Origin of the sequence: Massilimicrobiota sp. An105 (genome assembly GCF_002161155.1) — a bacterium.
GTDB lineage: Bacteria > Bacillota_I > Bacilli_A > Erysipelotrichales > Coprobacillaceae > Allocoprobacillus > Allocoprobacillus merdigallinarum.
In genome coordinates, this window is the sequence record NZ_NFLY01000008.1 from 1 (window position 1) to 55,950 (window position 55,950).

Below are 55,950 nucleotides of genomic sequence, written 5' to 3' on the forward strand. Positions count from 1 at the left end.
TGGAAACACCTGTACCCATGCCGAACACAGAAGTTAAGCATCACAGCGGCGAAGATAGTAGGCAACTGCGAAAATAGCACGCTGCCAGTCCATGTGAGGGAATAGTCATTCTATTCCCTCCCTTTTTTTATTCACTTATCTTTCCTTTTGTAGTAAAATGATTATAGGAAAGATATCCTTTATTCTTTGATATAATATTGTTTTAGATTGATTAAGAAGGGAGGATTTAATAATTGTTTACAATTATTATGAGTGCCTATGATGAAAGGAAAGAAAAAATATCTTTTAAATATTGCTGTTATTCTTCTGATTGGTGGAACAGTTATTTATCTATCTATAGGAAATCAATGGAAACAAGTTGTTGATGCTTTTGCACATGCTAAGATTTCTTGGATTATAGCAATGGCTATTGTCATGTTTTTATATTATATTTTCGATGCTTTTTCATTGTTATATTTTGGTAGATTTTATAAAAAGGATTATACTTATAAACAATCTTTTATAAATGCTATTAGTGGAACTTTTTTTAATGGAATAACACCATTTGCAAGTGGTGGACAATTTGCTCAAGTGTATATTTTTAATAAACAAGGGATTGCCCCTACGTATTCTGCAAGTATTTTATTGATGTGTTTTATTTGTTATCAGAGTGTACTTGTTATTTATACGGGTATTGTGTTAATATTTAAATATCAGTATTTTATAGAACGTCCTGCTATATTTAGTTTGGTTGTGCTAGGATTCTTAATTAATTTTGTTGTGATTGCGGCTTTGTTTGGTGGTGCTAAATCTAAAACTTTACAGAATTTTCTAACACATACTATTCTTAAATTTTTAACTAAAATTCGTATTATTAAAGATTATGAATCGACATGTTTTAAAGTTAAAACATATTTATCTGATTTTCGTAATCAATTAGGACTTTTACAACGTAATAAACCAGTTTTAATACGTTCTTGTATTTGTAATGTTATTAAGTTAACTATTATTTACAGTATGCCTTTTTTTAGTGCAAAGGCATTAAATTTAGATGTATCATTTTATGATTTTTTTGATTTTATTGGACTTTGTTCATGCATATATTTAATTAATGCATTTTTACCTATTCCTGGATCAAGTGGTGGTAGTGAAGGTGTTTATCTTTTACTGTTTAGTTTTTTAGGACCAGTAGGTGTGTCTTCTTCTATGTTCTTATGGCGCTTTATGTCATATTATATGGGACTTATTATAGGAGCATTAGTTTTTTCTCTTGATAAAGAAATAAATCGAACGAGATTGGAGTAATTTTATGAATATAGCTTTATTTAGTGATACTTATTTACCCGATATTAATGGTGTAGCGACATCTACACATATTCTAAAAAAAGAATTAAAAAAACATGGGCATCATGTTTTAGTTGTGACAACTATATTACCTCATAATAGTGATTATATTGATGAGGATGATGGAGTATTACGTTTGCCTGGTATTGATTTAAAAAAATTATATGGTTATCGTGCATCCAATATCTATTCTTTTAAAGGTATGAAAGAATTGAAAGAATTCCAGCCTGATATTATTCATATTCAGACAGAATTTGGGATAGGTATTTTTGGAAAGATAGCTGGTGAAATTTTAAACATTCCAGTTTGTTATACTTATCATACAATGTGGGCTGATTATTCTCATTATATTACGCCTGGGAATTTAAAAGCTGTGGATCAGGCGGCTAAAAAAATTATTGAAAAAATTTCTAAGATATATGGAAATAGCTGTTCTGAGCTTATTGTACCTTCACAAAAGACAGCTGATGCATTGAGAAAATATGGTATTTCTAATTCTATTCATGTGATTCCAACTGGTTTGGAACTAGAGGCATTTGCATTAGAAAATAAAAATCAAGGTTTAGTGGATCAGATTTTGCAGGAATATCATTTACAGGATAAGTTTGTTGTTATTTTTTTAGGTAGAATTGCTCCTGAGAAAAGTATTGAAATTCTAATAGATGCAATGTCTGATATTGTGAAAAAAGAAGATAAGATATGTCTTATGATTGTTGGCGGTGGGCCACAACTTGAAGAATTAAAAACTTTGGTTCATCAAAAAGGATTAGAAAGTCATATATTCTTTACAGGACCAAAAGAGAGTGAGTATGTCCCTTCGTTTTATCATGCAGCACAATTATTTGTTTCGGCATCAGTAACGGAAACACAGGGGCTGACTTTTATTGAGGCTATGGCTAGTGGGTTACCTGTTTTAGCAAGATATGACAAAAATCTGGATGGTGTTATTGTCGATGGTCATAATGGTTATTTCTTTAAAGACCAACAAGATTTAGTTGAGAAAATTATTCATATGTATCATTCTGATTTAACACAACTTTCTACTTGTGCGAGAAACGATGCACAAAAATATAGTAGTGAGAATTTTTATCAGCATATTCTACGTACATATGAACAGGCATTAGCAAAACATCATTATTGCTATAAAGTTGTTTCTATTACTCCTGAAAATAATCATCTATACACTGTTGCTTTTCAATTTGATCATCATCAAATTCTATTGAGTCTATCTGGACAGGTTATTGAACGTTATGGTTTATCTGTTGGACAAGTTGTAGATAGAGAAGAACTAGATGCTTTAAAAGATCAGGAACAAGTTTCTAAAGCTTATAAATTGGCATTAAAGTATTTAACATATAAAGATTATACTTATGCGAAAATGCAAAAGAAACTTATGGATAAAGGAGATTTTGATGATATTCAAGTAGAGATGACAATGGATTTATTGATGCAAAAAAATCTTATTGATGATGCTGAATACACTAGAAACTATTTTCAAAAGGCAAAACGATTGGGAATGGGAATGAACAAAATTATTTATCATCTCAAAAAAGAAGGTGTTTCACCATTTATCATTGATGAGTATTTGGAAGAATATTCCCAAGATTTGGAATATGATAAAGCTGTGGAGTTAGTACAAAAACTTTATAATGAAAATACCACAAGACCACAATACGCATTAATACAAAATATTAGAAATAAATTGTTTAATAAAGGTTTTTCACAAGATGTCGTAGAAAGAGCCATTGAAAATTTTGATTTTTCAATACCTAAAGAACATACTATGAATTTACTGACAAAAGAATATTATCGTGTATATAATCGTTATAAAAATAGATATCAATCTCATATTCTTAAAAGTAAAATTATTACTTTTTTAGTTCAAAAAGGCTATGAATATGATGATGTTATGGAAATTATTCAACAATTATGGGAGGACACAAATGATTAAAATTAAAGATATGAAATGTGGTGACGATAATGTGGAATTTACAGCAATGATTTCACATGTCACTTTAGGAAAAACAAATGGTGCTCATAAAAGTAATTACTTGAGTATTGTTTTTCAAGATGATACTGGGACAATTGATGCCAAGTTATGGAATGCCAGTCAGGAACATATTGAATCTTTAAAAACAGGAGCTGTTGTAAGAGCAAAAGGTGATATTATTAAATATAGCGATGATCGTCAAATGAAGCTTATATCTATTGATGATGTTTCATATCAACGTTCACAACAAATTCAGTTTTTGGTTAAGGCACCAATGGATAGTGAAATGATGATGAAAGAATTAAAACAATATATTCAGCGTATTTCTAATACAAAATTATATGTTTTAACGAAACATCTTTTTGAAAATAATTTTGAAAAACTTAAAGTTTATCCTGCTGCCAGTAAAAATCATCACGAATTTGTATCTGGTTTAGCTTTTCACACATTGTCTATGTTAAGAGTAGCTGATGCTTTAATGAATGTTTATCCTGAATTAAATGCTGATTTGTTATATTCTGGTATTTTGCTTCATGACATTGGAAAAACAGTTGAATTAAGTGGACCAGTTGTTCCAAGCTATACCTTTGAAGGACAGATGTTAGGACATATCTCTATTGCGCAATCCATGGTTTATGCTGCGGCGCAGGAGCTTCATATTGAAGGTGAAGAAGTCACATTATTACAACATATGATCTTATCTCATCATGGAAAAAATGAGTATGGTTCACCAGTACTTCCACAAATTAGAGAAGCAGAAATGTTGCATATGATTGATAATATGGATGCCAGAATGAATATGTTTAATAAAGCTTTAGATACATTGGAATCTGGAGAAACTTCAAAACGTATTTTTTCATTAGAGAATAGAACGATTTATAAACCAAAAATGTATGAATAAAAAAGAATTTATAAGTTTAATCACTTATAAATTCTTTTTTTTAGCAATATCGAGATAAAATTCTTTCCACATTTCTTTAACATGTTCTTTAGAATAATATTGACTGATTTCATATGAATAGTTTTGATATTGAGAATAGAACTGAGGATCATTTTTCAGTTTTAAAATATTTTTGATAAATCCTTCGTTGTCATCAGCAACAAGATATTTTTGAAATAAAATATCTTGATAAAGCTCCAAATCTCTTAATAGAAGCGGTTTTTGACTATTAATGGCTTCTAGGATAGACATTGGAAAAAGTTCGTTATATGAGGGCATAAATAGTATATCAGCCATATTATAGATGTCATTCATTGATTCACGAGGAACGATACCGATAAAATGAACATTATGAGGTGGGTTTTCATATATTTCCTTGAGTTCTTCATAACCATCAGTAATTTTTCCAAAAGAAAATCCACCGGCCCAAACGAAAGTTATATCAGGTAATTTTTTAGCAACTTCAATAAAATCTTTGACACCTTTTCGTGTTTGAACTTGTCCAACTCCTAATACAACAAAAGCATTTTCATCAATATGATATTGAGATCTCGTTTGTTGAATATGTTCTTTTTCCTGTTTATAGAAAGTTTCTTTAGATACAAAATTAGGAATATATTTAATTTTATGTTCATCAATTCCAAAACGTACCAAATCCTTTATAAAGATAGGATTAACAACAATCAGATAATCAGCAGTATTATAAAAATGAGTAATGTATTTTTTGAATACTGTTAAAGCTGAATGAGGTAATTGGATACTTCCATCTAATGTATCTGGTAAGAAATGAACATAAGCAACATTAATACCTTTGTTTCTTTTCATTTTCATGAGATACTGAGGTAAAATTGTATGACAATGGATAATATCGGCAGGTTTGGAATCATTAATCACAACATCAAAATAATCACTTAACTCGTTTTTAACTAAAGCAACTTGTTCAAGATAAGCACTCCCCACACCTTGACCACGAACCTTATCAGCATTCGATAACATATTAATTCTTATTTTATGCATAATCTTCTCCTTTTTGATAATTTTCTACTCAATATAAAAACACAAAACAAGAGTTATCAAACTCTTGTTTCTCTTATTTTGTTATTTTTTGATAAATATCATCTAAATTCACATCTTGGCTGCGATCTTGATAGTGAGCTTGAAAACCATCATCGCGATTGTAACGAGGAATAATATGAATATGAAAATGATGTACAGTTTGACCTGCAACTTCATTCATATTTGTTATTATATTAAAACCTTTTGCATGAAGCTGATTTTGAAGCTGTAATGCGACCTTTTGAACAACTTCCATCATATGTGCTAAAGTTTGGCTGTCAACTTCTAAAATGTGAGCATAATGATTTTTAGGAATAACAAGTGTATGTCCATCAGTTGTTTGGCTTAAATCAAGGAAAGCCATACAAATATCATCCTCATAGATAATTTTACCAGGAATTTCATGATTGGCAATCTTACAAAAAATACAGTTATCCATTTTTCATACCTCCTGTATTTCATTTTACAATAAAAAAGGAATAAGGAAAAGCCTTATTCCAAATAATTATCAGAAATCTCTTTAATTTCTGTTTTTAATAAATCATCGTGAACTTCAAAATGATATTTCTTTAAATAAGCTCCTTCAGCTTTTTCTTGGACCTCTCCATCACTAGCAAGTGCTGAAACGATGCCATCCGTATTTTTATGAGCAGTATCATATAGATAAACAACAGCATAATTATCATCACTTAATTTAATAGCTTGACTGTAAACACCATCTTTTTCTACTTTATTAAGATCAGATAATTTATCTTTTAAATTATCGTCTAAAGAAGAATTTTTTGTGACAACGCCTGCATCTTCACCATCACTGCCATAATCTTCTAATAATTGATCAAAAGCTTTTTCATCAGTTGATTTTTCAATGATTTCTAGCGCTTCAGATTCTTTTTCTACAACAATTTTTTTCATGCTGCAAACCTGATATTCTGCAATTAAATCATCTAAATGTTCTTCAATATATTTTTGACGTAATAATTCTTGTTTAACTTCAGGAATCAAAGATTCATTTAAATAATCTTCTTTTGATTCATAACCAAGATTCTGAGCATATTTTTCTAAATCTCCATCAGCATATTCTGCATATTCATCTTCTCTTTGTTGTACGAGTTTATCAATTTCTTCTTGATCAGTAATTTCTTTATCAGCAATATTATCAAGAATAGTTGTGACAATTTCTTGAGCACCATAATTATCTAATAAATATTCAAAATAATCTTGTTTTGTAATATCTAATTGACTTCCACTCATAAGTGAATCTTGAGCATCAGAAACTTGAACATTATAACTTGAAGAAGAACAACCATACAATAAACTACCGCATAATAACAACATGATTAGTTTTTTCATTATGAGTTCTCCTTTCTTAAATCATTGCGAATATCTAAATTCTCATCAACAATATCTTGAATAGTCTGTTTAATTGTATCATCATGGTAATTGATTTCATATGTGTTAAAAGCAAGATAAACCATATAATCATCATAAGTTAATAATGGTGAATCAACATCAACAGTTTTTAATTCTTTTTTAATTGATTCTTGATCAGTACTTGTACATTTTACAAAATAAACTCCATCTGATCCCTGAATAGCTTCACTGACTCCTCCTTCTTTTAGTGTTCTGGCAGCAGTCTGCACTTCTTCACCATAGGTACTTGATAAATCCGTATTTGCATCAATAATACCAAGACTTCCTTTTGCACTTTTTGTATTTTCATCATCAGAATAATCATAGGCGATATCTTCAAAACTTTTATTTGTTTTTAATAAAGACTGAACTTCCTTTAATTTATCATTTTCTTCATTAGTTGGATTTTCAGGATCGCTCATAGATACTTTAATGATATGAACCATACGAGGAGAAGCTTGTTGATAATAATCTTCAAAGACTTCATCAAAATGATCATTAATATAATCTTTCAAGAATTCTGCATATTGTAAAGATTGAATCAAAGAATCTCTATATTCATCTAAATCTTCTACACCTGATGCTTCTAAAGCGCTTTGTAATTCTTCTTCAGCGCTATCTCCATATTGATTTTGATAGTTTGTTTCAATGTTTTCAACAATTTCATCAGCATTTTCTTCCATGTCATCGTTGGCTGGAAAATTATTACGAATAAGCTGGTCTAATACATACGAAAATAAAGCTTGCTTACCTTGAGTAGATGAAGCTAAATCCTGATATAAATCATCAGCTAGAAGACTGACATCATCAATTGAAGCAACAACATCTTTACCATCTTTCTGGACTGTTTTTGAACTACAACCACTGAGTAATAGAATGCTTGCAAGTGCCAAACTTATAAGCTTTTTTTGTTTCATAAGAACCTCCTTAGTATAAACAATATTATTATACACAATCTTTAGATTTTTTCAACTTTTGTAGGCAAGAACACAAAATTTACGATGATTTTACCATAATATATAGTGTGTATAGGAGGAATCATGATGGTAGAAAATTCGAATTGTTTTCATAGTGAGATTATGATAGCTTTATTTATTTTATTAATCATCTTATTTTTAATCAATATAAAGGGGGAATGGATATGTTAGCACATCAAGGGTCTTTTACACTCATTTTAGTTTTATTTATTTTATTGGTTATTATTTGTGGAATCTGCTAACGCAGTGATAAGACAGCAAAATCAATCTGCTGTCTTTTTTTAGAAAGTTTTTTTCAAAAATGGGATATAATAAATTTAATTATCGTATTGCTTGACTGAACAGGCATTTTACGTAAAATATATCTTCGAAAGGGGCGATTTTATGTCGACTTTAAAAATAGAAAATTTACATGTTGAAGTAGGAGAAAAAGAAATCCTGAAAGGATTAAATCTAGAAATAAACACTGGTGAAGTTCATGCGATTATGGGGCCAAATGGAAATGGAAAGTCAACTTTACTTTCTACTATTATGGGGCATCCTAAATATACGGTAACACAAGGAAAAATCACACTTGATGGACAGGATGTTTTAGCTATGAGTGTTGATGAACGTGCTAGAGCTGGATTGTTTTTAGGAATGCAGTATCCTCAGGAAATCCCTGGTATAACAAATTCTGATTTTTTAAGAGCAGCTATAAATGCTAAAAGAGATGAACCAATATCTTTATTTAAATTTATTAGAACGTTAGATAAAAACATTGAAGAATTAGGAATGGATGAAAACTTAGCTCATCGTTATTTAAATGAAGGATTTTCAGGTGGAGAAAAGAAACGTAATGAAATTTTGCAAATGAAGCTTTTACAGCCACGTTTTGCATTGTTAGATGAAATAGATTCTGGTTTAGATGTTGATGCTTTAAGAGTCGTTGCTGGAGCTATCAATTCAATGCGTAGTGATGAGTTTGGATGTATTATGGTTTCTCATTATGAAAGAATGTTTGAATTGGTAAAACCAACACATGTTCACGTTCTTGTTCAAGGACAAATCGTTATGAGTGGTGGATATGAATTGGTTGAAAAGATTGATCAAGAAGGATATGAATGGGTAAAAGAATTAGGTTATGATATCGAACAAAACGAAAGACAACCTATTATATTAGAAGCTTGTGGTAAAAAAGGACAATAAAAGAATGCAAGCACAATTATTATCAAAGATTAAGCCCATTATTGATCTTCAGCAAGATCAGCTATCTTACTATATGATTCTTTCATCACAATCATCTATTGAAACCCGCTTGCCTCAAGATGTATTGTTTCAAAATGGTGTTTTAATGTTTCAAAATAAAAAGCCACTCACTTTTTATATGATTTATGCAGGAGATGAAGATTTACATATTGATATCCATTTTCAAGCTTATTGTCAGGTGAATCTGATTGAAATCAGAGTTCTTTCACCAAATTGTACGTTACATAAAACGATGAAACTGGATGAAGGAGCTACTGTTCATGCTTTCAGTGAAAATTTATCAGAGTCTGCCAAGAGTCTGGAAGATGTTTATTTACAGGCATATGCTAACTGTCAGTATGGTTATTCAGAACTGTCAGATGATGCATTTGAAGGTCGCTATCATTTTTATTTAGATGGACCAGAAGCCAATGCAAAAGTCAGAACGGCAATTCTTTCTAAGAATCAGGAAAATAAGCATTATGAAATTTTAATTCAACATAATCAACCTATGACTTATGGTCAGATGGATAATTATGGTGTTGTGAAAGATAAAGGACGATTGGTTATTGATGGTATTGGAACGATTACCAAAGGACAACATGGGTCTTCTGCACATCAGACAAATAAAATTATGATGTTTGATGAATCTTGCTATGCATGTGCAAATCCTTATTTGTATATTGATGATTATGATGTTCAGGCTTCTCATGCAGCAGCAGTAGGAAAAATGGATGAAGAACATCTTTATTACTTACAAAGCAGAGGTTTAACAAAAAAACAGGCCATGCAATTGATTACTTATGGTTATTTAATGCCTGTTGTAGAGGTTATTGATAATGACATGATTAAAAAACATTTTGAACAGTCTTTATCAAAGGTAGGTGCCTGAGATGTTTGATGTATATCAGGTAAGAAAAGATTTTCCTATGTTAAATGGAAAAACGATGCAAGGACATCCATTGATTTATCTAGACAATGGTGCAACAACATTAAAACCACAGATTGTCATTGATAGTGTCTGCGATTATTTAACAAATTATTCTGGTAACGCCCATCGTGGTGATTATGATCTATCTCACGAGGTAGATGAGCACTATGAAAAAAGTCGAGAAATTGTTCAACAATTTATCAATGCAAAAAGAAAAGAAGAAATTGTTTTTACTTCAGGTTCCACAGATTCATTGAATATGGTTGCATATGGTTATGGATTGACTCATCTTCAACAAGAAGATGAAATTTTAATCACAGTTGCTGAACATGCTTCTAATACTTTACCATGGTTTGATGTAGCTCGTATAACGGGTGCTGTTGTGCATTATATTGATTTAGATGAAACAGGACGATTAACTTTAGAAAATGTGAAAAAGGCTGTGACTGATAAAACGAAAGTCATTGCAGTAGCTCAAGTCACAAATGTATTGGGACATCAGGCACCGATGCAGGAAATATGTGATTTTGCCCATGAACGCGGTATTGTTGTAGTCGTGGATGGAGCTCAAAGTGTTCCCCATCAGGTGACAGATGTACAAAAAACGGATATTGATTTTTTAGCATTTTCAGGACATAAAATGTGTGGACCCACAGGTATTGGGGTGCTATATGGTAAATATGAGCTTTTAAAAAATATGCAACCAACACGATTAGGTGGAGGATCAAATTCACGTTATAATAGTTGTGGTGTTGTGACATTAAAAAATCCTCCATATCGTTTTGAAGCAGGAACACCTCATATTGAAGGGGCTATTGGTTTAGGCGCAGCTATTCAATATTTGATGGGTATTGGCATGGATAATATTCATCGTTATGAATTGGAACTGAGAAAATATTGCATTGAAAAAATGCAACAATTAGATAATGTTGATATTTATAATCTAGATTCACAGGGCGCTATAGCTTTTAATATTAAGGGTGTCTTTTCACAAGATGCAGCCAGTTTATTTAACAGTTATGGAATTGCTATAAGGGCTGGACAGCATTGTGCTAAAATCTTAGATGAATTTTTAAAAGTTTCAACAACTTTACGCGCTTCATTTTATTTTTATAATACTAAAGAAGAGATAGATGCTTTTATTGAAGTATGTAAAAAAGGAGATGACTTTTTAGATGCATTCTTTAAATGATCCTCAATTATTGAGAGAAATTATTATGGATCATTATGAACACCCACGTAATCGTGGCCTTGTTGATGATGATTCTTATCATAAAATTAATATGAATTCAGAAACCTGTATTGATAATTTAGATATTCAGGTGAAGTTTGATGGTGATAAGATTGAAGATGTTCGTTATGATGGAGAAGCATGTGCCATCTGTACGTCTTCGACTTCTATTATGAGTGAATTGGTTAAAGGAAAAACCAAAGATGAAGCACAAAAAATTATTGATAATTATATGAATATGATTTATGAAAAGGATTATGATCCTGATATTTTGGAAGAGGCTATTGCTTTTCAAAATACACATAAACAGGCAAATCGTATTAAATGTGCTACACTTGGATGGAGTGGTCTTATTGCATTAATGAAAGAAAGTGAGGAATAAATCATGGCAACAATAGATATTGATATTCCTACAACGAATACTGATTATGATTTTAAAGATGAAGATGTTTCTGTTTTTAAAACACCTAAAGGTTTAAATGAAGATATTGTCAGAGAAATTTCTGCTATAAAAAATGAACCAGAGTGGATGTTAGAATATCGTTTAAAATCTTTAAAATGTTTCTTGGAAAAACCAATGCCAACATGGGGTGTTGACTTGAGTCAGATGAATTTTGATGAATATACATATTATAATCGACCAAGTGATCATTTATCAGATAAGTGGGATGAGGTTCCAGAAACAATCAAAAATACATTTAATAAATTAGGAATTCCAGAAGCTGAACAAAAGTTTCTAGCTGGGGCTTCAGCACAATATGAATCAGAAGTTGTTTATCATAATATGTTAGAAGAAGTTAAAGAAAAAGGTGTTATTTTCTTAGATATTGATAGTGGATTAAGAGAATATCCTGAAATCTTTAAGAAATATTTTGATACTGTCATTCCTCATAATGATAACAAGTTTTCTGCTTTGAATGGAGCTGTATGGTCTGGAGGTTCATTTATATATGTTCCACCAGGAGTTAAACTTGATAAGCCTTTACAGTCATATTTTAGAATTAATAGTGAAAGAATGGCTCAGTTTGAAAGAACTTTGATTATAGTAGATAAAGGTTCAGATATCCATTATGTAGAAGGATGTACAGCACCATCTTATTCTAAAGATTCCTTACACGCAGGAGTTGTTGAGATTGTTGTTTTAGAAGGAGCAAAATGTCGTTATACAACGATTCAAAACTGGTCTAAAAATATTTATAATTTAGTCACACAACGAGCTAAAGTCGCTAAAAATGGCTCAATGGAATGGGTTGATGGAAATATTGGTTCAGCTGTGACTATGAAATATCCAACTTGTATACTCGCTGGTGAAGGGGCTAAAGGAACATGTATTACAATTGCTGTGGCTGATAGTCATCAGATTTTAGATTCAGGTGCTAAAATGATTCATTTGGCACCAAATACATCAAGTCAGATTATTTCTAAATCAATTTCACGCAATGGTGGAAAAGTTAATTATCGTGGATTAGTGAGACATCAAAAGAATGCGACAAATGCTAAAAGTAAGGTTGAATGTGATACTTTAATTTTAGATGACAAATCAACGAGTGATACTGTTCCAACAAATATGATGATGAATAACGAATCCATTATTGAACATGAAGCAACAGTATCAAAAGTTTCAGAAGATCAGCTTTTCTATTTAATGAGTCGTGGATTGACAAAAGAGCAGGCTACAGAAATGATTGTCATGGGATTTATTGAACCATTCTCTAGAGAATTACCAATGGAATATGCTGTAGAGTTAAATCAGCTCATTAAATTAGATATGGGAGAAAACAGCATTGGATAAACAAAAGTTGCGTTCTATCATGAAAGAAAAACGTCAGGCTTTATCGCCAAAGACGTTTTCTTTATATAATCAAAATATCTTGTCAAAAGTATTATCCCATCTTCGCATTCAAGAAGCCAAAATCATTGGTTGTTATGTATCTTTACCAGGTGAAGTTGATACCTTTAACATGATTGAAAAACTTTTGACTGAAAAACGAATTTGTGTTCCTAAAGTTATTGGAAATGAAATGGAATTTTATGAAATCCATTCTTTCAATGATTTACAGGAAGGATGTTTTCATGTCTTAGAACCATTTAATTGTGTTAAAATATGCCCACAAGAGATTGATTGCATGCTTGTTCCATTACTTGCTTACGATCAGGATAACTATCGTGTTGGATATGGAAAAGGTTATTATGATCGTTATTTTCAAAAAGATTTTCAAGGTTATAAGATAGGTTTGGCTTATTCTTTTCAATATGTTGATCATATTGATTATGATGAATTTGATCAGCCATTAAATGAAATTATTCATGAAGTGTCATAGTCATATGACATTTTTTGTTTTTAGAAACATATAATATTTTGGTGAAATATGATGAAAAAATGGATAATCATTGCCACTTGTATATGTATCTTTTTAACAGTGATTTTAGGAATCATTTATATTCAGCTTATTCCTTTATTAAAAGATTATGGAAAGATGGAAATTGAACGTTTCAATCAACTTGTTATTTCGCATTGTTATATGACTGATCAAAAACAATATGATGATTTGGTTATTATTGAAAGAAATGAAAATAATGAAATTGAATTGATAGATTTTGATATGATTAAAGTTAATCAGTTAGCATCACAAATCGTTTTAGATATTGAAAAAACATATGCTCAAATTGAAGATGGAAGTTATCAGGCAAAGGATGAAAGTTCATATCAAAAAAGGGTGGAAGAAGTGAGTCAGACTGGAATTATAGCTTCTATATCATTGAATACATTATTTCATTTACCATCTTTTTTCTTACTGCCTAGCATACCTGTCAATTATAAACATCTTTCCAGTGTAGGAAGTTCAATAGTTAAAAACATTGAAAATTATGGTGTGAATCATGTCATGATAGAATTATCCATTGAAATTAGAATGAATATTGCGATGGTTTATCCGTTCTTTGAACAATATCATACACAAGTTATTTCTATTCCCATTTTATTAGAGATTTTTCAAGGACAAGTTCCTTTGGTTTATTCATCATAGAAAGAAGAATGTTTATGCAAGATTTTTTAAAGATGTATTATCATATGGATTGTCATCATCATTCAACGGGCTACTTTTATATAGAGAAACAACTTTATTATTTATCCTATATTCCAGATCCTCATGAATTTTTAAATCGATATCATTATTATCGCTATTTAATGCATCAGTGTGGTGTACAAGGTTATGATATAGTTAAAAATATTTATCAGGAACTTTTGACTCAAAACTATGTGTTGTTGCTTTATCATAAAGAACCATTATCAATAGAACGATATATTCAACAAACGATGATGGTTTATCCATTTCCTAAAATGAAGGTTCAACACATTAAAGAACAATGGATTTGTAAAATAGACCAGGCCAGAGAAAAGGCAAAAGATTATGCTTATAGTTTTAAACATGACCAGGATATTTTATCATTAATCTATTATTATTGTGGATTAGCTGAGAATAGTATTAATATTCTTAATTATTTATTACAGATTGATAATCAGGCGACTTTGCCAGTATCTTTATCATTATCACAACCAGGTTTTCAATATATTTATGAACTGATCAATCCATGTTCATATATTTTTTCAACCCGTATGCGACATCTTGCCTGTTTAATGAAAAGTCAGATGTTGACGTTTTCACAGCTCCAGCAACTGTTAGAATCGCATTATTTTGATGTTTATGAAATTATTTATTTTTATGCCAGAATGTTATATCCATCTCACTTTTTTCACTGTCTGCTTTGTGGAAACCTTGATGAAAAAATGACATCATTTTTTTATCAACAGATGAAACAGGAGCGAGAAATGTACTATCAAATTTTTCATATTTTATCTTTTTATGTGACTCTACCTAAAATAAGTTGGATAAATCGTTAAAATATGGTATAATATTGCACAGTTAATTGAGAGGGTTGTATGTATGGATTTGATAAATAGTATAAAAAAGAATGAACATATAAGAGAGTCATTGATTCGTTTGAAATCATTAGAACAATGTGATTCTTTGCTTCAAAAAGATCAGCAATTCAAGCAGACATTAATTGAATTCTTATCTCATGAAGATCCTAAGATTCGAAAAAATAGCGCCATATTATTAGGAAAGTATGATGATACGGTTGATATATTATTAGATGCTTATGATAAAGAAAAAACAGAATATGTCAAAGAAGCTTATTTAGCAGGTATATCTTGTCATAATTGTCGTAGCTATATGAACAGACTTAAAGAGATTCAAAATAAGCTCATTCATGCTTCTGAAATGACAAAACATATTCAAGCCCAATTAAAGATATTAAATCCCCTGATTTTAAAAAATCAGGTACATAAACGTAAAATTATTAAATTAAAACATGAACCTGTTGATGTGGTATTAACATCATTGCCATACTATCAGTTTGTCTTATTTGAATCTGTGTTGCATTTAAAATACAAACCTGTTACACAAGGTGTATTGGTTCGTAGTGATTCATTATATGATTTATTGAATATTAGAACATATCGTGATATGTTGATTCCTTTGTCTGGTGCTACTGGATTAAATATTGATTTAGAAAGCATTATGGCTGGTTTTCAACGATGTCATTTGGAAGATATTTTAGATAAACTTTATGATGATCAGTCTATTTTTTATTTTAGAGTGGCTGATGAAACAAGAGAAAAACATCCAACTCTTATTAAAAAAGTTTCACAAGCTATATTTGAACTATATCCACAACGCTTGTTGAATACAACAGATGGTTATGATATTGAAATTGTTTTAAAAGAAATGAAAAAAGATAAGGTTAATGCTTATTTGCGTTTGACACATTTGAAAAGTTCTCGTTTTGAATATCGTCGAGAAATCATTTCTAATTCTATGCAGCCTTATATTGCTGCAACACTTGTTCAACTTGCAAAACCATATATGAAAGACCATGGAAAAGTTTTAGATCCATTTGTTGGATGTGGGACATTATTGATAGAAAGAAATTATGTCGTTCCTGCAAAGTTTGCGATGGGAATTGATGTTTTTGGTAAAGGTATTGAGGCTGCCAGAAAGAACAGCAAAGCTGCTGGACAGAATATCTATTTTGTGCATAAGGATGCATTACGTTTTGTGAATAATGAAATGTTTGACGAGATCATTACAGATATGCCAACATTACCACAAATGAATGATTATCAGCAACTGCAGGAACTTTATGATCGCTTCTTTGAGCGTATTCATCGTTTAGTTAAACCTAAAGGATATGTTTTTCTTTACACAAGTGAAATTTCCTTAGTTAGAAAGAATTTAAGACTTCAAGAGGGATATTTAACGCTTGTCGAACATTATGAAATTCCTCGAGGAAAAAATATGTTTTATTTCTTTATTATGCAGTTAAAATAACCTACAATGTAGGTTATTTTCCATTTTTCTAGTTTGGAGGTGTGTCGTTCATGTTTGCTTTACTTTCATTGCTTTTGATTCCTGTCGTTATTTATTTTGCTTTTTATTTTCAAAGAATCATTTCCTTTTTTTATCCACAAAAGAATATTTTTATATCTATCATTTGTTTTTTGATAGCTGTTCTTTTTGTTTATCCAGCACGTAACTTTTTTAGCTTTTGGGCAGTTATTGTTTTGCATTTATTTGCTTTTTCATTATTAACTGATATGATCATGTGGTTGATACATAAAAAGAAAAATAATCATATACTTGATTCTATTTATCGTTTAGGACTCATTCCGCTGTTATGTGTATGCATATTATTAGGATATGGATATATAAATATGAAAGATGTTCATGCTGTTCAATATACGATTGAAACACAAAAACAGCTTTCACAAAATTATAAGGTTGCATTTATAAGTGATTTGCATTTTCCTAATACTATGAATAAAAATGAATTGATACAATATTGTAATGACATTTCAAAAGAAAATCCTGATTTTGTCTTATTAGGTGGAGATATTGTTGATGAACGAACAACTTTGCAGCAAATGCAGCAAACTTTCCAGGCTTTATCAACCATTCAAAATCAATACGGTATTTATTATGTTTATGGAAATCATGATCAGGCATTATATGCAAGTCAACCTGCTTTTACGCCTGAAATATTAAAACAGACCATTGAACAAAATAATATCCATATTTTATGTGACAATAGTATCCGTATTCAGGATGAAATCACATTGATTGGACGAGATGATCGTAGTCATCAGCGTGTTTCAACTTCAGACTTATTACAGAATGTTTCCTCGGATGATTTTTTGTTGTTGATGGATCATCAGCCTGTGGAACTAGATACAAACAATCAATTACAAATTGATTTACAAGTTTCAGGTCATACACATGGTGGACAAATGTTTCCTGTTGGCATCTTGAGTGAATGGCTTGGATTTGGTGAAATGAATTATGGCTATCGTCAATTATCACACATGCAAGTTGTTGTATCTTCAGGTATTGCAGGATGGGGATATCCGTTGCGTACAGGCTCTCAATCAGAGTATCTGATTATAAATATTCAAAGTCAATCATAAAAACCAGCTATCCTTGGATAACTGGTTTTTATGGTGCTGTATTTTGTGTTGATGAATGATCTTCATTAGGTATATCTTGAGTGGTGTCATCAGTTTCTTCTTGTACAGGATCTTGAGATGGTGTGGTATCTTCTGGAACCTGATTGTCTTCTTGGGAATTCTCTTCCTGATCTTGATTTTGAATATCTTGTTGAGATTGTTGGTCTTGTGAAGGTTGTTGATTTTGTGAAGATTGTTCTTGAATCTGTTGTTGTAATTGTTCGATTTCATTTTGTTGTTTCATATAATATTGATAGCCAACATAACCAGCAAGACATAAGGCTATTATAATAACGATAATAAATAGAAATAAAAAGAATTTTGAAAGAAACGAATGTTTCTTTTTTTCTTTTATGACTTTTGTATGATGTTTAGTTTTCTTTTTTGTTTTTTTCTTAACTTTGGCTCTTGGTTTTTGTTTTTTAGAAGCTGTTTTATTTTGTGTTGAATGAGAGTTGATATATTCAGTTTCTTTTGGATCTTCATGAGAAGTGTCATGAAGATGTTCATCAAAATCATTATGAAGATCACTATTAAGATCATCATGATAATCATTGTTTTGCTCTTTTAAATCATTATCGTATGCAAAGTCATCATCTTCATCATCAAATGTAAATTTTTTTACCATTTTTATCACCTGTGTATAGTATGAACATTTTCTATGACTTTTATATTAACTTTATATTGTAGGATAGATAATTATGTATTAAAATATATTTAGTAATACTAAATAGAAAAGAGCTGATTGAATGAATGAAAGATATGAAAGACAATTAAAAAAAGGAATTTTAGAAATTTTGGTTTTACAGCTTCTTTCACAAGAAAGGATGTATGGCTATCAGATGATTATGTATATGAAAGAAAAAAGTCATGGTATGTTTGAAATGAAAGAAGGAACACTCTATCCTATTTTATATCGTTTAGAGGATGATGAATTGGTTGAGAGTCAATGGACGCCACCACAAAACAAAGAATTATCACGTAAATATTATTGCTTGACAGATAAAGGGAAAGAACAGCTCAAAGCATTGAAACAATTATGGAAGAATTTTTCAATGGTTGTTAATGAGATATTAGAGGAGAATGAATATGAATAAAGAAAAATATATAAAAAAAGTTATCAGATTATTAAATTGTTCTCAACAACAAAAGAAAAAAATTAAATTGGATTTAGAAAATGACATTGAAATGGCATTAAAAAATGGTGAATCATTTGAAGAAATCATTCAAAGAATGGGGACACCAAAAGAATTGGCTCATGAATTTAATGAAAACATGGGTGTGAAAACACGTCGTTCTTATAAAAAAATAATTGGCATTATTATGGGTGTTGTTGCTGTATTGATTTTAGGTGTCTATTTATTGGTACGTTCTCTTATTCCTGAGTATCAGACATTAGAAACATCTGGATTATTTGATCAAAAAACAGTTGAACAGCATATGGAAGAAACAATTTTAGATGTATCACATCTTGATATACAAGCTATACTTGAAAATTGTGATGAAAAATGAAAGAATCTATGTCAGAAAGTCTTCTCAAGGAATCAATTTTATCGTTAGGAGATTTGGGAGATTATCAACGTATAACAAGTCAGAGATATACAGAAATTAAACAAAACAATGATATTTGTGTTGTGGGAGAAGTTGTTGCATTATATGAACAGCGTAGTGTAACATATACAATAACTTTTAATGAAAATTATGAATTAATGGGGTTATATATGAAATGATGAAGAATATAAGTTATCTGTTAATATCAATCACATGCTTTGTTTTTGCGTATGCACATTTTAAAGGAAATGTTTCGTTGGTTCATAGTTATCATAAAAGAAAAATAGAACAAGAGAATCTGATGTCATATTCAAAGACAATGGGAGTAGGTATGTTGATGTGTGGTTTGGGTTGTTTGATGAATCTTTTAGCTCGTTTATTACGTTTTTGTGTTGGGTGAAATATTCATGGTTATTGGCATAATAGCGGGTGTTGGGATCATGCTTTATGCTCAATTGAAGTATAATCATGGTATCTTTTAGGAGGCGATAGAATGGGACTTGTGATATCTATCATATTTTTAATAATATCCATCTTATTATTAATGGGAAAAGAATCGTTTTTGATTGCTGGTTATAACACTGCTAGTGAAAAAGAAAAAGCAAAGTATAATGAAAAGAAATTATGTCGTATTGTAGGATTAGGTTTTCTTGTTATGACTTGTGGCTTGTTTTCTTTGTTTATGCTAGAAGATATAGGACTATATATAATGATAGGAACTTTTATTGTTGGAATGGCGATTATTTTTATTGGCAGTGAGTATGACAGTGTAGAGCGTAATCAAAAGAAAACGAAAATGTCTATAGGAATAGGGGTATTGATTACTGTTATTTTGGGAGCTTTTATTATGGGTGTTATGTTTATAGGTGATATTGATATAGAATATAATGATGACTGTGTTCAATTATCAGGAACTTTTGTATCATCATCAAAAATTGATTATGATGATATTTTAAAAGTAGAATATTGTGATGATTTTGATATTGGTCGTAAGAAAAATGGTATCAATAATGCAGTTGTTGAAGCGGGTAGATATTATAATGATGAATTTGGGAATTATCATCTTTATGCATACACGCATAGCTCACACTATGTTATTATTTATACAGAAAATGAAATTTTTGTTGTGAGTGGAGAAAATGAAAAACAGACTCAAAATATTTATAATCAACTAAGTTCATAAAAAAAGCAACGTTATCTCACGTTGCTTTTTTTGGCTAGTTAAATAGATGAAATTTTGAAAAAGGGAATAATTTTGAAAAACTAGCACAGTTGAAGTAATGCTCACATTTTATCCAAGAAGGACAAATTTCATAATTGTGAGCTAATAAGAAATAATTATAAGAAACATTCATGAAAAGACCCTCCTTTGATAATAGATCATTTTTTACACTTTTATTATATGATTTTTTATGTAAAAGAAAAGGGTCTGAGAATCTAAATATGATGATTGATTTTTGTGCATATTGCACAAAAGAAGAGTATAATAAAAGAAAGTAGGTGAGATGATGGGATTTACAATAGAAGATTCATTGAATGAAACCAAAGAATTATATCAGCTTACACTATTATGTGGACAAAAAGGGTGTGCCAATGCTATGAGCTGGGTTCACCTTATTGAAGATACAACGACAATTCAACAATTGTGGGGAAAAGAATTGATTGTGACAAGTGGTTTAGGATTTCAAAAAGAAGGAGCACTTTTAAACCTTGTAGAATATTTGGTTAAGTATCATAGTGTCGGGCTTATTATTAATACTGGAAAGTATATTTTTGATGTTCCTCAAGATGTTCTTGATTATTGTGAAAACAATGATTTTCCGCTGTTAATTTCACCATGGCATATTCATATGGTTGACCTGATTAAAGATTTTTGTATGCGTTGTTTGTTTTCGCAAAAAGAGGATTATTTGGTTACACAGTATTTTCAAAATATTTTTAGTGATCCACGCACTATTGAAGAAAATAGGAATGAATTAATGCGTAGTTTTGATGTAGATGGAGATTTTCAGGTTTTGTTGATAGATATTGAGGACGCCAGTCAGTATAGTGAAATTGAAAGAAGAAGATTATCTTTACAATTACAGCTCTATTTTGAAAAAATAGAGTGTCCCTATAGCTTTTTTTGGTATGATGGATATTATGTGCTGATTGTCAATAATTTATCTCAAAAGGTCTTTTATCAACTAGTGGAGTCCATGTACCATCGTGCTAAAAATAGAATGAGAGTATCTGCTTTGCATATTGGAATGGGTACACAATTAAAAGATATCAGAGAATTGAATTTAAGTTATCAACGCGCTTTATCAGCAGTAACATTTGCCAGAATGTTTCAAAAAAATATTATTTGTTTTGATGATATGGGTATTTATCAGATTTTATTTTCTATACAGGATCAAAAAATATTATCTGATATGTATCATCATTTATTAGATACATTGATTCAATATGATCAAAAACATAATAGTGAATTAGAAAAAACATTATATTATTATTTGAAATATGATGGAAGTCCACAAAAAATTGCGAGATCAACATATACGCATCGTAATACTGTTCATTATCGTATTGAAAAAATAAAAACACTTTTAAATTGTGAACTTGCAATTTTTGAAGAAAAATTTCCTTATATGATAGCCTTTTATATTGCTAAAATGATGAAATAGAAGAAAACAGAAAAATGAGACATGATTTCTGTTTCTTTTTTATTTTCATTTTTTTCTTGACGTGCTTATAGTCGTATGCTATTATAAGAGGGCACTAGAAATTGGAGGTTTAGCTCAGTTGGGAGAGCATCTGCCTTACAAGCAGAGGGTCAGCGGTTCGAGCCCGTTAACCTCCACCATTTATGCCGGCTTAGCTCAATTGGTAGAGCAACTGACTTGTAATCAGTAGGTTGAGGGTTCAAGTCCTTTAGCCGGCACCATATACGGGGAGGTAGCGAAGTGGCTAAACGCGGCTGACTGTAACTCAGTTCCTTTCGGTTCGGTGGTTCGAATCCGCCCCTCCCCACCATTTCTGTTGGGATATAGCCAAGCGGTAAGGCAACAGACTTTGACTCTGTCATTGCGCTGGTTCGAATCCAGCTATCCCAGCCATTTGACCCGCTAGCTCAGTAGGTAGAGCATCTGACTTTTAATCAGAGGGTCAGGCGTTCGAGTCGCCTGCGGGTCACCATTCTTTTGCGGGTGTAGTTCAATGGTAGAACTTCAGCCTTCCAAGCTGACTACGTGGGTTCGATTCCCATCACCCGCTCCAATTGAATGAACACAAACTTTGATGAAATATGAGATATCAAGCAAAATTATACAATTCTGTTTGGTATCTTTTTTATTTATCAAAAAGTATGGATGTAAAAAGACTTAATTGAAAAACAGGTTAATCTATTAAATTTATAGTTTTCTAATAGATTATTTCATTTGTATAAAAAGTCATATTAATAAATGTTAAGGTATCCTTAATGATTTGAATTGTTTGATTGTTGTTATGTTTTTATGTAAAATGAAGTTTTATCTTATGTAATTCTGGAGATGATTGTTATATTTTGATAAAATGATATTAGAAAAGTCATTAAGATGTAAACCAATAGAACTGGAAGTAAAATGATAATTGAAAAGAAAGGTGGGATGGTCAATGTTAAAATTAAAAAAGATCATATGTTTTATAGTTTGTCTATTGGTTTTTATGGTGGTTCTTGTTTTTATAGACCAGCAAACGACTTATATGGTTGCGGTAAATCAAAATAACGTCGAAGTTTCCAATGAAAATATTGTCATAGAGATGAGTTCAGGAACTTCGGTAGGTTATTTTAAGAAGGCTGAGCTAGAAGAAATAGATGATGGTATTTATAGAATTGAAGCATATTTTTCGTTATTATCAGGGGAATCTTCAGGATATCAATACACAATTGACAACTCAGACAAGCATATTAAAGAGATAAGGCAATATCATTTAGATGAACCTGATGAGTATACTGTCATATATCAAAATAATAACTAAGGTGTGATCTATTTATTAATTTTTGTTCTCTTTTCAAAGAGAACATTTTTTATTGTGAAATGATAGGAATAAAAAAAGAAGTGATCGCTCACTTCTATACACCTGGCTTACCAAGTAATTTAAACATATTTTTCTTATAAACTTCAACACCTGGTTGATTGAATGGATTGACACCTAATAAGTATACTGATAAAGCACAAGCTTTTTCAAAGAAGTATACCATGTATCCAAATGAGTATGGAGTTAATTCATCAAGTGTAATTTGAATGTTAGGAACATTTCCAGTGTTGACATGGGCATCAATTGTTCCTTCACATGCTTTTTTATTAACATAATCAACAGTTTTTCCTGCAAGATAGTTTAAGTTATCTAAGTTATCAGGATCACTAGGAATTTCTAAATCAGAAATTGGATTTGCAATTTTTAAAATAGTTTCATATAAAACTTTGCTTCCTTCTTGAATAAATTGTCCAAGTGAATGTAAATCAGTTGAGAAAGTTGCACTTGTAGGTAAGATTCCTTTTCCTTCTTTTCCTTCTGATTCACCGAATAATTGTTTCCACCATTCAGCAGTTTGTGCTAACTGTAATTCATAAGTCACAAACATTTCAGCAGGATAACCTTGTTTTGATAACATTTGTCTTGCAACACCATATTGATAAGCACTGTTTTTGTCTAAGTCAGGATTGCTGTATTCTTCTCTTGCATCAGCAGCACCTTTCATCATAGCATCAATATCAATACCAGCCATAGCGATAGGGAATAAACCAACAGCAGTTAAAACAGAATAACGTCCACCAACATCATCAGGGACAACAAATGTTGTATATCCTTCGTTAGTAGCTAAAGTTTTTAATGCTCCTTTTTCTTTATCAGTAGTTGCAACAATTCTCTTTCTTGCAACTTCTTTACCTTTTGTTGATTCTAGTAATTCTTTAAAGATTCTAAATGCAATAGAAGTTTCAGTTGTTGTTCCAGATTTAGAAATAACATTAATTGCGAATTCTTTATCTTTTACATATTCTTTGACTTGAGATAAGTAGTTAGAAGAGAATGTATTTCCAATATAAATAATTTGCACAGAATGAGTAGGGTATAAACCATTTAAGGCTTCAATGGCAGCTCTTGCGCCTAAATAAGAACCACCAATACCACATACTAATAAAACATCAATTTCATCTTTTAACTCATTAACTTTTGCTTTAATAGCTTCAACTTCATCTTTATCATAGTTTACAGGTAAGTCAACCCATCCTAAGAAGTCACTTCCTTGTCCAGTTTTGTTATGGATCATCTCATGAATTTGAGCAACTTGTTCTTTGTATGAGTCCATACTTTCAGTTAATTTTGCTTTTGATAAATCAACTTTAATCATCATTCTTCCTCCTTGATTACGCCTAGAGTTATCCACTCAGGCAATTTTTCTTTTAATGGATAAAATCCTAAAGGTGTTTCTTGTATCTTTTCTCTCTGGTTTTTATAAGCTCTTTTGTATTTTCTTTTTGCCATATGAACAGCTTTTAAAGAAAGCTTGGCTTGATGTGTTGTATGATCAATATCAATCACTTTTACACGAATGACTTCGCCAACATGTACAAAATTTTCTACATTTCTAACGAATTTATCAGATATTTCAGAGATATGAATTAAACCAGAAGATTGATCGGGTAAAGATGCAAATGCACCATAAGGTTGAATTCCCGTAATGGTTACATCAATAATATCACCAGTTTTGACACGATGCTCCATTGACAGCCCTCCAATCATACTCATTATAGCATAAAGTCATATTTGTGGAAAGTGAAATCAAAGCATTGGACTTTTATTCTTAAAAAATTATGGTATAATAAGAAAGATTTATAGAGGAGGCTGAAATCATGGATCAAGAAGCAGAAATTAAAAAAGTGATACATAAATTAAGACCTTATTTACAAAGAGATGGTGGAGACATTGAATTTGTAAAATTTGAAGATGGAATTGTTTATGTACAAATGCATGGTGCCTGTGCTGGATGTATGATGTTGGATGCAACTTTAAAAGATGGTGTCGAACAGATTTTAATTGAAGAAGTTCCAGGAGTTTTAGAAGTTCAGGCTATTTAATAAAAATTGAGAAAAATTTGAGAAAAAAACGAAGAAAAATATATTATAATTATATTATGTGATAATATCACTTGATTTATAACAAATATTCTTATATACTTAGAAAGTCTTGTTTTGTAGAATAATGTCTACTTATTACGGTTAAAATAAGATTGGTGATAAGAATGAACAGAAAACAAGAACAATTAAAAATTGCATCAATTCTTTATGACTTAGGATTAGACATGGAATTAATTGAAGCTATGACATCTTTAAGTCATGAGGATTTAAAAAAATTATATCAATAATAAAAGCTCTTATTAAGAACCACGAGATGAGGATCTATGAAGTGGTGGCAACCCTTGTGTAAAGAAGGTGCCTTACCTAGCAAGTTAGACTTGAACAATTAGACTTGAACAATAAGAGGAAAGAAGGCTTTCCTCTTGAAAGCTTTTTTTATTGAAAAGTGGGAGGAAAAAAATGAAGAAAATTTTATTTACGTCTGAATCAGTTTCAGAAGGACATTCTGATAAAGTCTGTGATCAAATCAGTGATGCTATTTTAGATGCCTGTTTGGCTGAAGATCCATATTCACGTGTAGCATGTGAATGTTTTACAACAACAAATCTTTTGGTCATTGGTGGTGAAATTACAACACAGGCACAGGTTAATTATGAACAAATTGCCAGAAATGTATTATGTCAAATCGGATATACAAGTGATGAGATTGGGATTGATGGTCATCATTGTGAAATTAAAAATGTTATAGGTATACAGTCAAGCGATATTGCTTTAGGAACGAATAAAGAAGTTGGAGGAGCAGGCGATCAGGGGATTATGTTTGGCTATGCTTCCAATGAAACAGAAGGATATATGCCTTTACCAATTTCTATTGCGCATCACTTGGTACGTTATGCAACTGAAAAACGCCATAGTGGTGAATTCCAATGGGCTAGACCAGATATGAAATCACAAGTGACGGTTGATTATACAGATGCTTTGCATCCCCGTATTGATACAATTTTAATGTCTATTCAACATGATCCTGATTTTGATGAAAAAGCTTTTAAGGATTATATTCAAAATGTCATTATGCAAGATGTTGTGAAAAAATATGGCATGAATACAGATTATAAAGTTTTGATTAATCCAACAGGACGTTTTGTCATTGGAGGTCCTCATGGCGATACAGGACTAACAGGTCGTAAAATTATTGTTGATACTTATGGAGGTTCTGCAAGACATGGTGGAGGTGCTTTCTCTGGAAAAGATCCTTCTAAAGTTGATCGTAGTGGTGCTTATATGGCAAGATATATGGCTAAAAATATTGTGGCAGCCGGACTTTGTGAACGTATTGAAATTCAATTGTCTTATGCTATTGGGGTCAAAGAGCCAACAAGTGTCTTTGTCGAAACTTATGGAACTGAAAAAGTATCAAAAGATGTTATTTTACAGGCTATTGAAAATGAATTTGATTTGACACCACAAGGTATTATTGATACTTTACAATTGCTTAGACCTATTTATCAAAAAACAGCAGTCTATGGTCATTTTGGTAGGGGAGATATTGATCTTCCATGGGAAAAATTAGATCGAGTAGAAAGTTTAAAAAAATATTTATAAGCTCCTAACGGGGCTTTTTTAATTTTTGAGCGAAATGAGTGTTTTTTATATGACAGAAATGGTATAATAAGATTAACGAAGGAGGAATATTTATGAAAGTCAGTATAAGAGGAAAAAATATTGCACTAACTGAAGGGATTGAAACAAAAATCAATAAAAAGCTCAGCATGTTAGATAAGTATTTCATTGTCAGTGATCATGTTGAAGCAAAAGTTTTGATTCGTACTTATCCAGTTGGTCAAAAAATTGAAGTGACTATTCCAACAGAATATGTATTATTAAGAGCAGAAGTTGTTGATAATGATCTTTATAATGCTATTGATTTAGTTATCGACAAATTAGAAGGACAAATTAGAAAGTATAAAACGAGATTAAGTCGTAAATCTAAAGATAATAAACTCGCATTTAATGTTGCTTCTATTGAACCTTTAGAACATGAGGAAGAAGATGTTATTGTCAAAACAAAATCAATCAGTCCTAAACCAATGGATATGGAAGAAGCGATTATGCAAATGGAATTGATTGGACATTCATTCTTTGTTTATCGTGATGTAGAAACAAATGAAATCAGTGTTGTTTATAAAAGACATAATGGTGGTTACGGACTTATTGAAACTCATGAAGCACAATAAAAAAGCTCTATACAGAGCTTTCTAGAAGATACCCTTGATGGGTATCTTTTTCTTTCATCAATTTATCAATATCATTAAGAATTGTTACTTTTTTGATTGACCATAAAGGTGCGACTAAATCTTGTAATGGTGCATCTCCGGTCAGTCTTTCAATCACAACATGACTAGGGATATACTGCAATTGGTCAACAACTAATGAAATATAGTCTTCACGCGTTAACATAGGAAAAGGTTGTTTTTGATATAAACGATGTAAAGCGGTATTTTTCAGCATATAGAGATTGTGAATTTTAAGTCCTTGGATATCTAATTGACCAACCTGTTTTGCTGTTTCTAACATCATATCATATGTTTCATAGGGTAGACCATTAATGATATGAACACAAACATCTAAGTGACGTTTTCTTAAACGATCAAGTCCTTCTAAAAAAGTCTGATAGTCGTGTCCACGATGAATCAGTTTGGCCGTCTGATCATGGATAGTCTGTAAACCAAGCTCTATGTATAAATCACATTTTTGAGATAATTGATATAGATAATCACAAATTTCATCATCTAAACAGTCAGGACGTGTTGCAATCGCAATGCCAACAACATCTTTCATATCAACAAATGGTTCAAATCTTTCTTTGAGTTGAGCGACAGTACCATATGTATTGCTGTTGGCTTGAAAGTATGCAATAAACTGACAATCAGGCCATTTTTGACGCATTATCGAAGAAATGTCGTGAAATTGTTTTTGTAAAGAATCTTGGACATTTCCAGCAAAGTCGCCTGAGCCAGAATCTGAGCAGAAAATACAGCCTCCATATCCGCATGTTCCATCTCGGTTAGGGCAGGTAAAGCCTGCATTTAAAGATACTTTCGCAACTTTATGATGATATTTATTTTTTAAAAAGTAGTTATATGTATGATAGCGTTTGTTATCTAATGTATAAGGAAATTGATTCATAGCATCACCCGCTAAGATTATAACATAAAGGAGAATAGAATGTTAGAGTTAAAAAATATTTATAAACAATATGAAACAACCCCAATTCTCAATCATATTTCTATTTGTTTTCCAGACACAGGAATGATTGGAATTCAAGGAAAAAGTGGTTGTGGAAAAAGTACACTTTTGTATATTATGGGATTATTGGATGAAGATTATGAAGGAGATATTCTTTTTAATCATGAAAAAATTGAAGATAAAGAAAAGTTTATATGCGAACATATGTCTTTTATGATGCAAAATAAAGATTTTATTTCTTCTTTAACCATTAAAGAAAATATTATTTTGCCTTGTCATATCAGTCATCTTCATTATAGTTCGTCATTGCTTCAAAAAGTCGTGAAACGACTTGGTATACAAGATTTGTTGTCCCGCTATCCTTCGCAATTATCTGGTGGTCAAATGAAAAGAGCATCTCTTGCGAAGGCATTATTAAAGCAGTCCGATATTATTTTATGTGATGAACCGACTGGGGCTTTATATCATCATCAGGCTCAAGACGTTATGAAATATTTAAAAATGATTTCTCAAGATGCTTTGGTTATTATTGTTTCGCATGATCCACTGTTATTGCAGACATATTGCGATAGTGTATTGACATTAGAAGATGGTCAATTAAAAGGACATATGAAGCAATCTCAAAAGCCAAAAGAAATATCTTTAAAGAAACATCAGCATCATACTTTATGGTTTTATCCTATCAGACAAATAGTCTATCAAAGAAACAAACTCATGTTTCTTTTTTTATTTCAATGGATAGTGATTGTAGCGTTCTTTTTGATTGTAACAGCTATTTTTGGAGCGTTTGAAGCAACGTCTCAAAGTGAGCAACAAGCTGTTTTAAAAAATATCATCAATGTTGAAAACAAAGATGGGATGCCATTTGAAACAATGCTTTCTCATGTAGATATTGCTTATATAGATTATGGTTATCAATTAGAACAGTGTCAGCTTTGGCAGTCCCAACAGGAAATTGAAGATACTGCCTTATATTTTTTACCAGTGCAAAACACACATGTTCGTTTATTGAAAGGACGTTTTCCACAGGAAGCTCATGAAATTGTTGTCAGTCAGTCATTTGATCAAAAATATCATCAGCAGTCCATTGTTTTAACATATCAACAAAAAAGTATATCTTTAACAGTTGTGGGCGTTCTTCAAAAAGATTTTTTCAGTCAAAATGAAATTTATCTCAATCATACATTGAAACAAGAAATGCCAGAGTTGATGAATAATCGTGAATTGATTGTAGAAAGTCAATTCAATAAAAATGAAAGTTTATATCAAGCATTATCTAAAGACTATATTGTTTATTGTGAAATTCAAGAAAGAGTATCAAGTTATCAATCTTTATTGTCTTTAGCACAAATTGTAGCAATGATTTTCATTGGAATGAGTTTGTTGATATCACTGATATTAATTGGAATCGTAGAATCCATTATTTATTTTGAAAGAAAACATGATATTGCATATTTATTATCACTAGGTATTTCATCTTTCAGACTGTTTATATTATCTCTTTTTGAGGCGATGCAATTGGGGTTGATGATTGCTGGTGGAGGTTGTTTGCTGGCGATGGTTATATATGAATATATCAATCATGTTGTGAATATTTCGCAATATGTTTCTTTTTCATTGTTGTTAAAGCCTATCTTTTATTCACGTTATGATTTATATGTGATTATTTTTATGATTTATCTTGTGATGAGTGTTTTATCTGTTTTGCATCCTGTTAGAAAAATGATGAAAATGACGAAGATTGATGTTTTAAGGGAGGAATAATATGCTTGAAGTTCAACATATTTCAAAAAGATATCACTATCAAAAAGTTTTGGATGACATATGTATGTGTTTTCCAACTTCAGGCATTGTTGCGATTGTGGGTCCTAGCGGTTGTGGAAAAACAACCTTATTACATATTCTAGGAGGCATTGATACTGATTTTCAAGGTGATATTTTATGGAAAAACAAGAGTGTTAAGCATCATTTGACACGTTATCGACGACATCATGTCAGTTTTATCTTTCAACAGTTTCATCTGATTATGTGGCTATCTGTAAAACAAAATATAAGTTTACCACGTTTTTTTCATAAACAGGAAAAAGCATCATTATCACTGGCTTTAGAAACATTAAAAAATCAGTCTTTGCATTCACTTTCACTTGGACAAAGACAACGTCTGGCATATTTAAGAAGTCACTATCACCGTAGTGATATTCTTTTATGTGATGAACCTACCGGATCACTTGATCCCCAATATGCACAAGCCGTTATGGAATTATTAAAAGAAGAATCTCAACATCGTTTAGTTATTTTGGTATCTCATGATGAAAAGCTGGTAAGCCAATATAGTGATGAAGTTTATAAAATGCAGGACGGACAGATTATTGAGCATATATGCTTTCATGAAACGGAAAAAATTGAACGTTTTCCAACTGTGCAAAAGAAGTATTTCTTATGCCATATGCGCCTTGCGTTTGCATCATTATGTTCACATAAGGCACGTTCATTTCAATTGATGATAGGTTTACTATTATCATTATTAAGCATTGTTTTAGCATTAACACTCACTCGTCATCTTGAAGGGCAGTTTCATCAATATATTTACTCACTTGTTCCTGCATCAGGAATCAGTTTTCAATCACGTTATCAGCAATCTTTGTCTTTAGATTTATTAGATCAGATAAAAAATCAACCTGGAATTATGAAAAGTGAGATGTTTTTAGATGATTATGAATGTTTAGGAATTGGTTTTCAATCTGAAAGATATGAACAATCTCAGACTTTATTTATTGGAGATGATACTTCTCCTTATACATATCTGTCATTAAAATACGGAAATTATCCACAGGCACATCATGAAATTTTATTATCTCTTTCAACGGCTAGACATCTTTGTGGACAGCAGGATGTCGCTTCTTTGATTGGGCAGAATGTTTATGCCTGGTATCAACATGATTGGGAAGTGAAAGGTATTTGTTATAAAATTGTTGGTATTACGAATCAAACCACCGCTCTAGATACACTCTATCAGATGGATCATGCTTACATTTATTTATTGAAAGATATTTATCAATATGAGCTTGAACAGGTGTCATCACATTTAGGAATTGTTTATGTACATCCTGACTATCATAGAGATCATGTTATGAAACAGTTGAAAAAACAATTTCCAGATTATGAATTTTTAGCGATAGGAGAATCGACAACTCAAAATGTATCACAAGTTTTAAATCAAGCGAATATCATCTTGCTGTTTTTTTCTCTTTTGGCTATTTTATCTTCTTTATTTTTGATTGGTGAAGTTATGTTTTTAAATGTGATACAAAAGAAAAAAGATTTAGCTATCATGAAATGTTTTGGAGCCAGTTCTTTAGATATTATTAAAATTGTGCTTTATGAATCTTTCCAAATTCTTATATTAACACAGTCTATATGCATGATTTTGTATTATCAATTGATTCATATGATGAATATCTTTTTACAGAATATGTTTGAAAGTGAATTGTTTTCTATACAGGTAGATATAAATATTATTGCTTTTGTTTTTATTGTTAGTGACTTACTTGTTTTGATAAGTCAGTTACCACCATTGTTGTATATTTTAAAAATGAACACTGTTCAGGCATTAAAAGAGTAAAGAAAAACTTGTTTTTATATAAAAAGTTAGTTATAATAGTAGCGTTAATACGATGAAGAGGACAAGTAGATAAAGAATTTGTATCAGAGAGGAAAACGGTGGCTGAAAGTTTTCTTACAATGCATTTATTGAATTCACCTTGGAGTGCGACTAATCATCGCCGCGAAGCAGCGTTATTGCAGTAAAGGTGCATAACATTTGTTATGAATTAGGATGGTACCGCGATACAATCGTTCCTATGTGGAACGATTTTTTTATTTGAAGGAGGATATTATGGACGAATTATTAAAGATTAAAGAAGAAGCTTTATTGAAGATTCATGATTGTTCATCATTAAAAGAGTTAAATGATTTAAGGGTTTTCTATCTAGGGAAAAAAGGCCCAATGCAATCTGCAATGAAGTCAATGAAAGATATGTCTAAAGAACAACGTGCGTCTTTTGGACAAGTATCAAATAAAGTTAAACAAGAGATAACACAAGCTATTGAAGAAAAGAGAAAAGTATTAGAAGAAGCTGAAATGCTTAAGAAAATTCAAAATGAAAAAATTGATATTAGTTTACCTGGTAGTCAATTGCCACTTGGAACAATTCATCCTTTAACAATGATTAGAGAAGAATTAGAAGATTTATTTATTGGAATGGGATATAGTATCGCAGAAGGTCCTGAAGTTGAAAGCGATCATTTTAATTTTGAGCTTATGAATTTACCAAAGGATCACCCTGCAAGAGATATGCAAGATACTTTCTATATTGATGAAAATACTTTATTAAGAACACATACATCACCAGTTCAGGCACATGTTATGTTAGCGGCTAATGGAAGAGGACCAATCAAAGTTATTTGTCCAGGAAAAACATATCGCCGTGATGACGATGATGCAACACATTCGCATCAGTTCAGTCAATGTGAAGGATTGGTTATTGATAAAAATATTACTATGGCTGATTTAAAAGGAACATTGGAATTATTTGCGAAAAAGATGTTTGGTGAAAAACGTGAAATTCGTTTAAGACCTTCATATTTCCCATTTACAGAACCAAGTGTTGAAGTTGATATTTCATGCTATAACTGTAATGGAAAAGGATGTTCAATGTGTAAAAATACAGGTTGGATTGAAATTTTAGGTGCTGGTATGGTGAATCCTAAAGTTTTAGAAATGTGTGGATTTGATAGCCAGGTTTATCAGGGATTTGCATTTGGTATTGGATTAGAACGTGTGGCTATGTTGAAATATGGTATTGATAATATTAGAGATTTTTATAGTGGTGATTTAAGATTCTTAAATCAATTTGTAAGAAAGGATTAGACATATGGAAGCAAGTTTAAAATTATTAAATCAATATGTAAAAGTTGATGATTTTTCAGCTCAGGAAATTGCTGATCAATTGACATCTATAGGTCATGAAGTTGAAGGAATGCATGTCTTTGCAAGAGGTGATAAACTTGTTGTTGGATATGTAAAAGAAAAGGTTCCTCATCCTGATAGTGACCATTTAAATATTTGTCAAGTAGAAGTAGGAAATGGAGTCACTCAACAGATTGTTTGTGGAGCTCCTAATGTTGCTGCTGGGCAAAAAGTGATTGTGGCTTTACCAGGATGTGATTTAGGTGATGGTTTTAAAATTAAAGAAGCCAAAATACGTGGTATAGAATCAAACGGTATGATTTGTTCCATTGCTGAACTTGGAATTGATCAAAGATTATTACGTGAACAAGATAAAGCAGGAATTCATGTTTTAGATGCTGATGCTCCAGTTGGTGAAGAGGCTTTAAAATATATGGGGTATGATGATACTGTTTTAGATATTGGTTTAACACCAAATCGTGCTGATTGTATGGCAATGATTGCTTTGGCTTATGAAGTCGGAGCATTGTTAAAAAGAGATGTTCATGTTCCAGAAATGAAAACTTTAAATGAATTAGAAAGCGATATTGAAATTGATGTACAAACAGATTTATGTCCATGTTTTGGGGCTAAATTAGTCAAAGGGGTGATAACAAAGGAGTCACCTGAATGGTTAAGAACATTTTTAATGGCAAGTGGTATTAAGCCAATTAATAATATTGTAGATATTTCTAACTTTGTGATGTTAGAAACAGGACAACCTATTCATATGTATGATTATGATAAGTTAAAAGAAAAACGTTTTGTTATTAAGACTGGATTCCATCAAAAAGCAACATTATTAGATGGTAAAGAATATGAAATCTTACCTGAAGATATTATTGTTTCTACTGATCAGGGAATTGGATGTGTTGCTGGTGTCATGGGTGGTGATGACACAAAGATTGATGAAAATACAGTGAATATTGTCATTGAAGCTGCAACATTCCATGGAGCTACTTTAAGAAATACAGCACGTCGTTTAAATTTATTAACAGATGCTTCTCAACACTATATCAAAGGAGCTATTGATACAGCAAATACACCTCGTGTTCTAAATCGTTGTGCTGCTTTACTTGAAGAATTGGCTGATGCTAAAGAAATTTATCAAACAGTCATGACTGATTATGAAATGGCAGAAAAAGTGATTACATTGACAACATCACGCGTCAATGGATTACTAGGAACAACAATTTCAACTGAAGATATTGAAGATATATTAACAAGATTACATTTTACATATACATTAGATAATGAAACATTTACTGTTCATGTTCCATCATATCGTAATGATATGTCAATGGATGCGGATGTCATTGAAGAAATTGCAAGAATGTATGGTTATGATCATATTCCATCTACATTACCATTAATGGAAATGACAAAAGGGGCTTTAACACCTGTTCAAAGTCATACAAAAGCAATAAGACATTTATTAACAGATTTAGGATTACATGAAGTTATAACATATACGTTGACTTCACCATCTATGGTGGATGATTTTAATCTTTTCCATAAAGATGATCATATTGCTTTAATGTTGCCAATCGGTGAAGAAAGAAGTGTAACAAGAAAATCATTAATTCCATCTTTATTACAGGCAATCAATTATAATACAGCTCATTCTCAAAAAGATGTTATGATTTATGAAATTTCTAATACTTATTCTCAAGGTCATGAAATTCAAAATTTAGCTATTGCATGCACAGGTATGTATCATGATGTGACATGGCAACAAATTCAACAAAAAGCTGATTTCTATTTAGTTAAGGGATTTGTGGAAACAATTTTAAAGAAATTAGGAATTAAAGAATCACGTTATACATTAAAACGTGTTGAAGAAGATAATCAAAATTTCCATCCTGGAAGAAGTGGATATTTAATGATGGGTAATGACATTGTTGGTGTTATTGGTGAAATTCATCCTCGCCTTGCGAAAAAATACGATGTCAAAGATGTTTATGTTGCAGAATTAAATCTATCTGTTTTATTAAATTTAAAGAAACCAGCAATTAAATTTACAGATATTCCACAATATCCTTCAGTAACAAGAGATATTGCTTTGGTTATGGATCAAGATATTCCTGTTAATGATGTTGTACGCTCTATTTGTAAAGCAGGTCAACGTTTCATTGTTGATACAAAGATTTTTGATATTTATGAAGGGGAACGTATTGAAAGTGGTAAAAAGTCTGTTGCTATTGCGTTAACATTCCAGGATGCTTCAAAAACATTGGATGATGCAACAATTAATGCAACTATGGAACAAATTTTAAATGTTGTTTCTAAAGAATATGGAGCACATTTAAGAGTTTAAATGCAATGCTTTGAGTTCTCTTTATGCGGTTTATACTGTTATTTGAAGAACGGATTGAAAACGAACTGATGAAGGCTTACTTTAGAAGTTAAAAGTTTTCAAACTATCATGATTGATTATAAATGGAGATGATTTTGTTCATCTCCTTTTTTATTTATTATATAATGATATGATTTTATGAATGTGTATAAAATAAAAAGTCATAATACATAGATGCTCATCATCTTAGCATTATAACTTCTTTTATTTATCCCATATCAATAAAATTCTTTGTTTTGATTCTTTTATAAACTTGAAATGCTGTAGAGGAAATTAAAATAGCTAAAGCTAGTGAAAGACTGGTTCCTAAAGTGGATAAAAAGCTTTTCATAAAAAGATCATTCATCCCTTGTACAGCATACAGCATTGTATAGTAAATACCACTACCAGGAACTAATGGAAAGCAACCGATAACAATAAAAATGGTAGCAGGGGCTTTGAAAAACCTAGCAAAACATTCAGCAAGCAATGATACGCAAAGCATTGCAATAAAACTTTGTAGGAAAATATTGTTGAGTGAAGCAGTTGCTAAATAAATAAACCATCCTAGCGCACCAATAAGAGATCCTGTTAAAGAAAATCGAATATTTTTCTGTATTCTAAATATAAAAGTAAAACCAAAGCAGCCTATAAAAGCTGATAAACACTGTATAAACCCTTCCATTTTAAACTCCTTGTAAAACCATCATCATAATCCCTACACCAATAGCAATGCTGGCAGCTATTAAAATAGCTTCAATCATACGAGATAATCCAGAAACAAAGTCACCGCCAATAATATCCCTTAGACTATTTGTAATAGCAATACCAGGAACAAGAATCATTAAAGTTCCTGTAATCACTGCCTGTTGATTAGTAATGAAATTTATTTTTTGTGCAATAATAGCAATACTGGCTAAAACCATACTTGCTAGAATTGTACGAACAATTCCATTAACATCAAGCTTTTCTAAAAGATATATAAAGTAGTATAAAATAAACCCAATAAAAGCAGAAACAATCATTTCATTGATATGTCCACCAAAAAATGCACAGAACATGGCTGCGGATACAATATAACCAATAAGTATGAGACGATAATTCAATCTTTCGGATTCAATTATCTCAATTTGATTTTTGATTTCATCTAGAGATAATTCTTGATTACTGATTTGTCTGACTAAGCAATTGAGTTCATATAAATGATCCAGATGAGTATGATTACTACGTGATCGCCTGGATGATTGATAGGGTGTTCCATCATGCAAAGTTAATGATAAAGTAAAATATGATGGGATTGCGAAAACTTCAATATCAGTAAAGCCAAATCCTTCACACATTCTTTTTAAAGATTCTTCTACACGGTATATTTCTGCACCATGTTTTAATAACAATTGTCCAATTTTATTGATTTGTTGTAAAATGTCTAAATCGTTCATTTTTTCACCCCACAGATAATTGTTATATCATAAATCTCGTGATTGAATCAATGGAATATGTGAAAATTCTTCTTGAATAAGTGCTTGTGGGTGAGAAGATAAAAGTGAAAGTAAACGTGTTGCTTTCAGTTCTATTTCTAAAGCAGGGTGATGATATTTTGGCAGGTTGGTAATTAAAGAATAAGGACATGTTTTTTTAATAGTAGATAAATATTGTCTTCCCTTTTGATTCATAGCTAAGACTCTTAAATAATCGACATGCATGGCATTATGAATATCATTTTTTGTGTTCTTCATTAAAATATGAATAAGCATACGCGAAATACGTGGACGTGTATAACGTTTAGAGGATAACTGATTGATGAATTCTTCCATTGATGAACAAGATTGGATATGTTTATATAATAAATTTTCTAAACCTTCATCGACCATATGATAGCTTTTTAGTTCCTGTAAACTGGATGTACAAATTTGATATTGTAAATATGGAAAAAAATCTTCAAGTTGAAAAAGATCACAATGATGATAAAGATCGGCATGAGGCAAGGAATGAGAAAAATCTTGCTTATTTCTTATAGCATTTCTGATAGCTGATGCACTGGCAATGGTTTGAAGATTTAATCCATGATAAGCATTTGTTCTTGGAAAACAATGAGGAGTTATAGGATATTGATGGAAAATAATTTCTTTGACATAACTGAGTCCTAATAAATCATTGGGTGTTTTAATTTCTTTATTCATAATGTATTGAAGTGCCTGATTGCAGGCATCAGCATAGCGTAATCCTTTTTTCATAGCTTTTTGAACATATTCATTATAGACATCTTGATGTTGAAAAATGGCTTGAGCGATATCAACAAAAGTTGAAATACGACCATCTTCACTACCAAAACATATATCAGTGACCCCTATAGCTGCTAATAAATCTATAGCTCCTTTTGCAAAATAGTCAGCACTTTGGCAAGTATAAACAAAAGGTAATTCAATCACTAAATCTACACCAAATTCGATTGCTAACTGACTGCGTTTCCATTTATCAATAATAGCTGGTTCACCTCTTTGTACAAATGATGACGACATAATCGCAATTGTATAATCAAATTGTGCCAGAGACTTTGCTTTTTGGATATGATAAATGTGTCCATTATGAAAAGGATTATATTCAACAATTAATCCTAATATTCTCATGGCTTTCACCTCCAAGGGATAGTTTAACATAGTTTAGGAAATAAACATAGTTTTACTTGAAAAGAGTGGAAATATTCAATGAAATATTTAAATTTAGATTGACATATTTCTTACTTTTATATATAATGGGCTATGCGATGTAAAGGGTGATTTTTTTGAAATGGAATTTACAATGGATTATTAAACAAAAAGATGGTTGTTTTCATTTCGATGAAAAATTAAGTTTTCCATCAGAAATGTTCCATAATTTATCCCAAATTAATGGTTTAAAGGATGTTCATGTTCAAGGACAGGGACGTTTAGACACAAAAAATCATCAATTATACGTTGATTTCCAAATAGATGGAGAAATGATTTTACCATGTGCCATATCATTGGAAGATGTGGATTATCCTTTCCATATTGAATCAAATGTTATTTTTGCTTTTTATAAACCACAAGATGATGAAGAGGTTATAGAAGTTAAGAAAAACATTGTTGATTTAACACCTGTCATTTTCCAGGAGATTATGCTGGAAGTTCCAATGAGAGTTGTTAAGGAAGGTGTTTCTTTAAAGACTCAAGGTCATGGCTGGAAAGTATTAAGTGAAGAGGATGAAAAACATGATGAGGATTATATTGATCCTCGTTTAGCGAAGCTTAAAGATTATTTTAAGGATAAGGAATAAGGAGGTGTACCTATGGCAGTACCACAAAGAAGAGTTTCAAAAACAAGAAGAAACAAAAGAAGAACACATGACAAGTTAACAGTACCAAGTGTCGTTGTTTGCCCAGAATGTGGAGAATATAAATTATCTCATAGAGTATGCAAACATTGCGGAACTTACAACGGACAAAAAGTGTTATAAAAACTGCCCCTTATTTCAAGGGCTTTTTTTATGAATAAATGAAAATAAGAGAATAGCGATTTAGCTGTTCTCTTATTTTTTGAAAATTATTTTCGTTGATGAATAAAATTTTGCGGTAACAGTTCATAAAAAATAGCTGAATGCATTTCTCCTTGAGGCTCTTTCCAATAATTATATTGAATATCATATTTTTGAAAACCTATTTTTTCATAAACATGTTGCGCACGAAGATTATTCAAATCTGTACTTAAAACTATTTTGGGTACACCTTTTTGAAAGAGTTCATGAATGAATAATGTGAGTATGGTATGACCTAAACCTTGATTTTGCATATTTATTTCACATATTTTAATACCAATTTCAACTGCGTCATGACAAGGAAAAAAGCACATCTCCCCAATGGGGCAATCTTTATATTCGATAATAAGACGATGCTTATGATTTTTGATTTCTTCTTGGAGCTGGTGCTTAACTTTTTGAACGGTCGTATTGATACCTTCTGGAAATCCAGCATGAGCCATTATTTTTCCGTCATTCCACCATTTTGTAAGAATTGTTGCATCATTTTCTTTTGCATCACGAATGAGTATATTTTTATAAAGAATTTTCATTATTATCTTTTTCTTCTACGATTTTTTCTTGTCGCTTGAAATCCTTCTTCTCTTTCTCTATAATTTAAAAAACTTCCTAGATCATAAACATCATAATCTTTCTTTAATAGTTTTTTACAGGCTTTTTCACTGAGTGCCTTGTTAATGGCATATAAATAATATTTCATGTTTTTATTAGGATATGATTCTTCAAATCTATCTAATAAACGAAAAGGAAAACATTCTGCATCAGCAATATGTAATTCATCATAGTCTTTTAATTCATCTAAACATATAATTGTGATTTTATCAGGATTTTTTTCATATTGACGAAATCCTTCATTAATATCTATTTTCTTAATTTCTACTTTTTTTCCAAAACCAAACATTTTATTTCCTCCAATACTTATCTATAATATCACTATTTCTTTATTTTTTCTATTGCTTTTCTATATTTTATATGTTATTATTACAAAGCAAAATCAATTGGCCTGTTGGAGAAACGGTTAACTCACATGCCTTTCACGCATGCATTCACGGGTTCGAATCCCGTACAGGTCACCATATAGGGGCGTGGTTCAATGGTAGAGCATCGGTCTCCAAAACCGTGGACGCGGGTTCGATTCCTGCCGCCCCTGCCATCAGTAAGTTAGAGCGATTGATCGCTCTTTTTTCTTATTCAAATATATTATTTACGACAAAAGTCATCTCATTGAGATAAATAGTAATTGGGTGGCTTTTTATTCAATGAAATCTATATATGATTAATGTAAAAAATATTTGATAATTTTGTTATTATTTATAGAGATTTCATCTTTTTAATTGACTTGCAATATCATTTCTCAAATAGAAGTATTTACTCTAACAGGAAATAAACGAGAAATTAAAAAGTATGGTATAATATTTTTATAAAATATAGAAATAGTTATTTTCATGAAATAATCAATGTATCATAAACATGAGTTTTATAAACAATAAATTGAAAATAGAAGAGGAAAGTGATGCTTTATGAGTCTGATTTTAGAAAAAATAGCACAAGATTATAAATTGAATGATAATGATTTATATTTAGCTCAATATATTATTGATCATAGTGATGAAGTGATTCATCTGTCTACGCATCAACTTGCTAAAAATACATACACCAGTGCAACAGCTGTTGTAAGATTCGTAAAAAAACTTGGTTTTGTAAGTTATAATGATTTTAAAATTCATATTCATTCTTTTTTAAATCAATATTATTTGAAAGATATGGAAATTTTATCTCATGAAAGCTTATTTTCAATTAAGGAGAAGTTGTCTGAAATTGAAGTGGGTATTATGAATCAGACAAAGCATATGCTTTCAGTAGATACTTTAAAAGAAGTTATGTTCCATATTTCGCAGAATCAATATATTGATATTATTGCTAATGATACAAATGCCTGCATTGGTGAATATGCTAGTCATTTATTGTTGAGTACAGGAAAAATAACAACGGTTTACCAAAACAGGGATAAACAGTTATGGCTGAGTTTGAATGTGGATTCTCATCATACAGTCATTATGATAAGTAAAAATGGCAAAAATGAACATCTTTTAAATATTGCTGATATTTTGATCGAAAGAAAAATTCCTTTTATTATCATTACAAGTCATAAAGAAAATCCTCTTTCAAAAAAGCAGGCTATTTTGTTACATGGTATGGTTCATGATGAATTTGAAAGCTTAAAGGATATGGTCTTTTATATTTCTTTAAAGTATATTTTTGATCTGATATACAGTATTATCATTTCAGACAATTTACAACAAGCTAAAGAAGTGGATCAGCTTTATGGGTCGCTATTTGATAAGAAGGTGTAATCAAACAGATTATAAGCAGCTCTGACTGCTTTTTTTTGTTACAATGTAACATTTTTAAAAGGATTTGATTATCAATTTTGTAGCAATATTCCATAATCATTTCTGTGTATTGTATAATTATAAAAACAATGTATGATAAATATGTCAACAGTTTTATGAAAAGGAGAAATTATACATGGTTTTAAGAAAGAATTTTTATGGGGTGGGACCTTAGATGCATATCAGTTTAAATATGTTATTGTGGAAACGTCAAAAGGGTTAAGTATTGCTGATGTAATGATGGTTAAAGCATAGAGTGTATCCTGAGAAACTATTATTTAGATTATGTAGAAATTGAGTTTTATTATCGCTGTAAAGAAGCTATTAAGTCAAATGGAGAAGTATTATGAGAAGAAAAGATCGAGAAATAACAGATTTTAATGAAATCATGAATATTATCAATAAGTGTGATGTGTGTCGTTTGGCATTATTTGATGAAGATTATCCTTATATCGTCCCATTGAATTTTGGTGTAGATAAAGAAGATGATCAATTGTATTTGTATTTTCATTGTGCTAATCAAGGAAAAAAATTAGACTTGATTAAACAAAACAATAAGGCTACTTTTGAAATGGATTGTGAACATAATATTATTCTTTATGATGAAAGAATGTCATGTACAATGGGATATGCAAGTGTAATTGGTCATGGAGAAATTGAATTCGTAGAAGATGAGGATAAATTTGAAGCATTAAAAATATTAATGAAACATTATCATAATGAAGAATTTCAATTTAATACAAATCTTATGAAAGCGACAACAGTTTTTAGATTGAAAGTTTTAGATATGGTAGGAAAAAGAAGAAATAATATCCATCCTGAAGAAAAGACAAAAAGACATATCTCGTTAGAATAAAAGTCTTGATATATGAAATCAAAAATAAAAATATCCTCATATTTTTTGGGTCTCTTAACAAAGTTGTAAATCATTATTTATAAATAAAATGACTTTGATAAAAAAACAATCACTCATATAAAGGTGATTGTTTTCTATTTAGTATTTCTTTTTTAATGTCTTTTTTAATATCTTTAAACCAAAGATATCTTTTTTCTCATTTTTTTCTTTATTTTGATAGACTTCACTGTAATATGCAAAGTTATCTCTAGGATTATCTAAATGATATTTTTTTGCCCAATCTTTAAAATGATTATTAATATAATTATTTAAAGCAACAGGATCATGTTTTTCATGATAAAGTTCAATAAGGTGAAGTGGATCATAGACTGTAATGTTATTTTTTAGAATATAATCAAACATATCAACGACAAGTTTATTATTTAAAATAGAATATGAATATGTATCATTTAATGTCACAATATCTAAATCAATAAAATACTGAAAGAAAACTCCGCCTATTCCATATGCGCCAACACCTGCATGACCTACTGACATAGAACTATACATGGAAATGTTTATTTGTTGTATTTGAGATAAAGGGACAATCACTTCATTATATTTTATATGATCATCATTAAGATAGAGAGTATCATAACCTTTCCATTGATCAAGAGTTTGATTATCAAATGACACTTTCACTCTTCTTCTTTTAATATAATCATTTATTTTTTTGTCTATGTCTTCTAACTTCTTTTTAGAGTTAGAAATAAATTCTTTTTTTGATTCTAGTGCTTCTCTTATAGAGAGTTTGTTGTTGAAAATAAGTTTAATATCATCTATGGATACTTCCATAGAACGTAATAATAAAATTGTTTTTAAAATATTAATATCTTTTTGCATGTAATTTCTATAATTATTTTCATTTCTTTTTGGATGAATAAGACCTTCTTTTTCATAATAGATTAATGATTGTTTTGTGATACCTAACATTTCTTCGACTTCATGTGTTGTCATAGTTTTTTCCTTCCTTTCCAATTTTACTTTACACTATATGCTAGCAATACTGTCAAGATTTTTTTCTATAAAAATTAATACTCTTTTCATTTGTGTGACAATGAACAAGATATTTAAAAATGTGTTATGATATTTTTATAAATGAAATGGAAGTGATTCTTATGAGTTCTAAAGGATTTGGCTATTGTGGATTAGCTTGTGATTATTGTCAGGATAATCCAAATTGTGTTGGCTGCAAAAAGGGAGGCTGTCCTGAAAAGGAAGCTTGTAAAAACTATCAATGCTGTACATCTAAAAATTATAAGTATTGTTTTGAATGTCCAGATTTTCCGTGTGAAGATAGTATTTTACATAAACTAAGGATAAGAACATTTTGTCAATATATTCAAAGATATGGAGAAGAAGATTTAAAAAAGCATTTGGAAGAAAATTGTAAAAAGGGAATTGTATATCATTATCAAAATAAGCATATAGGAGATTATGATCAATTTGACACAGAAAATGAAATAATAGAATTTATAAAAAATGGTAGAAAATAGCTAACATAATAAAAAAATGGGTATATAAAAACCACGTATTCATAAAATGGAACCTTAAAAATAGTATAACAATAAGAGATATTCCATACTTTTAAACGTGGTTATCATTTGAAAATGACTATTACTTTTATGGTCTGTATTGAAATTCAGTAATCCATAAGAATTATTTTATGCTGTCATTGAGATTTAATTTCTTGAATATTTGTATAAAATCATATGCCAAATATTTTTGGGTTCATTCATTTGATTTTTTAGTTATTGGATATATATGGGTTTATTATTATCTATATTTTCATGAAATAGAATTTTTAAAGCAGTGCAAGTGTTTGGAAGTAGATGATAATTGTAAATAAACTCATTGATGTTATAACAAAGTATCCAAAATAACTTTTATGTTTTATAATTCCTTCAATCATTTTAATCAAACCAAAGATAAGAGTAAATGGTGCCCAAATAACACCAAAAGATATAAATCCTTCTAAATATGGGAATAGACTAACTATAACAATGAAGAACAATGGTAGAATCACGATAAAAAAGAGAATAAATTTATATGTCATAAAAGCTTCCTGATCAGTGATTTTATCTTTCATTAAATCAATAATTAATTCATTAGATTCATTCAATAAATCTTTTTTCTCACAATATTCTCCCAACAATAATTCTTGTATTTCTATATCTAAGCATTGGCATAAAGGAATAATCAATGAGCTATCTGGTAAATTGATGCCCGTTTCCCTTAGTTAAAGATATTGTTGGGTATCTCAAGATGTGTCATTCGATTTTGCCGATAAAGCGGTAGAAGATTTCCACTTCCTGTTCCCGGCTTCCGTCCTCACTTTTGACCGCTTCATGGACAAGGATTTTTTCAATCAGCGTATTCAAAAGTTCGGCGGTCAGTTCTGTTGGATTGACATACTGTTTCATCAGACCTATCCACTTTTCAGCGTCAACCGCTGTCTGGGCGGCGGCCTCCATCGCTTCGTGAAGCCGTTCAATTTTTGCGTCCAATTCTCGCTGTTCGCCCTGATACTTTTCGGACAGCATATTGAAATTGTATTCTGTAATGCGTCCGGCAGACCAGTCCTCATACATTTTTGCAAACAGAGTGTCTACTTCTGCTTTGCGCTTTTCCGCCTTTTTCAATTCGGCTGTCTGCCGCTTCCTTGCGGTATTGCGTTCCTTGTCGCTGGCGTTAAGTAGCCGTTTCAGAAGTTTGTCCCCATCCTGCTGTGCCAGCACAGACCAGTATTGCAGACGGGAAAGGACATAGGCGTAAAGCACATCATAGCGGATATAGTGCATGGAACACTGGTGCAATCCTTGCCCGTACTTGCTACAATGGTAGTGTGCATAGGGATTTTTGTTCTGGCTGTTCACACCGTAGGCCAGCGACCAGCCGCAGTCCGCACATTTTACCAGCCCGGAAAATATCTGCGTTGTGCCATTCTTCTGCCGTCTGCGCCTGTTGCAAATCTGCTCCTGTACTTGACGGAACACATCTTCGGAAATAATCGCTTCGTGGGTGTTCTCCACACGATACCATTCCTCTTTTGGCTTGCGTACTTTCTTCTTGTTTTTGAATGAAATGTTGGTCTGCTTATTGTGGACGCTGTGTCCGATATAGGTTTCCTCTTTCAGAATACTTTTTACCTGCGCTATCGTCCACGCATAGGCTTTTTCCTCCGGCGCTCCGGCATAGATATTTGCGAAAGTGCCGTATCTCTGGAAATTTAGCCAGCCGGGAGTAGGCACTTTTTCTTCGACCAAAATCCGTGTAATGCTGGCGGCTCCCCGGCCATGAACGGCAAGGTCAAAAATCTTTTCGATAATCCACCTTGTTTCCGGGTCAATCAGAAGATGGCCTTTCTTATCTGGGTCTTTGACATAGCCAAGCGGAGCATAGGCTCCATAGTGTGCGCCATTTGCGAACCGTGTCCGCATGGCCGCCTTTACCTTTTTGCTGGTCTGGCGGGCGTGCATTTCATTCAGAATGTTGAGGAATGGGGCAAGCTCATTCTCTCCGTTGATGGTGTCCACATTGTCATTGACAGCGATATAGCGGACGCCTTTGCTGGGAAAGTAGATTTCCGTGTACTGGCCGGTCAGAATGTAGTTTCTGCCTAAGCGGGATAAATCCTTCGTAACAACGCAGTTGATTTTCCCGTCCTCAATGTCATCAATCATTCTCTGAAAATCCGGCCTGTCAAAGTTCGTTCCAGACCATCCATCGTCGATATATTCATCTATGACATTCAGGCCATGCTCGGCGGCATATTGCCGGAGCATCATGCGTTGTGTCTGAATACTCCCGCTTTCTCCTTGCAGTTCATCGTCCCGGCTCAATCTCATATAAAGCGCCGTGTTGTAAATCGTAGTATTGTAAGGTTGTTTCACCGTAAAAATCCTCCTTCTAAAGAAACAACCCACGCTTACAATACTTTTGCTCTATGGCAATTATATCATAAGCGTGGGCGCGTTATCAATGATGGGCTATCAGGTTGAAGCGGCTTTTTCTGCGGTATGCCGCACCACATCTACAATCAGATCACCGAGGGGCTTCCCGCCTGCGGCGAAGTGTTCGGAGATTTTTATACGGTTGTTCCCACATACAAAATACTGCGTGCCGTTCTCTGTTCGTATGACCTGCCCTGTCCGGGGTGTAAAAATATTGCTTTCGCTTTTTGCCATCCAGTGTCCTCCATATTCAGTTTTCAAGGTACAATGCCGCACAAAGGCGGCGAAAATTTCTGCTTATACTATCACCTTTCCTTTACCGTGTGCCGCTGCTGCCGTTTCAGTTCCGCCAGTATATCCGGCGGGATACGGTCAACCAGCCGCTGTAAATTGTCCAGTTCGCTTTTCAGCTTTGCCCGTTCCATCGTATCTTTCATCTTTCCTTTTTCGCTGGCCTTTGCCCTTGCTTCCAACTTCTCATTCTCCGCCAACAGGTCATTGATTGTGACCTTGTACTTTTTCAACTGCCCGGAGAAGTTCTCCATCTGCGGGAACCACTTTTTCAGCATGGAGAGGGCTTCCTCTTTTTTCTTTCCGGCGTTCAGCGGGTTAATGCCGTCCAGTGTGGCTTCAATGGCTCTTGCCTGCCGGGAGAGGGAAACCGCCTGTTTGAAAAGCCGGGTGGGGATATGCTTCCGGCCTGTCTTGCTGGCGCTTTCCCCACGCTCCAAGTCGGGATATTTCTCCACCATGTAGGCGTGAAAATCATCCTGCCACTTCGTCAGGTTTGCCCGGTTGCCGATAATCTCCTTAGCGCACAGGCGGTTGTCCTTTGTCAGCGGAACAAAGGTCAAATGCAGGTGGGGCGTTTTCTCGTCCATGTGTACCACCGCCGACACGATATTTTCCCGCCCTACCCGGTGGGTGAGGAAATCCGCCGCCCTCTGGAAAAACGCCTGTATCTCCTTTGGGGATTTCCCCTTGAAAAACTCCGGGCTGGCGGTTATCAGCGTATCGACAAACCGTGTGCTGTCCTTGCGGGTTCGGCACCCGGCCTGCTCAATCCGGCTCTGAATGAAGTGGTAATAGCGTCCCTCCGGCTTGACGATATGGAAGTTGTATTTGCTCCGGCTGGTGTCAATATCAGGGTTGCTGGCGTATTGGTCTTTCTGCCGTTCGTGATGGGCTTCCAGCGGCCTTGCCGGGTTGCCCTTGTGCTTCTCAAAACGCAAAATTGCGTGCTGTGCCATTCTGCTCCTTTCCCCATTCCTTTCCTATCCGGGGTTTTCCACAGGGAAAATCCCGCAGAAAATAGCTCGGATAGGATTGGAATGGATAGAATATAAATCAATCTTTTTAATCTTTGTATTTCTATATACCGTCCGGTTTTCGTACTTCTCAGGAGTGATTTCCGTACTTCATGGGTACGGTTTTCAGCCCTCCGGCGTACCAGAACGGGATTTCTTGAAGTCGGTGTTCGGAACCGCTTCATAGGATTTTGGGAAAATGCGGTTGGGTTTTCCACAGCCCTGCTTCTGGATCTCCACCAGTCCGGCGTATTGCAGTTCCCGCAGGGTATTCACCGCTTTCTGCCGCCCACAATGGAGCAGTGTGACCACTTCACAGATAGGGTAATACAGGAAAATCCGTCCGCAGTCATCCGCCCACCCATTCTTGCGGGATAACTCTGTCCGGCGCAGGATAAAGGCGTACAGAACCTTTGCCTCGTTGGACAGGGGCTTGAATGTGGGGGCTTCAAAGAGAAAATTCGGGAGCCGGGTGAAGCTGAACGCCTTTTCCGGCTGGTGGATATAGATGGTATTTGTCATAGTTCGTTTTGTGGACGGTTAGAAGCCCGTTTTCCGGGGCGGGCGATACTTTATACCACCTGCCCCGGTTTGGGGCTTGCAAAGCCTGATAAATCAAGGCTTTTTTCGCTCCTAACTGTCCACAGCAGACCTCCTTTTCCGTTCACTTTCTGTTTTCTGCCGCCTGTGAACTCTGGCGGCACAGCCGGGGCAGTATTTTGCCCGGTTGGATTTGGGGACGAACACGCCACCGCAGACCGCACAGCGTTTCAAGTCCTTATCCCGGAAAATTTCCGCTTCCAGCGTCCCGTCCAGCGGCAAGACCGCCCAGCGGAACCACTTACAGCAGACCGAGAAAGAAATCGTCTGCGGGCAGGTGCAGGTGTCCCCATCATCAAGGACAATGCAGTTGCCGTCCTCACAGCAACAACACTCCCGGCGTATCAGGCTGGCCGCCTGTTTTCTCTGCGCCGGTGTCATGCGGTAAAGGGAACCGTCCGGCCTGCGTTCCAGTGGCGGCAAGTCTTTATAGGGGTTATCTCTCATGCGTTCCCTCCATTTTGCTTTCCGTTGCCGTTCTCCCCGAAAAGGTTTCCTGCCCCATTCCTGCGGCGTGTTCCGGCGTTGGCACGCTCCCCGCAGCTTCGGGACATTTTGTCTCGAAGTCCGGTTCCTTGCGGTGCTTCCCCAGCCGGGGTATTCCTTTTCGGACGGTCATTCTGTTTTCAAGGTGCTGTCCATCGATGAACTACCCTAAGTCTACACGAAAAAAATGCAATCCCCGGAATTTTGCGAGAATTGCATTTTGATGAAGTTTACACTTTGGATATTGCATTTTTGCAATCATTCTGTATAATGGAAGTATGCGGAGGAGGTGCGTATCTATGGCTTTACCCGGAACACCCGGACAGCGGATTTCCGATTTATGCAACGGGAACCACATCACACAAAAGGAACTTGCGGAGAAGATAGGGGTTTCCGCTTCCCAGTTGAGCCGCATTGTCAGCGGCGAAACGAGAACGGTCAGCAGTGATATTCTCATAGGCGTGGCAAAGGAATTTAAGGTATCGACAGACTACATACTGGGCTTATCCACCGTGAGCGTCCGTAAAAGCTACGATATTTCTGAATTAGGCTTGTCCGAGGGAGCCGTGAGGGGGCTCGTGACGGGTGCTGTTGATGTGCAAATCCTCAACCGCCTGTTGGAACACAGGAATTTTCCTAAGCTGATAGATTTGATACGGATTTATTTTCAGGACACAGCGGCAAAAGGCATAACAGCAAGAAACCAGCTTATCGAGATAGCAACGGCTTCCCTGTCCGACCTGATGAAAGAACACCCGGAACACCGGGCGGAAGCAAAGCAGGATTTACAGCTTTTGAACGCCCAGAAGATGGGGGAACATGAGGCGGAGATTGAGAAAATCAAAAATGTGTTCCTTGCTATCCTGCGGGATATTAAGAAAGACATTGACAACGGGGAACAGCCGGGAGAAGCTGTGACCGCCGCGATGTTCCAAGCCATGCGGGACGCATTGGCGGAACAGAAGCAAAACCCGCTTTCCATTGACGATGTAGCGGCGATGGTTGCCGGACAGATCGGACAGCTTACGCCGATGGATGAAGAAACTGCCGACCTGTTCAAGCAGTTGGCAAAAAAGATGATGAAAGGAATAGAATAATAGCCTGTTATTCGAGATAATAATATGCCATTAGTAAAGCATGACTACCCTGTTTTAGAGTACGATACCGCATCAAAAGCTGTTTTTCAGCCGGGAAATGGGAAAAAATGTTTTCCTGCAAAAGCAGTGTTTGCTTTTTTAGGAGACGAGGTTGAAAATTATGCACATACCCATGATGGAATACAGATAGATGAATTTGAAAGTGCAACAAGACGATATCCTATTTATGAATGTCTTTATAATCAGGAGAAAATATGTCTATGTCCGGCTCCTGTGGGAAGTGCTGCTGCCGTCCAAGTTTTAGAATATTTAATTGCAGGGGGTGTAACAAAGATTATTTCCGTCGGCTCCTGTGGCGTATTGGAAGACATCCCGGAAAATAGATTTTTGATACCTGTTTCTGCATTGAGAGATGAGGGAACATCTTACCATTATCTTCCTCCCTCCCGAGAAGTAGAGATTTCAAAGGCTGGTATAAATGCGATTGAATCTGCTTTAAGCCAAAAGAATATACCATATTGGGAAGTTAAAACATGGACAACAGACGGTTTTTATCGAGAAACAGTAGAAATGGTTCAGTATCGGAAAGAAGAGGGATGTCAAGTAGTAGAAATGGAATGTTCCGCATTGGCGGCGTGTGCAAAATTTAGAAAAGTTACATGGGCTATGCTGCTTTTTTCAGCCGATACTCTTGCAGACCCTCATAAATACCAAGAAAGAGAATGGGGAAAAACAAGTATATCCATAGCCTTAGAATTAGCCTTAGACGCTGTTTTATCAGTTGTTGAGGAGTAAAAATAAATACATATAGGAGTTACAATGAATATAAATGAATTTCCACAACAAGTAAATCAAGTTATTTCAATAGCAGAAACCATATTACAAGATCAAATATTGGGGATATATTTATATGGTTCAGCAACAATGAATGGGCTGCGTCCAGATAGTGATATAGATATACTGATAATTACTAAACAAGAATTGAGTAATTCAATCAGAGCAGATCTAACAAAGCAATTATTGAAAATTTCTGGCTCCGTAGGCTGTATTGAAAAAAGACCTTTAGAGGTAACTATTATCAATCAATCTGATATTGTTCCGTTGCAATTTCCGCCAAAATGTCAGTATATGTATGGTGAATGGCTAAGGGGAGAGATGGAAGCAGGAGAATATCCGCAAGCCTGCAATGACCCAGATATAATGATTTTATTATGGCAAGCAAGAAAAAATAGCATAACTTTGAAGGGGGCGGAAAGCAAAGAGCTTATTCCCGCTATCCCATTTCACGAAATTAAAAAAGCAATTCGGTTTTCTTTACCTGGTTTGATTTCCAGCTTTAAGGGTGATGAAAGAAATGTGTTATTAACCTTATCACGAATGTGGTTTACTTTAGTAACAGAAGAAATCACGACAAAAGATGTTGCCGCAAAATGGGTAATTTTAAAATTGCCGGAGAGATTTTCCCCCCTGCTAACAACGGCAAAGGAAGCTTATTTGGGAAATTTGTCTGATGAATGGGAGACAGTAGAAAAGGAAGCGATGGCACTTGTAGAATATATGAAAAAACAAATTGAGGAATTACTTAGAACAGAGTAGCAAAGTTAGCGGGGCCAATCAACGGTCAAGATGAACGGCGCATAAATGCGCCGCCGTTGACAGTCCCGCCCGTCTTTGCTGATGGGCAATCAAGGCGGGAAAGCCCTAAAATGGCTTCCCGCCCATTTCAATCTTGAGAGAAGAAACGCTCCAAAATCAGAAAGAGAGCGGTAAATCTGAATTGCGAGGGAGAATGTAGATGAATCAAGGAAGAATTATTGTGATTACAGGTTCGCCGGGAACAGGAAAGACAACAACTGCGTCGATTGTCGCAAAAGAATCGAACATGGATAAATCTGTGCATATGCACACAGACGACTTTTTTCATTATTTAAGCAAAGGAGCAATACCGCCGCATTTACCAGAGTCCAACGAACAAAATTTAGTTGTCATTGAAGCCTTTTTAGAAGCTGCAAAGCGCTATGCCCGCGGCGGATATGATGTAATTGTAGATGGAATTGTCGGGCCGTGGTTTTTAGAACCATGGAGAGCCCTTGTTCGAGAAGATTATGAAGTACACTATATTGTTTTAAGAGCCAGTAAAGAAGAAACTATGAAACGAGCTGTGGAACGTTCAAAATTAGACAGAAAAACAAATGTTGAATTAGTAGAAACAATGTGGGAGCAATTTTGTAATTTGGGGATATATGAATCGAATGTTATAGAAACGACAACCTATTCTATCCAAGAGGCTGTTTTTGCAGTAAAAGAAAAAATTTCAAGTGGAGCCGCATTGCTATCTTAAACGATTTCTAAAAATCGAAATTTCATTTATCAGAGAAATAGCAAAGCCAGTCAACGGTCAAGATGAACGGCGCATTTCATGCGCCGCCGTTGACCGTCCCGTCTGGCTTTGCTGATGGGCAATCAAGGAGGGAAAGCCCTAAAATGGCTTCCCGCCCATTTCAATTATGAGAAAAGAAACACTCCAAAATCAGAAAGAGAGCGGCCAAGCACTTTGAGGGATTGGTCGCCTTGTTCACCCATTCAGCGGGACGGCGGGTGGCGGTCAAGGCCGGGTGTAAGCCCGTTCATTTCAGCCTTGACGGTTGCCCGCTGTCCTGTTACTTTTCCGGGAGTGTAGCCACAACTTCGGGACACTTTGTCCACAAGTCGGAGCGTAGGACGAGGGACGGGGGCTTTCATATACGCCCAGTCTGCTGTTGAAACCAGACCTGTGCTTACGGCTCTACGCCACGCAAGCACAGCCCTGTTTTCCTGCCGCTTCAAATGCCCTTGCCCTCCCCGGCGGCAACGGCATTTTCACGGCAACGCCGACAGAGCGTATAACACACTACACTTTGCTTCGCAAAGTCGTGTGCCAAATGGGGGCGTTGCCCCCTTTGGAAACCCCCACAAGAAAAGGCGGTACGCTACCCCTCCACGGGGCGCATACCGCCTTTTCTTGTTATCCAGCCCTCTGGCTGTATCGGTTGAGCAAAAGTCAGCGTGGGATTATTGATGTGGTATCTTTATCTAAGTGAACCCCCTCTTTCCCATTTGGATATTGATTTATCTGTAACACCAATTAATTCAGCCAATTCTTTTTGAGTCATGTTTTTTTCTTTTCTACAAGATGCAATAAATTTTCCTACTTTTTTTATATCCATATCTAAAACCTCCTCCTAACTGAATTATAAAACATTTCAAAGTGTAAGTATAGAAACGGAAAGTAGAATGAGTGGAATTTAAGTTCTTATGAGTGAAATAATCAGCTTAATTCTCTCGGTTTAGTGCGATAGTCAATAAAAAAATAAATATATCTAAGTTTTAGATGTTTATTATTATACAAATGTTTCTACAGATGATTGAATCATTGATTAAATTCTCTAAAAAACTAAGATTTCATAAATGTCAAAATATAAATATACGTTATGACTGGTTATTTGATATAATTTCAATAGATTCATTATGAAAAAGCTATATTTTTTAGATAAATATTTGACATCAAGGATAGTGTTAAAAAATGTGATGAATTTTCAAAAACAATATATGAAAGGAAAATATTTATGCATTATAAAAAAGTAAAAGGGATTTTATCTTCGTCAAATGGAATGAACTTATATCGAGGATGTACTCATGGCTGTATATATTGTGACTCAAGAAGTCATTGTTATCGTATGGAACATGATTTTGAGGATATTGAAATTAAAGAAAATGCTATTGAATTGTTGGAACAGACTCTAAAAAGAAAACGATCAAAGTGTATGTTGAGTACAGGTTCTATGACAGATCCCTATATTCCTCTTGAAAATGAAATAGGTTATATGCGAAAGGCATTATCATTAGCATATAAGTATGGTTTTGGTTTTACTTTCATCACAAAATCTAATCGTGTATTAAGAGATTTAGATTTATTAAAAGCGATTAATGATAAAACAAAATGTGTTGTACAAATGACATTAACAACTTATGATGAAGATTTATGTCAAATGATTGAACCAAACGTCAGTACAACTTGTGAAAGAGTGGAAGTCTTAAAGCAACTTCGTGATGCTGGTATTCCAACAGTTGTCTGGCTTTGCCCAATTCTTCCATTTATTAATGATACGAAAGAAAATATTATAAGTATTTTAAATGATTGTATTGAAGCCAAGGTTTATGGTGTTATCTGCTTTGGGATGGGGTTAACACTTCGTGAAGGTAATAGAGAATATTTTTACAATCAGTTAGATCATTTGTTTCCTCATATGAAAGAAAAATATATACGAACTTATGGAAATCAATATCAACTTTATAGTTTAAAGAATCATCAGTTAATGGAGATTTTTCATCAGATGTGTGAGGAACATGGCATTATACATGATAATAAACAGATATTTGAGTATTTAAAGAAATTTGAAGATAAAACGAAAAATGTTCAATTGAGCTTATTTGATATAGACTTATAAAAGATGTAAGAATGAAGAAATATTTATGTTATTTTCTATAAAAAATATTCATGGTAAAATAGGATTTGTAAGTAAAAGAAGTGAAATGATGACTTTTGATTATAAAAAAGAATATAAGGAATTTTATATGCCTAAAAAGAAACCCAATATTATAACAATACCTCCCATGAATTATCTGGCAGTCAAAGGGAAGGGAAATCCTAATGATAAAAATGGAGATTATCAACAAACCATTAGTCTTTTATATAATATAGCTTATACAATTAAAATGAGTTATAAAAGTTCGTATCAGATAGATGGCTTTTTTCAATATGTTGTTCCACCATTGGAAGGTTTTTGGTGGCAGGAAGGAGTCAAAGGAATGGATTATCAAAGAAAAGATGATCTGCAATTTATTTCTTTGATTCGATTACCAGATTTTGTCAAAAAGGAAGATTTTGATTGGGCCATCCATACAGCAACGCAAAAAAAAGAAACAAGATTTTTCAAGGGTGGAATTTTTAACCTATGATGAAGGGTTGTGTGTGCAGTGTATGCATATTGGCAGCTATGATAATGAACCTCAAACTGTATCACTGATGCATGAATATATGGAAAGTATGGGTTATGAGCTGGATATTCATGATCATAGATTTCATCATGAAATTTATTTAAGTGATCCTAGAAAAGCAAAGATTGAAAAATTAAAAACAGTGATTAGACATCCTATCAAGAAAAGATAATAGAAAAGGGGAAAAGTGATATGAGTTGTTATATACGACAGTGTCAAATTGATGATGTTGAAGATATTTATCAATTAAATAAAGAAGAAATGGGTTATGACTATCCTATAGAACTTACAGCTAAGAAAATAATGGCTTTATGTCAGTCGTCATGTGATCGCATTTTTGTTGCAGAAGAAAGTGGAAAGGTTATTGGATATGTTCATGCTAATAACTATGATACGCTTTATTTTGGACACATGAAAATATAATGGGAATTGCTGTAACATCGTTACATAAACGTCATGGTATAGGTTCTTTACTTTTGGCAGAGGTAGAAAAATGGGCACATGAGGATAATGCTATAGGTATTAGATTGGTTTCTGGTGGAATGAGAAAAGGTGCTCATGAATTTTATCGTAAGAATGGTTATATTCACGAGAAAGAACAGATCAATTTTAAAAAATATTTTTAACATATAATAATTTTTTTGTGTTATGGAGGTGTATAGATGAGTTCGCTATTTGAAAATACTTGTAATACAAGGTTATTATTTAAAAATGATACACGTTTTATAAGAAGTGATG

65 protein-coding genes, 8 tRNA genes, 1 rRNA gene, 1 riboswitch and 1 other annotated feature (1 of these 76 only partly in view) are annotated in these 55,950 nt (G+C 33.0%); of the genes, 53 read left to right on the forward strand and 21 right to left on the reverse strand.

What is annotated here, in order from left to right; translation table 11 throughout:
* The 4 genes from rrf to B5E48_RS03245 form a co-directional block, all read left to right on the forward strand.
* Positions 1-90: ribosomal RNA gene (rrf, locus tag B5E48_RS03230) — 5S ribosomal RNA — on the forward strand; the annotation flags it as partial.
* A 171-nt stretch (positions 91-261) separates the two neighbouring features.
* Positions 262-1,284: a lysylphosphatidylglycerol synthase transmembrane domain-containing protein gene (locus B5E48_RS03235; RefSeq protein WP_087297120.1), complete on the forward strand. Its 1,023-nt coding sequence runs from the start codon at positions 262-264 to the stop codon at positions 1,282-1,284.
* Positions 1,285-1,288: 4 nt separating this feature from the next.
* Positions 1,289-3,274, forward strand: coding sequence for a glycosyltransferase (locus B5E48_RS03240; protein ID WP_087297054.1), 1,986 nt, complete (start codon positions 1,289-1,291; stop codon positions 3,272-3,274).
* A complete protein-coding gene (locus B5E48_RS03245) occupies positions 3,267-4,214 on the forward strand; it encodes a 3'-5' exoribonuclease YhaM family protein (RefSeq protein ID WP_087245603.1) in 948 nt (315 codons plus the stop codon). The genes B5E48_RS03240 and B5E48_RS03245 overlap by 8 nt, the downstream gene beginning before the upstream one ends.
* 24 nt (positions 4,215-4,238) lie before the next feature.
* Here the strand turns inward: B5E48_RS03245 and B5E48_RS03250 are convergent, their stop codons facing one another.
* The 4 genes from B5E48_RS03250 to B5E48_RS03265 form a co-directional block, all read right to left on the reverse strand.
* Positions 4,239-5,270, reverse strand: coding sequence for a glycosyltransferase family 4 protein (locus B5E48_RS03250; RefSeq protein WP_087245605.1), 1,032 nt, complete (start codon positions 5,268-5,270; stop codon positions 4,239-4,241).
* 73 nt (positions 5,271-5,343) lie between these two features.
* On the reverse strand, positions 5,344-5,748 hold the full coding sequence (locus B5E48_RS03255; protein WP_087245607.1) for an HIT family protein: 405 nt from the start codon (positions 5,746-5,748) through the stop codon (positions 5,344-5,346).
* A 53-nt stretch (positions 5,749-5,801) separates the two neighbouring features.
* A complete protein-coding gene (locus B5E48_RS03260; protein ID WP_087304080.1) occupies positions 5,802-6,659 on the reverse strand; it encodes a hypothetical protein in 858 nt (285 codons plus the stop codon).
* Entirely contained in the window at positions 6,659-7,636 is a 978-nt protein-coding gene (locus B5E48_RS03265; protein ID WP_087304081.1) for a peptidylprolyl isomerase, read from the reverse strand. The genes B5E48_RS03260 and B5E48_RS03265 overlap by 1 nt, the downstream gene beginning before the upstream one ends.
* Before the next feature lie 224 nt (positions 7,637-7,860).
* Here B5E48_RS03265 and B5E48_RS14065 point away from each other — a divergent pair, with 224 nt between their 5' ends.
* The 11 genes from B5E48_RS14065 (at position 7,861) to B5E48_RS03320 (ending at position 17,611) form a co-directional block, all read left to right on the forward strand.
* Positions 7,861-7,938, forward strand: coding sequence for a YjcZ family sporulation protein (locus B5E48_RS14065; protein WP_081652836.1), 78 nt, complete (start codon positions 7,861-7,863; stop codon positions 7,936-7,938).
* A gap of 142 nt (positions 7,939-8,080) precedes the next feature.
* A complete protein-coding gene (gene sufC / locus B5E48_RS03275) occupies positions 8,081-8,884 on the forward strand; it encodes a Fe-S cluster assembly ATPase SufC (protein WP_087297058.1) in 804 nt (267 codons plus the stop codon).
* A gap of 4 nt (positions 8,885-8,888) precedes the next feature.
* Positions 8,889-9,815, forward strand: coding sequence for a SufB/SufD family protein (locus B5E48_RS03280; protein ID WP_087304082.1), 927 nt, complete (start codon positions 8,889-8,891; stop codon positions 9,813-9,815).
* Between the two features lies 1 nt (position 9,816).
* The gene (locus tag B5E48_RS03285) at positions 9,817-11,046 is read left to right on the forward strand and encodes an aminotransferase class V-fold PLP-dependent enzyme (protein WP_087304083.1); all 1,230 of its coding nucleotides are present in this window, start codon (positions 9,817-9,819) and stop codon (positions 11,044-11,046) included.
* Positions 11,030-11,467, forward strand: a complete 438-nt coding sequence (sufU, locus tag B5E48_RS03290) for a Fe-S cluster assembly sulfur transfer protein SufU (protein ID WP_087245621.1) — start codon at positions 11,030-11,032, stop codon at positions 11,465-11,467. The genes B5E48_RS03285 and sufU overlap by 17 nt, the downstream gene beginning before the upstream one ends.
* Before the next feature lie 3 nt (positions 11,468-11,470).
* Complete coding sequence (gene sufB / locus B5E48_RS03295) at positions 11,471-12,877, forward strand: Fe-S cluster assembly protein SufB (protein WP_087304084.1); 1,407 nt, start codon at positions 11,471-11,473, stop codon at positions 12,875-12,877.
* Entirely contained in the window at positions 12,870-13,406 is a 537-nt protein-coding gene (locus B5E48_RS03300; RefSeq protein ID WP_087304085.1) for a 5-formyltetrahydrofolate cyclo-ligase, read from the forward strand. Before sufB ends, B5E48_RS03300 begins: the two co-directional genes overlap by 8 nt.
* A 51-nt stretch (positions 13,407-13,457) precedes the next feature.
* Positions 13,458-14,111: a sporulation protein YunB gene (locus tag B5E48_RS03305; RefSeq protein ID WP_087304086.1), complete on the forward strand. Its 654-nt coding sequence runs from the start codon at positions 13,458-13,460 to the stop codon at positions 14,109-14,111.
* 14 nt (positions 14,112-14,125) lie between these two features.
* Positions 14,126-14,986 (forward strand): hypothetical protein, encoded by an 861-nt coding sequence (locus B5E48_RS03310; RefSeq protein WP_241146908.1) that lies wholly within the window; start codon positions 14,126-14,128, stop codon positions 14,984-14,986.
* Positions 14,987-15,029: 43 nt separating this feature from the next.
* Entirely contained in the window at positions 15,030-16,478 is a 1,449-nt protein-coding gene (locus B5E48_RS03315) for a methyltransferase domain-containing protein (protein ID WP_087245631.1), read from the forward strand.
* A 50-nt stretch (positions 16,479-16,528) separates the two neighbouring features.
* Positions 16,529-17,611, forward strand: a complete 1,083-nt coding sequence (locus B5E48_RS03320; RefSeq protein ID WP_241146909.1) for a metallophosphoesterase — start codon at positions 16,529-16,531, stop codon at positions 17,609-17,611.
* 28 nt (positions 17,612-17,639) lie between these two features.
* Here the strand turns inward: B5E48_RS03320 and B5E48_RS03325 are convergent, their stop codons facing one another.
* On the reverse strand, positions 17,640-18,278 hold the full coding sequence (locus B5E48_RS03325; protein WP_087304089.1) for a DUF2371 domain-containing protein: 639 nt from the start codon (positions 18,276-18,278) through the stop codon (positions 17,640-17,642).
* 121 nt (positions 18,279-18,399) lie between these two features.
* On the opposite strand from B5E48_RS03325, the gene B5E48_RS03330 reads away from it, so the two are divergent.
* The 13 genes from B5E48_RS03330 to B5E48_RS03390 all read left to right on the forward strand — a co-directional run bounded on the left by B5E48_RS03330 (position 18,400) and on the right by B5E48_RS03390 (position 23,200).
* On the forward strand, positions 18,400-18,747 hold the full coding sequence (locus B5E48_RS03330; protein ID WP_087245637.1) for a PadR family transcriptional regulator: 348 nt from the start codon (positions 18,400-18,402) through the stop codon (positions 18,745-18,747).
* The gene (locus B5E48_RS03335) at positions 18,740-19,162 is read left to right on the forward strand and encodes a DUF1700 domain-containing protein (RefSeq protein ID WP_158097253.1); all 423 of its coding nucleotides are present in this window, start codon (positions 18,740-18,742) and stop codon (positions 19,160-19,162) included. Before B5E48_RS03330 ends, B5E48_RS03335 begins: the two co-directional genes overlap by 8 nt.
* The gene (locus tag B5E48_RS03340; protein ID WP_087304091.1) at positions 19,159-19,380 is read left to right on the forward strand and encodes a DUF3887 domain-containing protein; all 222 of its coding nucleotides are present in this window, start codon (positions 19,159-19,161) and stop codon (positions 19,378-19,380) included. The genes B5E48_RS03335 and B5E48_RS03340 overlap by 4 nt, the downstream gene beginning before the upstream one ends.
* Positions 19,377-19,601, forward strand: a complete 225-nt coding sequence (locus B5E48_RS03345) for a hypothetical protein (protein ID WP_087304092.1) — start codon at positions 19,377-19,379, stop codon at positions 19,599-19,601. The genes B5E48_RS03340 and B5E48_RS03345 overlap by 4 nt, the downstream gene beginning before the upstream one ends.
* A 93-nt stretch (positions 19,602-19,694) precedes the next feature.
* Complete coding sequence (locus B5E48_RS13570) at positions 19,695-20,384, forward strand: DUF3784 domain-containing protein (protein ID WP_158097254.1); 690 nt, start codon at positions 19,695-19,697, stop codon at positions 20,382-20,384.
* Between the two features lie 325 nt (positions 20,385-20,709).
* On the forward strand, positions 20,710-21,867 hold the full coding sequence (locus B5E48_RS03355) for a PucR family transcriptional regulator (RefSeq protein ID WP_087304093.1): 1,158 nt from the start codon (positions 20,710-20,712) through the stop codon (positions 21,865-21,867).
* Positions 21,868-21,970: 103 nt separating this feature from the next.
* Positions 21,971-22,046 (forward strand) — tRNA-Val (locus B5E48_RS03360).
* Positions 22,047-22,051: 5 nt separating this feature from the next.
* Positions 22,052-22,127: transfer RNA gene (locus B5E48_RS03365), tRNA-Thr, on the forward strand.
* Between the two features lie 5 nt (positions 22,128-22,132).
* Positions 22,133-22,216, forward strand: a tRNA-Tyr gene (locus B5E48_RS03370).
* Positions 22,217-22,223: 7 nt separating this feature from the next.
* Positions 22,224-22,299, forward strand: a tRNA-Gln gene (locus tag B5E48_RS03375).
* A 3-nt stretch (positions 22,300-22,302) separates the two neighbouring features.
* Positions 22,303-22,378: transfer RNA gene (locus B5E48_RS03380), tRNA-Lys, on the forward strand.
* Between the two features lie 7 nt (positions 22,379-22,385).
* Positions 22,386-22,459: transfer RNA gene (locus B5E48_RS03385), tRNA-Gly, on the forward strand.
* Positions 22,460-22,834: 375 nt separating this feature from the next.
* Positions 22,835-23,200, forward strand: coding sequence for a hypothetical protein (locus B5E48_RS03390; protein WP_087304094.1), 366 nt, complete (start codon positions 22,835-22,837; stop codon positions 23,198-23,200).
* Between the two features lie 94 nt (positions 23,201-23,294).
* On the opposite strand, the gene B5E48_RS03395 is transcribed toward B5E48_RS03390, so the two are convergent.
* Both B5E48_RS03395 and B5E48_RS03400 read right to left on the reverse strand, forming a co-directional pair.
* Positions 23,295-24,575, reverse strand: a complete 1,281-nt coding sequence (locus B5E48_RS03395) for a glucose-6-phosphate isomerase (protein ID WP_087304095.1) — start codon at positions 24,573-24,575, stop codon at positions 23,295-23,297.
* A complete protein-coding gene (locus B5E48_RS03400; RefSeq protein WP_087243084.1) occupies positions 24,575-24,949 on the reverse strand; it encodes a CvfD/Ygs/GSP13 family RNA-binding post-transcriptional regulator in 375 nt (124 codons plus the stop codon). Before B5E48_RS03400 ends, B5E48_RS03395 begins: the two co-directional genes overlap by 1 nt.
* A gap of 128 nt (positions 24,950-25,077) precedes the next feature.
* On the opposite strand from B5E48_RS03400, the gene B5E48_RS03405 reads away from it, so the two are divergent.
* The 4 genes from B5E48_RS03405 to hpf all read left to right on the forward strand — a co-directional run bounded on the left by B5E48_RS03405 (position 25,078) and on the right by hpf (position 27,536).
* Positions 25,078-25,302: a NifU family protein gene (locus B5E48_RS03405; RefSeq protein WP_087243082.1), complete on the forward strand. Its 225-nt coding sequence runs from the start codon at positions 25,078-25,080 to the stop codon at positions 25,300-25,302.
* Between the two features lie 164 nt (positions 25,303-25,466).
* Positions 25,467-25,589, forward strand: coding sequence for a flagellar transcriptional regulator FlhC (locus tag B5E48_RS13830; protein ID WP_224759512.1), 123 nt, complete (start codon positions 25,467-25,469; stop codon positions 25,587-25,589).
* Between the two features lie 6 nt (positions 25,590-25,595).
* Positions 25,596-25,707: riboswitch (SAM riboswitch) on the forward strand.
* A 54-nt stretch (positions 25,708-25,761) separates the two neighbouring features.
* On the forward strand, positions 25,762-26,904 hold the full coding sequence (gene metK, locus B5E48_RS03410) for a methionine adenosyltransferase (protein WP_087304096.1): 1,143 nt from the start codon (positions 25,762-25,764) through the stop codon (positions 26,902-26,904).
* 92 nt (positions 26,905-26,996) lie between these two features.
* The gene (gene hpf, locus B5E48_RS03415; RefSeq protein WP_087304097.1) at positions 26,997-27,536 is read left to right on the forward strand and encodes a ribosome hibernation-promoting factor, HPF/YfiA family; all 540 of its coding nucleotides are present in this window, start codon (positions 26,997-26,999) and stop codon (positions 27,534-27,536) included.
* A gap of 7 nt (positions 27,537-27,543) precedes the next feature.
* Here hpf and mnmL read toward each other — a convergent pair whose 3' ends face one another.
* Complete coding sequence (gene mnmL / locus B5E48_RS03420; RefSeq protein ID WP_087243076.1) at positions 27,544-28,488, reverse strand: tRNA modification radical SAM protein MnmL/YtqA; 945 nt, start codon at positions 28,486-28,488, stop codon at positions 27,544-27,546.
* A gap of 39 nt (positions 28,489-28,527) precedes the next feature.
* Between mnmL and B5E48_RS03425 the strand changes: the two genes are divergently transcribed.
* The 4 genes from B5E48_RS03425 to pheT all read left to right on the forward strand — a co-directional run bounded on the left by B5E48_RS03425 (position 28,528) and on the right by pheT (position 35,873).
* Positions 28,528-30,312: an ABC transporter ATP-binding protein/permease gene (locus B5E48_RS03425; RefSeq protein WP_087304098.1), complete on the forward strand. Its 1,785-nt coding sequence runs from the start codon at positions 28,528-28,530 to the stop codon at positions 30,310-30,312.
* Position 30,313: 1 nt separating this feature from the next.
* Positions 30,314-32,170, forward strand: a complete 1,857-nt coding sequence (locus B5E48_RS03430; protein WP_087304099.1) for an ABC transporter ATP-binding protein/permease — start codon at positions 30,314-30,316, stop codon at positions 32,168-32,170.
* Positions 32,171-32,213: 43 nt separating this feature from the next.
* Positions 32,214-32,411: a binding site (T-box leader), on the forward strand.
* A gap of 32 nt (positions 32,412-32,443) precedes the next feature.
* Complete coding sequence (gene pheS / locus B5E48_RS03435) at positions 32,444-33,478, forward strand: phenylalanine--tRNA ligase subunit alpha (RefSeq protein ID WP_087304100.1); 1,035 nt, start codon at positions 32,444-32,446, stop codon at positions 33,476-33,478.
* A 4-nt stretch (positions 33,479-33,482) separates the two neighbouring features.
* Positions 33,483-35,873: a phenylalanine--tRNA ligase subunit beta gene (gene pheT / locus B5E48_RS03440; RefSeq protein ID WP_087304101.1), complete on the forward strand. Its 2,391-nt coding sequence runs from the start codon at positions 33,483-33,485 to the stop codon at positions 35,871-35,873.
* A 247-nt stretch (positions 35,874-36,120) separates the two neighbouring features.
* On the opposite strand, the gene B5E48_RS03445 is transcribed toward pheT, so the two are convergent.
* From B5E48_RS03445 to B5E48_RS03455, 3 genes are read right to left on the reverse strand one after another with little or no spacing between them, the layout of a single operon-like run.
* Positions 36,121-36,576 carry a threonine/serine exporter family protein gene (locus B5E48_RS03445; protein ID WP_087297078.1) on the reverse strand — a complete coding sequence of 152 codons (456 nt, stop codon included), beginning with the start codon at positions 36,574-36,576 and terminating at the stop codon, positions 36,121-36,123.
* A 1-nt stretch (position 36,577) separates the two neighbouring features.
* A complete protein-coding gene (locus B5E48_RS03450; RefSeq protein WP_087304102.1) occupies positions 36,578-37,330 on the reverse strand; it encodes a threonine/serine exporter family protein in 753 nt (250 codons plus the stop codon).
* 27 nt (positions 37,331-37,357) lie between these two features.
* Positions 37,358-38,518: a nucleotidyltransferase gene (locus B5E48_RS03455; RefSeq protein WP_087304103.1), complete on the reverse strand. Its 1,161-nt coding sequence runs from the start codon at positions 38,516-38,518 to the stop codon at positions 37,358-37,360.
* Between the two features lie 146 nt (positions 38,519-38,664).
* Between B5E48_RS03455 and B5E48_RS03460 the strand changes: the two genes are divergently transcribed.
* The gene (locus B5E48_RS03460) at positions 38,665-39,186 is read left to right on the forward strand and encodes a YceD family protein (RefSeq protein WP_241146910.1); all 522 of its coding nucleotides are present in this window, start codon (positions 38,665-38,667) and stop codon (positions 39,184-39,186) included.
* Between the two features lie 12 nt (positions 39,187-39,198).
* On the forward strand, positions 39,199-39,366 hold the full coding sequence (rpmF, locus tag B5E48_RS03465; protein WP_087243058.1) for a 50S ribosomal protein L32: 168 nt from the start codon (positions 39,199-39,201) through the stop codon (positions 39,364-39,366).
* Between the two features lie 86 nt (positions 39,367-39,452).
* Here the strand turns inward: rpmF and B5E48_RS03470 are convergent, their stop codons facing one another.
* Positions 39,453-39,977 (reverse strand): GNAT family N-acetyltransferase, encoded by a 525-nt coding sequence (locus B5E48_RS03470; protein ID WP_087304105.1) that lies wholly within the window; start codon positions 39,975-39,977, stop codon positions 39,453-39,455.
* A gap of 2 nt (positions 39,978-39,979) precedes the next feature.
* Entirely contained in the window at positions 39,980-40,345 is a 366-nt protein-coding gene (locus tag B5E48_RS03475) for a hypothetical protein (RefSeq protein WP_087243054.1), read from the reverse strand.
* Between the two features lie 99 nt (positions 40,346-40,444).
* Between B5E48_RS03475 and B5E48_RS03480 the strand changes: the two genes are divergently transcribed.
* The 4 genes from B5E48_RS03480 to B5E48_RS03495 all read left to right on the forward strand — a co-directional run bounded on the left by B5E48_RS03480 (position 40,445) and on the right by B5E48_RS03495 (position 42,693).
* Positions 40,445-40,520 (forward strand) — tRNA-Glu (locus B5E48_RS03480).
* A 3-nt stretch (positions 40,521-40,523) separates the two neighbouring features.
* Positions 40,524-40,597: transfer RNA gene (locus B5E48_RS03485), tRNA-Trp, on the forward strand.
* Between the two features lie 367 nt (positions 40,598-40,964).
* The gene (locus tag B5E48_RS03490) at positions 40,965-41,798 is read left to right on the forward strand and encodes a MurR/RpiR family transcriptional regulator (RefSeq protein ID WP_087304106.1); all 834 of its coding nucleotides are present in this window, start codon (positions 40,965-40,967) and stop codon (positions 41,796-41,798) included.
* 385 nt (positions 41,799-42,183) lie between these two features.
* On the forward strand, positions 42,184-42,693 hold the full coding sequence (locus B5E48_RS03495) for a pyridoxamine 5'-phosphate oxidase family protein (RefSeq protein ID WP_087297083.1): 510 nt from the start codon (positions 42,184-42,186) through the stop codon (positions 42,691-42,693).
* A gap of 138 nt (positions 42,694-42,831) precedes the next feature.
* Here the strand turns inward: B5E48_RS03495 and B5E48_RS03500 are convergent, their stop codons facing one another.
* On the reverse strand, positions 42,832-43,689 hold the full coding sequence (locus tag B5E48_RS03500; protein WP_087304107.1) for a MerR family transcriptional regulator: 858 nt from the start codon (positions 43,687-43,689) through the stop codon (positions 42,832-42,834).
* Between the two features lie 161 nt (positions 43,690-43,850).
* On the opposite strand from B5E48_RS03500, the gene B5E48_RS03505 reads away from it, so the two are divergent.
* Positions 43,851-44,228, forward strand: a complete 378-nt coding sequence (locus B5E48_RS03505) for a DUF3795 domain-containing protein (protein WP_087304127.1) — start codon at positions 43,851-43,853, stop codon at positions 44,226-44,228.
* 308 nt (positions 44,229-44,536) lie between these two features.
* On the opposite strand, the gene B5E48_RS03510 is transcribed toward B5E48_RS03505, so the two are convergent.
* From B5E48_RS03510 to B5E48_RS03540, 6 genes are all read right to left on the reverse strand, one after another.
* Positions 44,537-44,935, reverse strand: a complete 399-nt coding sequence (locus B5E48_RS03510; RefSeq protein WP_087304108.1) for a hypothetical protein — start codon at positions 44,933-44,935, stop codon at positions 44,537-44,539.
* A gap of 67 nt (positions 44,936-45,002) precedes the next feature.
* Positions 45,003-46,625 (reverse strand): recombinase family protein, encoded by a 1,623-nt coding sequence (locus B5E48_RS03515; RefSeq protein WP_087304109.1) that lies wholly within the window; start codon positions 46,623-46,625, stop codon positions 45,003-45,005.
* A gap of 99 nt (positions 46,626-46,724) precedes the next feature.
* Positions 46,725-46,919, reverse strand: a complete 195-nt coding sequence (locus tag B5E48_RS03520; RefSeq protein WP_087304110.1) for a hypothetical protein — start codon at positions 46,917-46,919, stop codon at positions 46,725-46,727.
* Between the two features lie 71 nt (positions 46,920-46,990).
* On the reverse strand, positions 46,991-47,935 hold the full coding sequence (gene mobV, locus B5E48_RS03525; protein ID WP_087304111.1) for a MobV family relaxase: 945 nt from the start codon (positions 47,933-47,935) through the stop codon (positions 46,991-46,993).
* Between the two features lie 183 nt (positions 47,936-48,118).
* A complete protein-coding gene (locus B5E48_RS03535) occupies positions 48,119-48,514 on the reverse strand; it encodes a replication initiator protein A (protein WP_087304112.1) in 396 nt (131 codons plus the stop codon).
* 111 nt (positions 48,515-48,625) lie between these two features.
* On the reverse strand, positions 48,626-49,039 hold the full coding sequence (locus tag B5E48_RS03540) for a cysteine-rich VLP domain-containing protein (protein WP_058722955.1): 414 nt from the start codon (positions 49,037-49,039) through the stop codon (positions 48,626-48,628).
* Positions 49,040-49,377: 338 nt separating this feature from the next.
* Here B5E48_RS03540 and B5E48_RS03550 point away from each other — a divergent pair, with 338 nt between their 5' ends.
* From B5E48_RS03550 to B5E48_RS03565, 4 genes are all read left to right on the forward strand, one after another.
* Positions 49,378-50,175, forward strand: coding sequence for a helix-turn-helix domain-containing protein (locus B5E48_RS03550; RefSeq protein WP_002578724.1), 798 nt, complete (start codon positions 49,378-49,380; stop codon positions 50,173-50,175).
* Between the two features lie 24 nt (positions 50,176-50,199).
* The gene (locus B5E48_RS03555; RefSeq protein WP_002578723.1) at positions 50,200-50,970 is read left to right on the forward strand and encodes a nucleoside phosphorylase; all 771 of its coding nucleotides are present in this window, start codon (positions 50,200-50,202) and stop codon (positions 50,968-50,970) included.
* 24 nt (positions 50,971-50,994) lie between these two features.
* On the forward strand, positions 50,995-51,771 hold the full coding sequence (ant(9), locus tag B5E48_RS03560) for an aminoglycoside nucleotidyltransferase ANT(9) (protein ID WP_087304113.1): 777 nt from the start codon (positions 50,995-50,997) through the stop codon (positions 51,769-51,771).
* A 199-nt stretch (positions 51,772-51,970) separates the two neighbouring features.
* Positions 51,971-52,516 carry a P-loop nucleotide/nucleoside kinase family protein gene (locus B5E48_RS03565; RefSeq protein ID WP_002578721.1) on the forward strand — a complete coding sequence of 182 codons (546 nt, stop codon included), beginning with the start codon at positions 51,971-51,973 and terminating at the stop codon, positions 52,514-52,516.
* Positions 52,517-53,243: 727 nt separating this feature from the next.
* Here the strand turns inward: B5E48_RS03565 and B5E48_RS03580 are convergent.
* Positions 53,244-53,381, reverse strand: a complete 138-nt coding sequence (locus B5E48_RS03580; RefSeq protein ID WP_087304114.1) for a helix-turn-helix domain-containing protein — start codon at positions 53,379-53,381, stop codon at positions 53,244-53,246.
* Positions 53,382-53,780: 399 nt separating this feature from the next.
* Here B5E48_RS03580 and B5E48_RS03585 point away from each other — a divergent pair, with 399 nt between their 5' ends.
* The 6 genes in view from B5E48_RS03585 to B5E48_RS03600 are tightly spaced (at most 36 nt apart) and all read left to right on the forward strand, a layout consistent with a single transcriptional unit that may run on beyond the window.
* Entirely contained in the window at positions 53,781-54,662 is an 882-nt protein-coding gene (locus tag B5E48_RS03585) for an SPL family radical SAM protein (protein WP_087304115.1), read from the forward strand.
* Positions 54,663-54,687: 25 nt separating this feature from the next.
* Complete coding sequence (locus B5E48_RS14070; protein WP_255376260.1) at positions 54,688-55,173, forward strand: GyrI-like domain-containing protein; 486 nt, start codon at positions 54,688-54,690, stop codon at positions 55,171-55,173.
* A gap of 22 nt (positions 55,174-55,195) precedes the next feature.
* Positions 55,196-55,384, forward strand: a complete 189-nt coding sequence (locus B5E48_RS14075; RefSeq protein WP_479684558.1) for a GyrI-like domain-containing protein — start codon at positions 55,196-55,198, stop codon at positions 55,382-55,384.
* A 20-nt stretch (positions 55,385-55,404) separates the two neighbouring features.
* Complete coding sequence (locus B5E48_RS13760) at positions 55,405-55,635, forward strand: hypothetical protein (protein ID WP_206407307.1); 231 nt, start codon at positions 55,405-55,407, stop codon at positions 55,633-55,635.
* Entirely contained in the window at positions 55,635-55,838 is a 204-nt protein-coding gene (locus B5E48_RS13765; RefSeq protein WP_206407308.1) for a GNAT family N-acetyltransferase, read from the forward strand. The genes B5E48_RS13760 and B5E48_RS13765 overlap by 1 nt, the downstream gene beginning before the upstream one ends.
* A gap of 36 nt (positions 55,839-55,874) precedes the next feature.
* A protein-coding gene (locus B5E48_RS03600) for a tyrosine-protein phosphatase (RefSeq protein WP_087304116.1) crosses the window boundary here: on the forward strand, positions 55,875-55,950 show its beginning. It continues 536 nt past the right edge of the window; only the first 76 of its 612 coding nucleotides appear in the window; its start codon is at positions 55,875-55,877; its stop codon lies beyond the right edge, outside the window.

Excerpts from the sequence above, each read along its gene's own strand:
- B5E48_RS03470 (WP_087304105.1), bottom strand. The coding sequence starts at position 39,977 with ATGAAAATTCTTTATAAAAATATACTCATTCGTGATGCAAAAGAAAAT.
- B5E48_RS03320 (WP_241146909.1), top strand. The coding sequence starts at position 16,529 with ATGTTTGCTTTACTTTCATTGCTTTTGATTCCTGTCGTTATTTATTTT.
- B5E48_RS03390 (WP_087304094.1), top strand. The coding sequence starts at position 22,835 with ATGTTAAAATTAAAAAAGATCATATGTTTTATAGTTTGTCTATTGGTT.
- B5E48_RS03455 (WP_087304103.1), bottom strand. The coding sequence starts at position 38,518 with ATGAGAATATTAGGATTAATTGTTGAATATAATCCTTTTCATAATGGA.
- B5E48_RS13570 (WP_158097254.1), top strand. The coding sequence starts at position 19,695 with ATGGGACTTGTGATATCTATCATATTTTTAATAATATCCATCTTATTA.
- pheT (WP_087304101.1), top strand. The coding sequence starts at position 33,483 with ATGGAAGCAAGTTTAAAATTATTAAATCAATATGTAAAAGTTGATGAT.
- B5E48_RS03235 (WP_087297120.1), top strand. The coding sequence starts at position 262 with ATGAAAGGAAAGAAAAAATATCTTTTAAATATTGCTGTTATTCTTCTG.
- B5E48_RS03310 (WP_241146908.1), top strand. The coding sequence starts at position 14,126 with ATGCAAGATTTTTTAAAGATGTATTATCATATGGATTGTCATCATCAT.
- B5E48_RS03555 (WP_002578723.1), top strand. The coding sequence starts at position 50,200 with ATGCCATTAGTAAAGCATGACTACCCTGTTTTAGAGTACGATACCGCA.
- sufU (WP_087245621.1), top strand. The coding sequence starts at position 11,030 with ATGCATTCTTTAAATGATCCTCAATTATTGAGAGAAATTATTATGGAT.
- rpmF (WP_087243058.1), top strand. The coding sequence starts at position 39,199 with ATGGCAGTACCACAAAGAAGAGTTTCAAAAACAAGAAGAAACAAAAGA.
- B5E48_RS03345 (WP_087304092.1), top strand. The coding sequence starts at position 19,377 with ATGATGAAGAATATAAGTTATCTGTTAATATCAATCACATGCTTTGTT.
- mobV (WP_087304111.1), bottom strand. The coding sequence starts at position 47,935 with ATGGCACAGCACGCAATTTTGCGTTTTGAGAAGCACAAGGGCAACCCG.
- B5E48_RS03450 (WP_087304102.1), bottom strand. The coding sequence starts at position 37,330 with ATGAACGATTTAGACATTTTACAACAAATCAATAAAATTGGACAATTG.
- metK (WP_087304096.1), top strand. The coding sequence starts at position 25,762 with ATGAAGAAAATTTTATTTACGTCTGAATCAGTTTCAGAAGGACATTCT.
- B5E48_RS03585 (WP_087304115.1), top strand. The coding sequence starts at position 53,781 with ATGCATTATAAAAAAGTAAAAGGGATTTTATCTTCGTCAAATGGAATG.
- B5E48_RS03315 (WP_087245631.1), top strand. The coding sequence starts at position 15,030 with ATGGATTTGATAAATAGTATAAAAAAGAATGAACATATAAGAGAGTCA.
- B5E48_RS03495 (WP_087297083.1), top strand. The coding sequence starts at position 42,184 with ATGAGAAGAAAAGATCGAGAAATAACAGATTTTAATGAAATCATGAAT.
- B5E48_RS03490 (WP_087304106.1), top strand. The coding sequence starts at position 40,965 with ATGAGTCTGATTTTAGAAAAAATAGCACAAGATTATAAATTGAATGAT.
- B5E48_RS03565 (WP_002578721.1), top strand. The coding sequence starts at position 51,971 with ATGAATCAAGGAAGAATTATTGTGATTACAGGTTCGCCGGGAACAGGA.
- B5E48_RS03500 (WP_087304107.1), bottom strand. The coding sequence starts at position 43,689 with ATGACAACACATGAAGTCGAAGAAATGTTAGGTATCACAAAACAATCA.
- B5E48_RS03325 (WP_087304089.1), bottom strand. The coding sequence starts at position 18,278 with ATGGTAAAAAAATTTACATTTGATGATGAAGATGATGACTTTGCATAC.
- B5E48_RS03250 (WP_087245605.1), bottom strand. The coding sequence starts at position 5,270 with ATGCATAAAATAAGAATTAATATGTTATCGAATGCTGATAAGGTTCGT.
- B5E48_RS03400 (WP_087243084.1), bottom strand. The coding sequence starts at position 24,949 with ATGGAGCATCGTGTCAAAACTGGTGATATTATTGATGTAACCATTACG.
- hpf (WP_087304097.1), top strand. The coding sequence starts at position 26,997 with ATGAAAGTCAGTATAAGAGGAAAAAATATTGCACTAACTGAAGGGATT.
- sufC (WP_087297058.1), top strand. The coding sequence starts at position 8,081 with ATGTCGACTTTAAAAATAGAAAATTTACATGTTGAAGTAGGAGAAAAA.
- B5E48_RS03245 (WP_087245603.1), top strand. The coding sequence starts at position 3,267 with ATGATTAAAATTAAAGATATGAAATGTGGTGACGATAATGTGGAATTT.
- B5E48_RS03305 (WP_087304086.1), top strand. The coding sequence starts at position 13,458 with ATGAAAAAATGGATAATCATTGCCACTTGTATATGTATCTTTTTAACA.
- B5E48_RS03550 (WP_002578724.1), top strand. The coding sequence starts at position 49,378 with ATGGCTTTACCCGGAACACCCGGACAGCGGATTTCCGATTTATGCAAC.
- B5E48_RS03335 (WP_158097253.1), top strand. The coding sequence starts at position 18,740 with ATGAATAAAGAAAAATATATAAAAAAAGTTATCAGATTATTAAATTGT.
- B5E48_RS03475 (WP_087243054.1), bottom strand. The coding sequence starts at position 40,345 with ATGTTTGGTTTTGGAAAAAAAGTAGAAATTAAGAAAATAGATATTAAT.
- pheS (WP_087304100.1), top strand. The coding sequence starts at position 32,444 with ATGGACGAATTATTAAAGATTAAAGAAGAAGCTTTATTGAAGATTCAT.
- B5E48_RS14065 (WP_081652836.1), top strand. The coding sequence starts at position 7,861 with ATGTTAGCACATCAAGGGTCTTTTACACTCATTTTAGTTTTATTTATT.
- B5E48_RS03425 (WP_087304098.1), top strand. The coding sequence starts at position 28,528 with ATGTTAGAGTTAAAAAATATTTATAAACAATATGAAACAACCCCAATT.
- B5E48_RS03395 (WP_087304095.1), bottom strand. The coding sequence starts at position 24,575 with ATGATTAAAGTTGATTTATCAAAAGCAAAATTAACTGAAAGTATGGAC.
- B5E48_RS03330 (WP_087245637.1), top strand. The coding sequence starts at position 18,400 with ATGAATGAAAGATATGAAAGACAATTAAAAAAAGGAATTTTAGAAATT.
- B5E48_RS03535 (WP_087304112.1), bottom strand. The coding sequence starts at position 48,514 with ATGACAAATACCATCTATATCCACCAGCCGGAAAAGGCGTTCAGCTTC.
- B5E48_RS14075 (WP_479684558.1), top strand. The coding sequence starts at position 55,196 with ATGCATATTGGCAGCTATGATAATGAACCTCAAACTGTATCACTGATG.
- B5E48_RS13760 (WP_206407307.1), top strand. The coding sequence starts at position 55,405 with ATGAGTTGTTATATACGACAGTGTCAAATTGATGATGTTGAAGATATT.
- B5E48_RS14070 (WP_255376260.1), top strand. The coding sequence starts at position 54,688 with ATGTTATTTTCTATAAAAAATATTCATGGTAAAATAGGATTTGTAAGT.
- mnmL (WP_087243076.1), bottom strand. The coding sequence starts at position 28,488 with ATGAATCAATTTCCTTATACATTAGATAACAAACGCTATCATACATAT.
- B5E48_RS03445 (WP_087297078.1), bottom strand. The coding sequence starts at position 36,576 with ATGGAAGGGTTTATACAGTGTTTATCAGCTTTTATAGGCTGCTTTGGT.
- B5E48_RS03240 (WP_087297054.1), top strand. The coding sequence starts at position 1,289 with ATGAATATAGCTTTATTTAGTGATACTTATTTACCCGATATTAATGGT.
- B5E48_RS03280 (WP_087304082.1), top strand. The coding sequence starts at position 8,889 with ATGCAAGCACAATTATTATCAAAGATTAAGCCCATTATTGATCTTCAG.
- B5E48_RS03520 (WP_087304110.1), bottom strand. The coding sequence starts at position 46,919 with ATGGCAAAAAGCGAAAGCAATATTTTTACACCCCGGACAGGGCAGGTC.
- B5E48_RS03430 (WP_087304099.1), top strand. The coding sequence starts at position 30,314 with ATGCTTGAAGTTCAACATATTTCAAAAAGATATCACTATCAAAAAGTT.
- B5E48_RS03540 (WP_058722955.1), bottom strand. The coding sequence starts at position 49,039 with ATGAGAGATAACCCCTATAAAGACTTGCCGCCACTGGAACGCAGGCCG.
- B5E48_RS03340 (WP_087304091.1), top strand. The coding sequence starts at position 19,159 with ATGAAAGAATCTATGTCAGAAAGTCTTCTCAAGGAATCAATTTTATCG.
- B5E48_RS03505 (WP_087304127.1), top strand. The coding sequence starts at position 43,851 with ATGAGTTCTAAAGGATTTGGCTATTGTGGATTAGCTTGTGATTATTGT.
- B5E48_RS03265 (WP_087304081.1), bottom strand. The coding sequence starts at position 7,636 with ATGAAACAAAAAAAGCTTATAAGTTTGGCACTTGCAAGCATTCTATTA.
- B5E48_RS03260 (WP_087304080.1), bottom strand. The coding sequence starts at position 6,659 with ATGAAAAAACTAATCATGTTGTTATTATGCGGTAGTTTATTGTATGGT.
- B5E48_RS13830 (WP_224759512.1), top strand. The coding sequence starts at position 25,467 with ATGAACAGAAAACAAGAACAATTAAAAATTGCATCAATTCTTTATGAC.
- B5E48_RS03405 (WP_087243082.1), top strand. The coding sequence starts at position 25,078 with ATGGATCAAGAAGCAGAAATTAAAAAAGTGATACATAAATTAAGACCT.
- B5E48_RS13765 (WP_206407308.1), top strand. The coding sequence starts at position 55,635 with ATGGGAATTGCTGTAACATCGTTACATAAACGTCATGGTATAGGTTCT.
- sufB (WP_087304084.1), top strand. The coding sequence starts at position 11,471 with ATGGCAACAATAGATATTGATATTCCTACAACGAATACTGATTATGAT.
- B5E48_RS03355 (WP_087304093.1), top strand. The coding sequence starts at position 20,710 with ATGGGATTTACAATAGAAGATTCATTGAATGAAACCAAAGAATTATAT.
- B5E48_RS03285 (WP_087304083.1), top strand. The coding sequence starts at position 9,817 with ATGTTTGATGTATATCAGGTAAGAAAAGATTTTCCTATGTTAAATGGA.
- B5E48_RS03580 (WP_087304114.1), bottom strand. The coding sequence starts at position 53,381 with ATGGATATAAAAAAAGTAGGAAAATTTATTGCATCTTGTAGAAAAGAA.
- B5E48_RS03255 (WP_087245607.1), bottom strand. The coding sequence starts at position 5,748 with ATGGATAACTGTATTTTTTGTAAGATTGCCAATCATGAAATTCCTGGT.